This window comes from Azospirillum brasilense (assembly GCF_005222205.1).
GTDB lineage: Bacteria > Pseudomonadota > Alphaproteobacteria > Azospirillales > Azospirillaceae > Azospirillum > Azospirillum brasilense_G.
On sequence record NZ_CP032345.1, the window covers coordinates 1,427,501 to 1,484,191 of the forward strand.

At 70.2% G+C, this 56,691-nt stretch carries 50 protein-coding genes (1 of these 50 running past the window's edge); 27 read left to right on the plus strand and 23 right to left on the minus strand.

Annotated elements, in window-relative coordinates; all coding sequences use genetic code 11:
* Together D3869_RS06975 and D3869_RS06980 are read right to left on the minus strand one after the other, a co-directional pair.
* A protein-coding gene (locus D3869_RS06975; RefSeq protein ID WP_137139461.1) for a phosphatase PAP2 family protein crosses the window boundary here: on the minus strand, positions 1–166 show its start. It extends 539 nt beyond the left edge of the window; only the first 166 of its 705 coding nucleotides appear in the window; the start codon lies at positions 164–166; its stop codon lies off the left edge, out of view.
* Between the two features lie 113 nt (positions 167–279).
* Positions 280–750, minus strand: coding sequence for a DUF411 domain-containing protein (locus D3869_RS06980; protein ID WP_137139462.1), 471 nt, complete (start codon positions 748–750; stop codon positions 280–282).
* A 339-nt stretch (positions 751–1,089) separates the two neighbouring features.
* Here D3869_RS06980 and D3869_RS06985 point away from each other — a divergent pair, with 339 nt between their 5' ends.
* From D3869_RS06985 to D3869_RS34410, 4 genes are all read left to right on the plus strand, one after another.
* Entirely contained in the window at positions 1,090–2,661 is a 1,572-nt protein-coding gene (locus D3869_RS06985) for a diguanylate cyclase (protein ID WP_137139463.1), read from the plus strand.
* A gap of 298 nt (positions 2,662–2,959) precedes the next feature.
* Positions 2,960–3,583, plus strand: a complete 624-nt coding sequence (locus D3869_RS06990; protein ID WP_175426412.1) for a hypothetical protein — start codon at positions 2,960–2,962, stop codon at positions 3,581–3,583.
* A gap of 7 nt (positions 3,584–3,590) precedes the next feature.
* Entirely contained in the window at positions 3,591–4,118 is a 528-nt protein-coding gene (locus D3869_RS06995) for a hypothetical protein (RefSeq protein ID WP_137139464.1), read from the plus strand.
* Between the two features lie 137 nt (positions 4,119–4,255).
* Positions 4,256–4,378: a hypothetical protein gene (locus D3869_RS34410; protein WP_282190171.1), complete on the plus strand. Its 123-nt coding sequence runs from the start codon at positions 4,256–4,258 to the stop codon at positions 4,376–4,378.
* A gap of 74 nt (positions 4,379–4,452) precedes the next feature.
* Here the strand turns inward: D3869_RS34410 and pspC are convergent, their stop codons facing one another.
* From pspC to D3869_RS33015, 4 genes are all read right to left on the minus strand, one after another.
* A complete protein-coding gene (gene pspC / locus D3869_RS07000) occupies positions 4,453–4,854 on the minus strand; it encodes an envelope stress response membrane protein PspC (RefSeq protein WP_137139465.1) in 402 nt (133 codons plus the stop codon).
* Positions 4,855–4,899: 45 nt separating this feature from the next.
* Positions 4,900–5,127 (minus strand): envelope stress response membrane protein PspB, encoded by a 228-nt coding sequence (gene pspB, locus D3869_RS07005; protein WP_109067670.1) that lies wholly within the window; start codon positions 5,125–5,127, stop codon positions 4,900–4,902.
* A gap of 113 nt (positions 5,128–5,240) precedes the next feature.
* Positions 5,241–5,912, minus strand: coding sequence for a phage shock protein PspA (gene pspA / locus D3869_RS07010; protein ID WP_137139466.1), 672 nt, complete (start codon positions 5,910–5,912; stop codon positions 5,241–5,243).
* 62 nt (positions 5,913–5,974) lie between these two features.
* Positions 5,975–6,121, minus strand: a complete 147-nt coding sequence (locus D3869_RS33015) for a hypothetical protein (protein ID WP_175426413.1) — start codon at positions 6,119–6,121, stop codon at positions 5,975–5,977.
* A 164-nt stretch (positions 6,122–6,285) separates the two neighbouring features.
* On the opposite strand from D3869_RS33015, the gene pspF reads away from it, so the two are divergent.
* Entirely contained in the window at positions 6,286–7,287 is a 1,002-nt protein-coding gene (gene pspF / locus D3869_RS07015) for a phage shock protein operon transcriptional activator (protein ID WP_137139467.1), read from the plus strand.
* 89 nt (positions 7,288–7,376) lie between these two features.
* On the opposite strand, the gene D3869_RS07020 is transcribed toward pspF, so the two are convergent.
* Entirely contained in the window at positions 7,377–7,688 is a 312-nt protein-coding gene (locus tag D3869_RS07020; protein WP_014239097.1) for a polyhydroxyalkanoic acid system family protein, read from the minus strand.
* Positions 7,689–7,896: 208 nt separating this feature from the next.
* Between D3869_RS07020 and D3869_RS07025 the strand changes: the two genes are divergently transcribed.
* Complete coding sequence (locus D3869_RS07025) at positions 7,897–10,077, plus strand: transglycosylase domain-containing protein (RefSeq protein ID WP_137139468.1); 2,181 nt, start codon at positions 7,897–7,899, stop codon at positions 10,075–10,077.
* Positions 10,078–10,227: 150 nt separating this feature from the next.
* Here the strand turns inward: D3869_RS07025 and D3869_RS07030 are convergent, their stop codons facing one another.
* The 7 genes from D3869_RS07030 to groES form a co-directional block, all read right to left on the minus strand.
* Positions 10,228–11,460 (minus strand): NAD(P)/FAD-dependent oxidoreductase, encoded by a 1,233-nt coding sequence (locus D3869_RS07030; RefSeq protein WP_137139469.1) that lies wholly within the window; start codon positions 11,458–11,460, stop codon positions 10,228–10,230.
* Positions 11,461–11,579: 119 nt separating this feature from the next.
* The gene (locus D3869_RS07035; RefSeq protein ID WP_114861593.1) at positions 11,580–11,843 is read right to left on the minus strand and encodes a hypothetical protein; all 264 of its coding nucleotides are present in this window, start codon (positions 11,841–11,843) and stop codon (positions 11,580–11,582) included.
* A gap of 109 nt (positions 11,844–11,952) precedes the next feature.
* Complete coding sequence (locus D3869_RS07040) at positions 11,953–13,101, minus strand: NapC/NirT family cytochrome c (protein WP_137139470.1); 1,149 nt, start codon at positions 13,099–13,101, stop codon at positions 11,953–11,955.
* A gap of 84 nt (positions 13,102–13,185) precedes the next feature.
* A complete protein-coding gene (locus tag D3869_RS07045; RefSeq protein WP_349017879.1) occupies positions 13,186–14,190 on the minus strand; it encodes a cytochrome-c peroxidase in 1,005 nt (334 codons plus the stop codon).
* A 237-nt stretch (positions 14,191–14,427) separates the two neighbouring features.
* A complete protein-coding gene (locus D3869_RS07050; RefSeq protein ID WP_137139471.1) occupies positions 14,428–16,122 on the minus strand; it encodes a catalase in 1,695 nt (564 codons plus the stop codon).
* A 196-nt stretch (positions 16,123–16,318) separates the two neighbouring features.
* Positions 16,319–17,962 (minus strand): chaperonin GroEL, encoded by a 1,644-nt coding sequence (groL, locus tag D3869_RS07055; protein ID WP_137139472.1) that lies wholly within the window; start codon positions 17,960–17,962, stop codon positions 16,319–16,321.
* A gap of 52 nt (positions 17,963–18,014) precedes the next feature.
* Positions 18,015–18,305, minus strand: coding sequence for a co-chaperone GroES (gene groES, locus D3869_RS07060; protein ID WP_014239088.1), 291 nt, complete (start codon positions 18,303–18,305; stop codon positions 18,015–18,017).
* 294 nt (positions 18,306–18,599) lie between these two features.
* Here groES and D3869_RS07065 point away from each other — a divergent pair, with 294 nt between their 5' ends.
* On the plus strand, positions 18,600–18,863 hold the full coding sequence (locus tag D3869_RS07065) for an usg protein (protein ID WP_137139473.1): 264 nt from the start codon (positions 18,600–18,602) through the stop codon (positions 18,861–18,863).
* A 139-nt stretch (positions 18,864–19,002) separates the two neighbouring features.
* Complete coding sequence (locus D3869_RS07070) at positions 19,003–19,494, plus strand: lysozyme (protein ID WP_137139474.1); 492 nt, start codon at positions 19,003–19,005, stop codon at positions 19,492–19,494.
* A gap of 166 nt (positions 19,495–19,660) precedes the next feature.
* On the opposite strand, the gene D3869_RS07075 is transcribed toward D3869_RS07070, so the two are convergent.
* Entirely contained in the window at positions 19,661–23,155 is a 3,495-nt protein-coding gene (locus D3869_RS07075; protein WP_137139475.1) for a pyridine nucleotide-disulfide oxidoreductase, read from the minus strand.
* Positions 23,156–23,348: 193 nt separating this feature from the next.
* Here D3869_RS07075 and D3869_RS07080 point away from each other — a divergent pair, with 193 nt between their 5' ends.
* Positions 23,349–24,434: a COX15/CtaA family protein gene (locus tag D3869_RS07080; protein WP_137139476.1), complete on the plus strand. Its 1,086-nt coding sequence runs from the start codon at positions 23,349–23,351 to the stop codon at positions 24,432–24,434.
* A gap of 48 nt (positions 24,435–24,482) precedes the next feature.
* On the opposite strand, the gene D3869_RS07085 is transcribed toward D3869_RS07080, so the two are convergent.
* The 3 genes from D3869_RS07085 to D3869_RS07095 all read right to left on the minus strand — a co-directional run bounded on the left by D3869_RS07085 (position 24,483) and on the right by D3869_RS07095 (position 29,114).
* Positions 24,483–25,703: a polyhydroxyalkanoate depolymerase gene (locus D3869_RS07085; RefSeq protein ID WP_137139477.1), complete on the minus strand. Its 1,221-nt coding sequence runs from the start codon at positions 25,701–25,703 to the stop codon at positions 24,483–24,485.
* Positions 25,704–26,010: 307 nt separating this feature from the next.
* Positions 26,011–26,823, minus strand: a complete 813-nt coding sequence (locus D3869_RS07090) for an endonuclease/exonuclease/phosphatase family protein (RefSeq protein ID WP_051658011.1) — start codon at positions 26,821–26,823, stop codon at positions 26,011–26,013.
* Positions 26,820–29,114 (minus strand): VTT domain-containing protein, encoded by a 2,295-nt coding sequence (locus D3869_RS07095; protein ID WP_247895753.1) that lies wholly within the window; start codon positions 29,112–29,114, stop codon positions 26,820–26,822. Before D3869_RS07095 ends, D3869_RS07090 begins: the two co-directional genes overlap by 4 nt.
* Before the next feature lie 345 nt (positions 29,115–29,459).
* On the opposite strand from D3869_RS07095, the gene D3869_RS07100 reads away from it, so the two are divergent.
* The 4 genes from D3869_RS07100 to D3869_RS07115 all read left to right on the plus strand — a co-directional run bounded on the left by D3869_RS07100 (position 29,460) and on the right by D3869_RS07115 (position 35,205).
* Positions 29,460–30,167 carry an ABC transporter permease subunit gene (locus D3869_RS07100; RefSeq protein ID WP_137139479.1) on the plus strand — a complete coding sequence of 236 codons (708 nt, stop codon included), beginning with the start codon at positions 29,460–29,462 and terminating at the stop codon, positions 30,165–30,167.
* Entirely contained in the window at positions 30,167–30,970 is an 804-nt protein-coding gene (locus tag D3869_RS34415) for an ABC transporter permease subunit (protein WP_137139480.1), read from the plus strand. Before D3869_RS07100 ends, D3869_RS34415 begins: the two co-directional genes overlap by 1 nt.
* Positions 30,967–32,718: an oligopeptide/dipeptide ABC transporter ATP-binding protein gene (locus D3869_RS07110; protein WP_247895754.1), complete on the plus strand. Its 1,752-nt coding sequence runs from the start codon at positions 30,967–30,969 to the stop codon at positions 32,716–32,718. The genes D3869_RS34415 and D3869_RS07110 overlap by 4 nt, the downstream gene beginning before the upstream one ends.
* Positions 32,719–32,904: 186 nt before the next feature.
* Complete coding sequence (locus D3869_RS07115; RefSeq protein ID WP_247895755.1) at positions 32,905–35,205, plus strand: mechanosensitive ion channel domain-containing protein; 2,301 nt, start codon at positions 32,905–32,907, stop codon at positions 35,203–35,205.
* Between the two features lie 37 nt (positions 35,206–35,242).
* Here D3869_RS07115 and D3869_RS07120 read toward each other — a convergent pair whose 3' ends face one another.
* Together D3869_RS07120 and D3869_RS07125 are read right to left on the minus strand one after the other, a co-directional pair.
* Positions 35,243–37,831, minus strand: a complete 2,589-nt coding sequence (locus tag D3869_RS07120) for an ABC transporter permease (RefSeq protein ID WP_349017880.1) — start codon at positions 37,829–37,831, stop codon at positions 35,243–35,245.
* A 100-nt stretch (positions 37,832–37,931) separates the two neighbouring features.
* Positions 37,932–38,666 carry an ABC transporter ATP-binding protein gene (locus tag D3869_RS07125; protein ID WP_137139482.1) on the minus strand — a complete coding sequence of 245 codons (735 nt, stop codon included), beginning with the start codon at positions 38,664–38,666 and terminating at the stop codon, positions 37,932–37,934.
* Positions 38,667–38,799: 133 nt separating this feature from the next.
* Here D3869_RS07125 and D3869_RS07130 point away from each other — a divergent pair, with 133 nt between their 5' ends.
* Genes D3869_RS07130 through thpR form a run of 4 tightly spaced genes read left to right on the plus strand, consistent with a single transcriptional unit; the run spans position 38,800 to position 42,199 of the window.
* On the plus strand, positions 38,800–39,408 hold the full coding sequence (locus D3869_RS07130) for an arylesterase (protein ID WP_247895756.1): 609 nt from the start codon (positions 38,800–38,802) through the stop codon (positions 39,406–39,408).
* A gap of 5 nt (positions 39,409–39,413) precedes the next feature.
* Positions 39,414–40,589 (plus strand): FIST signal transduction protein, encoded by a 1,176-nt coding sequence (locus D3869_RS07135; RefSeq protein ID WP_137139483.1) that lies wholly within the window; start codon positions 39,414–39,416, stop codon positions 40,587–40,589.
* A 13-nt stretch (positions 40,590–40,602) separates the two neighbouring features.
* A complete protein-coding gene (locus D3869_RS07140; protein ID WP_137139484.1) occupies positions 40,603–41,646 on the plus strand; it encodes an NADP(H)-dependent aldo-keto reductase in 1,044 nt (347 codons plus the stop codon).
* Positions 41,647–41,662: 16 nt separating this feature from the next.
* Entirely contained in the window at positions 41,663–42,199 is a 537-nt protein-coding gene (gene thpR / locus D3869_RS07145; protein ID WP_137139485.1) for an RNA 2',3'-cyclic phosphodiesterase, read from the plus strand.
* Between the two features lie 205 nt (positions 42,200–42,404).
* On the opposite strand, the gene D3869_RS07150 is transcribed toward thpR, so the two are convergent.
* Positions 42,405–43,655 (minus strand): UbiH/UbiF/VisC/COQ6 family ubiquinone biosynthesis hydroxylase, encoded by a 1,251-nt coding sequence (locus tag D3869_RS07150; protein ID WP_137139486.1) that lies wholly within the window; start codon positions 43,653–43,655, stop codon positions 42,405–42,407.
* Positions 43,656–43,973: 318 nt separating this feature from the next.
* Between D3869_RS07150 and glnK the strand changes: the two genes are divergently transcribed.
* From glnK to D3869_RS07175, 5 genes are all read left to right on the plus strand, one after another.
* On the plus strand, positions 43,974–44,312 hold the full coding sequence (glnK, locus tag D3869_RS07155) for a P-II family nitrogen regulator (RefSeq protein ID WP_035670687.1): 339 nt from the start codon (positions 43,974–43,976) through the stop codon (positions 44,310–44,312).
* A 351-nt stretch (positions 44,313–44,663) separates the two neighbouring features.
* Positions 44,664–45,896 carry an aminotransferase class I/II-fold pyridoxal phosphate-dependent enzyme gene (locus D3869_RS07160; RefSeq protein ID WP_247895583.1) on the plus strand — a complete coding sequence of 411 codons (1,233 nt, stop codon included), beginning with the start codon at positions 44,664–44,666 and terminating at the stop codon, positions 45,894–45,896.
* 117 nt (positions 45,897–46,013) lie between these two features.
* A complete protein-coding gene (locus D3869_RS07165; RefSeq protein ID WP_137139488.1) occupies positions 46,014–48,536 on the plus strand; it encodes a DNA translocase FtsK in 2,523 nt (840 codons plus the stop codon).
* Between the two features lie 187 nt (positions 48,537–48,723).
* Positions 48,724–49,386 carry a LolA family protein gene (locus D3869_RS07170; RefSeq protein WP_137139489.1) on the plus strand — a complete coding sequence of 221 codons (663 nt, stop codon included), beginning with the start codon at positions 48,724–48,726 and terminating at the stop codon, positions 49,384–49,386.
* A gap of 151 nt (positions 49,387–49,537) precedes the next feature.
* On the plus strand, positions 49,538–50,158 hold the full coding sequence (locus D3869_RS07175; RefSeq protein WP_137139490.1) for an HdeD family acid-resistance protein: 621 nt from the start codon (positions 49,538–49,540) through the stop codon (positions 50,156–50,158).
* A gap of 4 nt (positions 50,159–50,162) precedes the next feature.
* Here the strand turns inward: D3869_RS07175 and D3869_RS07180 are convergent, their stop codons facing one another.
* Complete coding sequence (locus D3869_RS07180; protein WP_137139491.1) at positions 50,163–51,695, minus strand: YifB family Mg chelatase-like AAA ATPase; 1,533 nt, start codon at positions 51,693–51,695, stop codon at positions 50,163–50,165.
* A 168-nt stretch (positions 51,696–51,863) separates the two neighbouring features.
* On the opposite strand from D3869_RS07180, the gene D3869_RS07185 reads away from it, so the two are divergent.
* The 5 genes from D3869_RS07185 to D3869_RS33640 all read left to right on the plus strand — a co-directional run bounded on the left by D3869_RS07185 (position 51,864) and on the right by D3869_RS33640 (position 56,054).
* A complete protein-coding gene (locus D3869_RS07185) occupies positions 51,864–52,610 on the plus strand; it encodes a creatininase family protein (RefSeq protein ID WP_137139492.1) in 747 nt (248 codons plus the stop codon).
* Positions 52,611–52,698: 88 nt separating this feature from the next.
* Positions 52,699–54,225 (plus strand): ABC transporter substrate-binding protein, encoded by a 1,527-nt coding sequence (locus D3869_RS07190; protein WP_137139493.1) that lies wholly within the window; start codon positions 52,699–52,701, stop codon positions 54,223–54,225.
* Between the two features lie 40 nt (positions 54,226–54,265).
* Positions 54,266–55,213, plus strand: coding sequence for an ABC transporter permease (locus D3869_RS07195; protein WP_137139494.1), 948 nt, complete (start codon positions 54,266–54,268; stop codon positions 55,211–55,213).
* A complete protein-coding gene (locus D3869_RS33635; RefSeq protein ID WP_247895584.1) occupies positions 55,210–55,584 on the plus strand; it encodes a hypothetical protein in 375 nt (124 codons plus the stop codon). The genes D3869_RS07195 and D3869_RS33635 overlap by 4 nt, the downstream gene beginning before the upstream one ends.
* Positions 55,539–56,054 (plus strand): ABC transporter permease, encoded by a 516-nt coding sequence (locus tag D3869_RS33640; RefSeq protein ID WP_247895585.1) that lies wholly within the window; start codon positions 55,539–55,541, stop codon positions 56,052–56,054. The genes D3869_RS33635 and D3869_RS33640 overlap by 46 nt, the downstream gene beginning before the upstream one ends.
* Positions 56,055–56,118: 64 nt before the next feature.
* Here D3869_RS33640 and gpt read toward each other — a convergent pair whose 3' ends face one another.
* Positions 56,119–56,619 (minus strand): xanthine phosphoribosyltransferase, encoded by a 501-nt coding sequence (gene gpt, locus D3869_RS07205; RefSeq protein WP_094301294.1) that lies wholly within the window; start codon positions 56,617–56,619, stop codon positions 56,119–56,121.
* Positions 56,620–56,691 lie beyond the last annotated feature (72 nt).

Consider the following 56,691-nt stretch of genomic DNA (forward strand, 5'->3'; position numbering starts at 1 on the left):
GCCGCCCGCTGCGCCGGGTCCAGCACCACCACAGCAGCGCCATCAGCACGCCGCCCTTCAGCAGGTCGCTTTGGGCGACGACATAGATGGTCTTGTCCACCGCCATGCTGGCGCGGCTGTAGCCGTTCAGCCAGCCGATGATGACGAGGTCGAATGCCGTGGTCACGCCGTTCCCTCCGTTCCGCCGAGCCGGTCGGCCTTCGGAAGGCCGACCACTGGGAGCAAGGAACGGAAGGGCAAGCCCCGAGGGTACCGGGTATCGGTCTTATCCCGGAAGAGTCAGCGCCGCTCGTACACGCTGTCGCCGCCGGCCGCGCCGAACAGAACGACGTCGTAAGGGTCCTTCACCCCCGTCTCCATGCCGGGCGAGCCCTGCGGCATGCCGGGAACGGCGAGGCCGACCGCTGCCGGGCGTTCATGCAGCAGCCGCTGCACGCTGTCGGCGGGGACATGACCTTCCAGGGCGTAGCCGCCGACCAGGGCGGTGTGGCAGGACTGCAGCCGGGCGGGCACGCCGAGGCGCGTCTTCACCGGCTCCACATCGTCGACCTCCTGCACGGTCACCGGAAAGCCGGCGGCCCGCATGTGGTCCACCCAGCCGCCGCAGCAGCCGCAGGTCGGCGATTTCCAGACCATCACCTCCGGCTTGGCCGCGGAGGAGGCGGCGGCTGGGGCCGTGCCAGCCAAGCTGCGCACCGCGATGGCCAGGGCGCCCACCGTCAGGCTCGCCCCCATGGCCGTGAGAAACATCCGACGATCCAACATTCGCAACACCCGCTCCACAAACCTGCGGAAAGATGGCTTGCGGCCATCCTGTTTCAACGCAGTCTGCCGCCCGCCGCCGCCGCCCGCTTTGATCGTGGTCAAACGACCCGCCGCGGACCGACGGTTGCGAAAGGACGAAATTCATTCCATAAGGACAACGAACCCGTTGCGCGGGGGAAGTTGCATCGGTTACCGCTGAATGACAGCATTCCGCGTGGCAAACCCCGGCCGGCACTCTCCGGAGAACCGGTCGTTGGCCGGAAACCGGCTGGACGGACGGGCAGGCTGAACGGACAGACGGGCAGGACGGGCGGAACGCGCAGCATGGGAACCGACCTTCTGTTCGCAGACGACGACCAACCGCCGCCTCCCGAAGATGGCGCGGAGCCGTGGATCGTGCTGATCGCGGACGACGAACCGGAGGTCCACGCGGTCACCCGGCTGGCGCTGGGAGGTCTGCGCTACAAGGGGCGGCGGCTGTCGCTCGTCAGCGCCCTGTCGGCCGGCGAGGCCGCGGCCATCCTGCGCTGCACCCCCAACGTCGCCATCATCCTGCTGGACGTGGTGATGGAGACGGACGATGCCGGGCTGCGGCTGGTCCGCACCATCCGCGAGGAGCTGAACAACCACGCCATCCGCATCATCCTGCGCACCGGCCAGCCGGGACAGGCGCCGGAGGAGGACGTGGTCCTCGCCTATGACATCAACGACTACAAGTCCAAGGCGGAGCTGACGGCGAAGAAGCTGTTCACCTCCGTCGTCGCGGCGTTGCGCGCCTACGCCGACATCGTGGCGCTGGAGACCAACCGCCGCGGGCTTCAGCAGATCATCCAGTCCACCGACCGGCTGTTCGAGCTGCGCTGCATGCAGCAGTTCGCGGCCGGGGTGCTGACCCAGCTGTCCGCCTTCCTGCGGGTGAAGCCCGACGCCATCCTGTGCGCCCAGCGCGGCGCGGCCGGCCGGCCGCTCCCGGACGGCGCCTTCTATGTGCTGGCCGGGGCCGGCTGCTACGCCGAGGCGGCCGGGTGGACCGCGTCGCCGGCCGAAGCGGTGAAGCCGGGAGCGGCGGTCCCGCCGGCCCTCGCCGATCGCATCACCGATGCCTTCCGCAGCCGCCGCAGCCATTACGGCCCCAACGAGACGACCCTGTTCATCCGCGTGCCGGACGGGCACGAGGTGGCGGCCTGGATCCACACCGACCGTCCGCTGGACGAGGTGGACCGCGGGCTCGTCGAGGTGTTCGCCTCCAAGATCGCCCTCAGCTTCGCCAACGTCAGCCTGTACGAGCGGCTGCGCGAGGCCAACGAGACGCTGGAGGCCCGCGTCGCCGAACGCACCCGCGCGCTGGAAGCGGCGAACGCCAAGCTGGAGCGGCTGGCCACCGTCGATCCGCTGACCGCCGTCTGGAACCGCCGGCATTTCCTGGACCTCGCCGCGGCGGAGCTGGGGCGGGCGCATCGGCACGGGCGGCGGCTCAGCGTCATCCTGCTCGACCTCGACAACTTCAAGGCGGTCAACGACGGCCACGGCCACGCCGCGGGGGACGAGGCGCTGCGCACGGCGGTGGTCCGCGCCCGCGAGGCCCTGCGCACCTCCGACCAGATCGCCCGTTTCGGCGGGGAGGAGTTCGTCGCCCTGCTTCCCGAGACCGACCTTGCCGGGGCCCGCATCGTGGCCGAGCGGGTGCGCGCCGCCATCGCGGGAAGCCCGGTGATGACCGATGGCCGGGCCATCCCCATCACCGCCAGCCTGGGCGTGGCCGAATGGAGCCCTGCGGAACCCTCCATCGAACTGACCCTGCGCCGCGCCGACGCCGCGCTCTACGAGGCCAAGCTGGCCGGTCGGGACCGCGTGTGCGTGGCAGACCAGCCGAAGGCGCCGGACACCCTCCCCTAAGTCGCCATCGGGCCACCATCGGCCACCGCCACCCCACTGGGCCGCCGGCGCGATGCCGGGCGCGGTTCGCAACAAAGGAAGCATTCGCTTGCGGTTCTCAGGTTGGCCGCAACCAGCCCGCCTACGGATATTTCCCTGGCTTTGAACAAAGTTTGCAAATCTCATTCGCCCTGCACTTTGGCGTTGCAGGCCCGAAGGGCGTGGATTACCGCTCAACCATTCTCGACACCGTGAGACGGCGGCAGCGGCGAACGGACTGCGGACCGGTCCCGCTGCGGCACTTCTCGGGGGTTCAGCCATGTGGAACGAGTACGGTCAGGCCCTGTTCCTGGCGCTTGCCTTGGCGGGGCTGGGGTTCGGCATCGGCAAGGCGGCGGTTCTGCTGGGCGAGCGCACGATCGAGCGGCGGCTTGGCACCGGCAGCCTGCGCGACGTCATCGCCCGCCGCGCCAAGCTGGAAGCCGGGTTCGAGGCGCGCCGGACGCAGCGCATCGACGACCTGCGCAAGGCCGAAAAGGACGTCGGCGACACCCTGCGCCGCCGTCAGGCGCTGGAGCGGCGCCTGCGCGACCTTCAGCACCGCGGCGACGACATCCTGCGGCTGGTCGGCGAGGAGGTCGCCGGCACCCCCTGCTACATCGCCCAGGTCGCAAACAAATATGTCGGCGTCGGCACCAACCAGCAGATGCAGCACGCCTTCATCGACTCCGCCTGGGCGCGCCCCCAGACGGTCGAGGCGTGGGCGCGCACCATGCCGGTGGCCCGCGCCGAGATCGAGCGGCGCTACCCGCCCGCCTTCGGCTATGTGGTGCTGCGGATTCAGGAGGCGGGGCAAGGCCCTGCGATCACGACCGGCGGGGCGGGAGCCGGCCACGGCTGGTCCGGCCCGGACGACGCTCTTCCTCTGGCGAAAGCGAGTTGAGGGCGCCATGGGCCATCCATCGATGCCGTATCTCTTCTCCGCGCTGGTCGGCGTGGCGACGCTGGCGGTCTCGCTGTTGTCGGCGCGGCGGCAGCTCCGGACGGCGGAGGACCGCATCGCCAGCGCCGCGGCCCGGCGACAGGCCCAGGTGGAGCGCCTCAAACGCCTCGCCCGCGCGACGCTGGACCAGGCGCGCGAACTGCGCGCGGCGCGGCGGCGCAAGGAGTCCATCGATCTGGCCTGCGAGGATCTGGAGCAGCGGTTGGCGGCGGCGGGCGCGGCGGACCGGCGCGTCTATGTCCTGGACGACCGGCGCACCCCGGCGGACTCCGGATGGGTCGTGACGGTGGCCCACGCCGATTATGGCGCGCGGGTCACCGGCGGCCTGGAAAAGACCGCCTTGGAGCGTTGGAAGAGGGGACGACGCTTTCTGGTCTGGGGAATGGACGAGGCGAAGGCGCGTGAGAAGACCAACGCCCGCTACCCCGAGCACAAGGGCTTCTCCGTTCTTTCGGTGAAGCCTTACCTCGATTGATGACCCGGACGGATAGTCCTCCCCGTTTGGGGGAGCCCCGGTGGCGGTCATCGGCCGGACGGACGGTTGCTGTCACCTCTTTTCGCTACCATGTCCTTCACAGTTGCGTCATTCTGATCGGGTCAAGCGGAGGAGCCATGATGGATCTCGATCTGGTCGTGCTCGTTGGGGCGATGGCTGCGGCCCTCGCCGGTCTCGCTGCCGCCCGCCCGGGCATGAAGCCGGTGCGCGTGCGCAGTCGGAACCGCCGTCGGCGCTGACCCACGGGCGCCGCCGAACGCGCGGCGCTGCGGGCAGGCGGCGGCTCGGCCCCGGAGGCGTTCCGGGGCTGCCGTCAACGGTCCAGGTTGCGGATCGCGCGGTTGAGTTCGTACTCTTTGGAAGCGACGTGCGCTTCCAGGCTTCCCACGCGCTTTTCGAAATCGCGGAAGCGTTGCGTCAAGCCGGCCAGGGTGCGGTCGGGCTTGATCGACACGCCGCGCCAAAAGGCCTCCTCGTCCGGGTTGCGGTAGACCGCCGGCGGCTTGACCGGCAGGACCAGCACCGCGATCACGTAGGCGAGGATCACCGGCGGCATGAAGAAGAACAGGCCGAGCACCAGGGCAAGCCGCACCAGCCCGGGCCGGAACCCGAAGTAGTCGGCGATGCCGGCGCACACGCCCCCCACCACGCCACGCTGCGGATCGCGGAAGAGCCGGTGCGGGTTGGGCGAGTCGTAGGGCGAAGAACGGTCCATCGTCGGGCTCCCGTCAGGTCGGAATGAAGGTGGAATGCGGCCGGCTCACAGCTTGTCGCGCCAATTGGGCGACTCCGCGTCGAGCACCCGTTCCAGCGCGTGGATGCGGCCCTCCAGGCGGTTCGAGATGTCCCACAGCTCGGCCAGGAGTTGCTCGTCCTGGGCCGACAGCCCGCGCTGCCCACGCCATTTGGTGATGTAGTGGAAGATGATCCAAAGCGGTGCCACCACGGTCATGAAGAGCACCGCGAGGACGAAGCTGAAACCGCTCATCGGGGGACGGCCTTTCTTGTTGTTCGGGAAACCCCTCCCCCGCCGGGAGGCGGGAGAGGGGGTTCAACAGCCGCAGCCGGTGTCGGGGCCGCGGTGTCGGCGCCGGCGTGGGATCAGCTTCCCCGGCGCGCGGCGACGCGGGCCTTCAGGGCGGCCAGCTCGTCCTGGACCTTCTTGTCGGCCTCCAGCTCCGCGATCTCCTCGGTCAGCGTCTTGGTGCGGCCCACGTCATAGGCCTCCACGCGGCCTTCCAGCTCGTCGAGGTTGCGCTCGACCTGCTCGAAGCGGGAGAAGGCGTCGTTGATCCGCTCGTCGTGCAGGGTGGAGCGGACGCGCACGCGGTTGGCCGCCGTCTTGGTGCGGGCGACCAGCGCCTTCTCGCGGTTCTTGGCGTCGGTCAGTTTGGCCTGAAGGCGGCCGATGTCCTCGTTGGACTTGGCCAGCGCCTCCTCGACCTGGGCGAGCTGGGCGGTCAGGACGTCCGCCTCCTCGGCGGCGCGCGACTTGGCCATCAGCGCCTGCTTGGCGAGGTCCTCGCGGTCATGGGTCAGCGCGGTCTCGGCCTTGCGGTCCCAGGAGTCGCGCTCGCGGTGCAGGTCGGCGATGCGGCGCTCGATCTCCTTGCGCTCGGCGATGATCTTCACCGTGGAGGAGCGCACCTCGACCAGCGTGTCCTCCATCTCCTGGATGATCAGGCGGATCAGCTTCTCCGGGTCCTCCGCGCGATCGAGCAGGGAGTTGAGGTTGGACTGCACGATGTCGGTCAGGCGCGAAAAGATGCTCATGGGGATGTGTCCCTCGTTTGGCGCTTATGGTCGGGCTTGGTCTTCGTCGGGCCTGAGATTTATCAGCCGAGGACCGTGGCGATCAGCAGGCCGGCGGCGAAGAACGCCCAGCTCTCGGTCGGGCGGCTGGTCAGGTAGGTCCGGATGCGCGCCGCCAGCGGACGGGCCTCGCGGGTGTAGCGGCGGTGGTAGTCGCTGTAGTGGCTCATGCGGGTCTCCTTGTTTGGCCCCCTTCTTCGCAATGGCCGTGCCAAAGCCGGGAATCCCCGCGAAGCCTTGGGTTTGCTGGGCCGAACGATCGGACACCAGGGTTGGAGCATTGCCGGTTTCACGATAGAATGAAGAAATTCGCCAACTCTTCGCCGATTTGACCATGCAGCCCACCCCGCCCTCCCTGCTTGGGGAATCCCCGGCCTTCCACGCGGTTCTCGCCCACGTCTCCCGCGTGGCGCCGCTGGAGCGCCCTCTGCTGGTCATCGGGGAGCGCGGAACCGGCAAGGAGCTGATAGCCGCCCGCCTCCATTACCTGTCCCGTCGCTGGGACCGCCCCTTCGTGAAGGTGAACTGCGCCGCGCTGACCGAAAGCCTTCTCGACTCCGAGCTGTTCGGCCACGAGGCGGGGGCCTTCACCGGGGCGATCCGGCGGCAGATCGGGCGGGTCGAGCAGGCCGACGGCGGCACGCTGTTCCTGGACGAGATCGCCACCGCCAGCGCCGCCGTTCAGGAAAAGCTGCTGCGCGCCGTGGAGTATGGCGAGATCGAGCGGGTCGGCGGACGGACCCAGACCGTCGATGTGCGGGTGATCGGGGCGACCAACGCCGACCTGCCGGCGCTGGCCGAGGCCGGGCGGTTCCGCGCCGACCTGCTGGACCGGCTGGCCTTCGACGTGGTGACGCTGCCGCCGCTGCGTGCCCGGCGCGAGGACATCCCCGTGCTCGCCGAGCATTTCGCCCTGGGCATGGTGCGGGAACTGGAGCGGTCCCTGTTCCCCGGCTTCGCCCCGCGGGCGCTGGAGCAGCTTCTCGACCATGGCTGGCCGGGCAACGTGCGCGAGCTGCGCAACGCGGTGGAGCGCTCCGTCGCCGCGTCCGACCCGGAGGGGCTGGTGGAGGAGATCCTGCTCGACCCCTTCGCTTCCGCGTGGCGACCGGCGGCGCCGGCGGTGTCCGCCCCGTCACCGGCCGCGGAGGAGGCGCCGCCCGTTGCCGCCGGAGACTTCCAGGAGCAGGTGCGGCGCTTCGAAGCCGGGCTGCTGGAAACCGCGCTGGAGCGCCACCGCTTCAACCAGCGCCAGACCGCCGAGGCGCTGGGGCTCGGCTACCACCAGCTTCGCGGGCTTCTGAAGAAGCACGGGCTGATCGGCAGGCCCGCGTAGCCTTGTCCCTCTCCCGGGGCTCTCGGCGGCCAAAGGCCGCCTGACGCCGTCAGCGCCCGCTTGCGGGCGCGAGAGGCAGGAGAGGGACTTTACTTTTTCTCCAGCAGCAGCGTGCCCTTGCTCTGCAGCCGGTCCTTCACCTTGTTGGCCAGCAGCCCGAGCGCCCAGGGAAGCTGCACCTCCACGGTGACGCTGTCGTCCTGCACGTCGATGAAGCCGGTGACGGTCTGGGCCATCGCCACCACGCGGAAATCCACGCGGTCGTCGGTCCAGTGGTCGTCCATGCTGCTGGCGACCGCGGCGAGGTGGGAGCGGGCCTGCCCCACCCCCTCCGCCACGCGCCGCTTCGCCTCGTCCCGGCCGAGCTTGTGGGGAATGGAAACGGTCAGGGGCTTCGACATGAACAGGCTCTCCGCTGCGTCAACGCTTATTCATGGCAAACAACAGTCCACGGCGGCTTTTCTTCCACCCCCGTCATCCATCTGCAACGGTGCTAAGACAAATCTTATCTCTTTCGAGGGCGCTCTTTCGTCGCAACGGGGCGGCGGCGTATAGCTTTCCATCACAGATTACATCGGGCATGGACTTCTTGGGGGCCGCGACCGCGCCGTGAGCAACGATCGACCGGGCGAACTCTTTGCGGGGCCGCGCCCCATCCAGACGCGGGGGGAGGAGCCGGCGCTGCGCCCCCGCCTGCCCAAACGCGCGCCCAAGCCGGAAAAGCCCGCCAAGCCCGAGAAGCCCAAGGCCGAGAAGCCGCGCAAACCCGCTCCGCCGCCGCGCAAGGCCGCTCCCAAAACGGCCAGAGGCGGCGGCGGTCGGCGGACGATCCTCGGCACGCTCGTCTATGCCGGGATGGTCGCCGGGGTGTGGTGCGGCATCGCGCTGGGCGCGGTGCTGGCCTGGTTCGCCCTGGACCTGCCGGACATCTCCAAGGTCGCGCAGTTCGAGCGGCGCGCCTCGGTCACCGTGCTGGCGGCCGACGGGTCGGAGTTCGCGCGCTTCGGCGACCTGCACGGCACGACGCTGGGCGTGCGCGACCTGCCGCCGCATCTGATCAACGCCGTGCTGGCCATCGAGGATCGGCGCTTCTACTCGCATTTCGGCGTCGACCCCATCGGTCTGGCCCGCGCGCTCTACGTCAACTGGCGGTCCGGGCGCTCGGCGCAGGGCGGCTCCACCATCACCCAGCAGCTCGCCAAGAACCTCTTCCTGACGCCCGAGAAGTCTCTGAAGCGCAAGATCCAGGAAGCCATGCTGGCGCTGTGGCTGGAGCACCGCTTCACCAAGGACCAGATCCTCACCGCCTATCTGAACCGCGTCTATCTGGGGGCGGGCACCTTCGGCGTGGACGCGGCGGCGCGCACCTATTTCGGCAAGCCGGCGACCCAGCTCGACCTGCGGGAATCGGCGATCATCGCCGGCCTGCTGAAGGCGCCCTCGCGCTACGCCCCGACCTCCAACCCGGACGAAGCGGCGGAGCGGTCGCGCGTCGTGATGGGCGCCATGGTCGACGCCGGCTTCATCACCGCGCAGGAGCTGGAGGCGGCGCGCAGCGCCCCGCCGTCGGCCAAGCGCAAGCCGGGCGGCGACGGGCGCTATTTCGCCGATTGGGTGACGGAGCTGGTCTCCGCCTTCGTCGGCTCCGGCCACGGCGACGTGGTGGTGCGCACGACACTGGACCTCAAGCTGCAGCGCGCGGCGGAGCAGCGGCTGGAGGAGATCCTGGCCGGCCCCGGTGCGGCCGCCAACGCGCGCCAGGGCGCGTTGGTCGCCATGACCACCGACGGCGCGGTGCGCGCCCTGGTCGGCGGGCGGGACTACGACAACAGCGAGTTCAACCGCGCCACCCAGGCGATGCGCCAGCCCGGTTCGGCCTTCAAGCCCTTCGTCTATCTGGCGGCGCTGGAGGCCGGCTGGTCGCCCGACAGCCCGGTCGAGGACGCCCCGGTCCGCATCGGCACCTGGAGCCCCGGCAACTATGACGGCAAGTTTCGCGGCACCATCACCATGGCCAACGCGCTGGCCCATTCGTCCAACACCGCGACCGTGCGCATCATCGACCGCATCGGGGTGGAGCGGGTGCGCCGGGTGGCGGCCGGGCTGGGCATCAACTCGCCGCTGGGCAAGGACCTGTCGCTGGCGCTTGGCACCAGCGAGGTCAACCTACTGGAGCTGACCCGCGGCTACGCCGGCATCGCCAACCGCGGCGCCCCGGTCTGGCCCTACGCCATCACCGAGATCAGGGACCGCGACGGCAACGTCCTGTACCGGCGGCAGGCCGGCGGCTCCGTCCCGGTGGTCGACCCGGCGCACGCGGTGCAGCTCACCCGCATGATGACCGGAGTCATCGAGTATGGCACCGGCAAGTCGGCGAAGCTCGACCGCCCGGCGGCGGCCAAGTCGGGCACCACCCAGGATTACCGTGACGCCTGGTTCGTCGGCTTCACCGCCGACCTCGTCGCCGGGGTGTGGTTGGGCAACGACAACAACGCCGAGATGAAGCGGGTCACCGGCGGCTCGTTGCCGGCCAAGCTGTGGCAGGGCTTCATGCTGGACGCCCACGCCGGCCGCCCGCCCCGCCCCCTGCCGGGGATGGAGGGCGCCCCCGCCTATGTCGCCTCCGGCATCGCGGTGCCCGCCCGCGCCACCCCGGCGGCGGCCCCGGCGCCCGCGCGCGGTTCGTCGGGGGGCGGCGTGGCCTCCGGCATCGGTTCGCTGATCGAAAGCCTGACCGGCAAGGGCAGCGCGCCGCAGGTGCAGTACGACTACGGCAATCCGGTGCGGTGAAAAGCCCTCGCCCCCCTGGGGAGAGGGTTGGGTGAGGGGATTTACGCCCGGCAGGGCGGAGAAGACGTCCTTTGTTTGACAAAGTGGGTCGCCTTCGGCGCCCCCTCATCCTGACCTTCTCCCCAGGGGGGAGAAGGAAAAGAGGGTCTATCAGCCTCCCAAATACCCCAGCATGCCCTTTCCCACCCGCGTGCCCATGGCGAAGCAGCCCTGGAGGAGGTAGCCGCCGGTCGGCGCCTCCCAATCCAGCATCTCCCCGGCGACGAAGGTGCCCGGCAGGCGGGTCAGCATCAGCGACGCGTCCAGCTCCGCCAGCCGGACGCCGCCGGCGGTGGAGATGGCGCGCTCGATGGGCCGCACGCCGGTCAGCACCATCGACAGGGACTTGATGTGGCGGGCCAGCGCCGCCGGGTCGGACAGTTCCGACGCCGGGGTGAACTCGCGCAGCAGGGCGGCGCGCGGGCCGGTCAGCGACAGGGACTTCTTCAGGAAGGTGGACAGCGATTCCGCGCCGCGGCGGCGCAGCCGTTTGGCGATCGCCGACTCCGGCAGGTCCGGCATCAGGTCGATGGTCAGGGCGGCCCAGCCCTCGCGTTCGATGGCGTCGCGCAAGGGGGCGCTCAGCGCGTAGACGGCGCCGCCCTCAATGCCGGTTTCGGTGATGACGAACTCGCCCTTCAGCCGCCGGTCGCCGAAGGCGAGGCCGACGCTCTTGACCGGCTGGCCGGCAAAGCGTTCGCGCAGGTGATCGGACCAGGGCACCTCGAAGCCCATGTTGGACGGGCGCAGCGGCGCAATGTCCACCCCGCGCGCGGCCAGAAGTTCCGTCCAGGCGCCGTCGGAACCGGTGCGCGGCCAGCTCGCCCCGCCCAGCGCCAGCAGCGTGGCGCGCGGGGCGACGGTGGTCGCGGGGCCGTCGCCGCGCTGGACGCGCAGCGCGCCGGACGCGTCCCAGCCCAGCCAGCGGTGGCGGGTGTGCAGGGTGACGCCCAGCCCCTCCAGCCGGCGCAGCCACGCCCGCACCAGGGTGGAGGCCTTCATCTGCACCGGGAAGACGCGCCCGCTGGAGCCGACGAAGGTCTCGATCCCCAGCCCCGCCGCCCAATCGCGCAGGTCCGTCGGGGTGAAGCCGGCCAGCAGATCGGCGAACAGCGGGCTCTGCGCGCCGTAGCGGGCGGTGAAGGCGTCCAGCGGTTCGGAATGGGTCAGGTTCAGCCCGCCGCGCCCGGCCAGCAGCAGCTTGCGCGCCGGGGTGGGCATCCGTTCATAGACGGCGACCGAGCGGCCCGCGGCGGCGATGACCTCCGCCGCCATCAGCCCGGCCGGGCCGGCGCCGATGATCGCAACGTCGGGAGAAAATGCGGTGTCAGGGGCGTCGGTCATCGGGTCCCCCGAAGGGCGGAAGGATGTCGACCGGTCCCGTCCGGGCCACCGCTGGGAAGCGGCAAGCGGGGACGGGACCGGGGCACTCAAGAAGCGGGAATCGGCGGCGCGGGACCGGATCAGTCCGCGTCGTCCTCCTGGGCCACCTCGTCGGCAAGGTCGTTGGCCATGTCGGCGAAATAGCCCGCGTCCACCTCCAGCCCGTTCTCCTCGCAGATCCGCATGAAGATGCGGTAGGCGTGCAGGATCGCGACGTCGAGAACGACGAGGTCGCCCTCCTCGCTGTGCTTGTCGGTGACGCCACGCTCCTGGAGCGTGCCGACGATGTCGTGAGAGGCGGCCTGAAGCACCGCTTCCATGGCTTGTTTGTGCAGGGTCGACATCGCGGGGGTCCTCTTTCTCAAGTGGTCGTCTGCCGTCGGGCGCGGCGCGTTCAACGCCGGCCCGTGGTAGAAAACCCCTCTTAGCAGCTTCGGGTTCTCGCCGCAGCGATCATCGCGCGCTGTCTTTCGCATGGCTCTGCAGATAGGTCAGCAGCAGGCGGCCCTCCTCCTCGTCCAGCCGGGTCAGCCGCTTCATGGCGTTCATCTTGCCGATCCAGGCGTTCGCGTCGAAGTCGGCCGGCGGGTGCGGCGCGTGGCAGAGCGAGCAGTTGGCGTCGTAGACCCGCGCGCCGTAATCCCACAGCGCGCCGAGCGTGCCCACATAGCCGCCCGCCCCGGTCCAGGCGGTCAGGCGGACCTCCGTCCACTCCTGTTCGGTCTCCGGATCGGTGACGCTGCGCAGCGCCTCTGCCTGCCCTGCTGCCGCCGCGTTCAGCTTGACCGTGGTGATGCGCTTGCCCGGCCGGGCGTAGAGCGTCTGGGCGGAACTGCCCCGCTGCCAGCCGGTGATCTCCACCTTCAGAGCGCCGCCTTCCGTTGCCAAAACCTTCACCGGAGTCGCCGCGGCGATCTCGCCGTCCCCGGCGCTCCCAGGGGTCGGCGGCGCGCCGTACAGGGCGAGGCTGGTCAAGGCGTAGGCGGTGTCGCCGGGCTTCAGGGCCAGCGCCTTCGCCTGATCCGACAGGCCGGCAAAGAACTGGCGATGACCGGCGGTCACGTCGGGAAAGCTGTGGGCGATGCCCTTGTGGCAATCGATGCAGGTCTTGCCGGCCTTCTCCGCCCCTTCCATGGCGCTGGCCGCCTTCGGCGTCTGCTTGTGGAAGTCCATGGCGCCGAAGGAATGGCAGTTGCGGCATTCCTGGCTGTCGGTGGCCCGCATGCGGTCCCATTCGCGGCGCGCCAGCGTGTGGCGCTTGGCCTCGAACTTCTCCTTGGTATCAATGGAGCCGATGAGCCAGTGATACAGCTCTCCCGACGCCTGCACCTTGCGGATCACCTTGTGCGTCCAGTCGCGCGGGACGTGGCAGTCGGCGCAGGTCGCCCTTACGCCGGAAGCGTTCTGGTAGTGCGGCGAGGCCGTGTACTCGACATACACGGTGTCGCGCATCGCGTGGCAGGAGACGCAGAACTCCATGCGGTTGGTCGCTTCCATCGCGGTGTTGAAGCCGCCCCAGCCGACCACCCCGACGACGACGCCCACCAGACCGGCCAGCGCGAGCGTCCCGAAGCCCCCCGCCGTCTTCCATCCCCACCGCATGTCGATACCCTGCAACCATCCTCAAGAAAAGGAATGGGGACGGGCCGCCCCAACGACGCCCGGCCCCATCCAACCCTCAACCCGTCAGTCGAAGGGATGCGGCTTCGGCGTCTTGTCCGTGGACGGCGGCAGGATCGGCAGAGCGAAGCTCGGCTGGTCACCGGTCAGCGTCTTCAGGAAGGCGACGATCTTGGCGTTCTCGTCGGTCGAGAACTTCTTGCCCAACTGGATGCGGCCCATGACGTCCACGGCGTCGGACAGGGTCGCGGCCTCGCCGTCGTGGAAGTAAGGGTAGGTCAGCGCGACGTTGCGCAGCGTCGGAACCTTGAAGTTGAAGCGGTCGGCCTCCTCCTTGGTCACCGCGATGCGGCCCTCGGCGGGGTTGTTGGTCTTGTAGGGCTCGACGACGCCCATCTTCTGGAAGGTGTTGCCGCCGACGGCCGAGCCGTTGTGGCAGGCGGTGCAGCCCGAGTCCTTGAACAGCTCGTAGCCTTCCAGCTCGACGGTGGTCAGGGCCTTCTTGTCGCCCTTCAGCCACTGGTCGAAGCGGGAGTTCGGCGTGACCAGCGTCTCCTCGAAGGCGGCGATGGCCTTGGTCACCTCCTCGATGGTGATCGTCGTCTCACCGAAGACCTCGGCGAATTCCTTCTGGTACTCGGGGATGGAGCGCAGCACCTCGACCGCCAGGGCGTGGGTGGAGCCCATCTCGCCGGGGTTGGCGATCGGGCCGCCGGCCTGCTCCTGCAGGGTCAGGGCGCGGCCGTCCCAGAACTGGGCCACGTTCAGGCTGGAGTTCAGCACGGTCGGCGAGTTGATCGGGCCCTGCTGCCAGTTGTGGCCGATGGAGGTCTTCAGGTTGTCGGTGCCGCCCATGGACAGGTTGTGGCACGAGTTGCAGGAGATGAAGCCGGACTTGGACAGCCGGGGATCGAAGTACAGCTTCTTGCCGAGTTCAACCAATCCGGGATTGGTGACCTTCGCCGCCTCGATCGGCGAAATCGGTTCGTCGGCGGCGAACGCGGGCACGCCGAAGGTGGCGACGGAGGCCGCCAGCATGGCCGCGAAGGACACGGCAGCACGCATGGACATCGCACTTCTCCCTTATCGAAGTTCTAATATTTTGGCTAATGCCTTGATGCAAAATGACAGTGGCACGCCGCGCTCTGGTGATACCAGTGACAGGCGTGTCGCGCGGCAATGCGCCGCATGTCCGTACACAAACTATGGCCACTCAAAACAATCTTCGATGCGGGCATGAAAAAGGGGCGGCGGGACAGCCCGCCGCCCCCATCGGGACGCCAACCGGTTGATGATCTTAGGTTGCGCCTAATCGGCAGCCGCCTGGCTGGCCATGCCGCCCTGCGCGCCGGCCGGCATCCCCTTCGCCACCTCGTCCGCCGTGGCGCGGTGGACCTTCACCGAACCGGTCCACTGGCCCCAGACCTTCGGGTCGATGGTGTCGCCGTTCTTGCCCAGCGATTTCAGCCGCTTCTGGTCCTCGTCGGTCAGCACCTGCTTGGGCAGGGGGGCCAAGCCGGCGACATCGGCGGCGGTCATGCCCAGCATGCCGGCGACACGGCTGCCATAGTCGTCATGAATCAGGAAGAAGTGCCAGAGCATCCGCTCCTGGACGTCGCGTTCGCACTGGCCGAGCAGCGTGCCCATGTTCAGGACCAGATCGTCGCGCTCCCAATCCATCATGGTGCAGTAGCGGGCGCGGGGCTGGACGTAGTCGTTGCGGCGCTCGATCACGCTGCGGGTCAGCCGGCCACGGATCTCCGGCGGGTTGTTCGGCTCCTCCCGCTGGGCTTCGCTGAGGCCGTTGTGGATGGACGGCTCGAAATTGACGTGCGGGTTCTGCCCCGGCGCCAGATCGCGCTGGTAGGACATCTGCCCGCCCGACAGGTTGGTGGCGACCGCCGCGTTCTTGGCCTGGTTGATCGGCAACTGCTGATAGTTGGGGCCGACCCGGTAGCGCTGCGTGTCGGAGTAGGAGAAGGTCCGCCCGACCAGCATCTTGTCGTCGGAGAAATCCAGCCCGTCGACCAGAACGCCGGTGCCCATGGCGATCTGTTCGTTCTCGTTGAAGAAATCCTCGACGTTGCGGTTCAGCGTCATCACGCCGACGTGGCGAAGCGGGAAGTCCGACTCCGGCCAGATCTTGGTGTCGTCCAGCGGGTCCCACTCCAGTTCGGGATGGTCGTGGTCCTCCATGACCTGGACATACATGTCCCACTGCGGGTAATCGCCCCGGTCGATGGCCTCGAAGAGATCCTTGGAGGCGGAGCCGAGATCCTGCCCCTGCACCTTCGCCGCCTCCTCCGCCGTCAGGCAGGCGACGCCGCAGCGCGGGTGGAAGTGGTACTTGACCAGCACCGTGTCGCCGTTGGCGTTCACCATCTTGTAGGTGTTCACGCCGAAGCCTTCCATGTGCCGGTAGTTGGCCGGAATCCCGCGCGGGCTGAACAGATGCGTCAGCATGTGCATGGATTCGGGCGTCTGGCTCATGAAGTCGAAGATGCGGTTCGGTTCCTGCCGGAAGGTCACCGGATCGGGCTTCAACGAATGGATGACGTCCGGGAACTTGATGGCGTCGCGGATGAAGAAGACGGCGAGGTTGTTGCCGACGAGGTCCCAGTTGCCGTCCTCGGTGTAGAACTTCACCGCGAAGCCGCGCGGATCGCGGGCCACCTCCGACGAATCGCGCCCGCCGATGACGGTGGAGAAGCGTATGGCCAGCGGGGTCTTCTTGCCGGCCTGTTGGAACAGCTTGGCACGGGTGTATTTGGAGGCCGGCTCGTCGCCGATCTTGCCCGTCGCTTCAAACTCGCCGTAGCAGACGAAGCCGCGGGCGTGGACCACGCGCTCCGGAATGCGCTCGCGGTCGAAATGGGAGATCTTTTCCAGGAACTGGTAATTCTCCAGCGTCGCCGGCCCGCGGGCCCCCACGGTGCGCTGGGATTGGTTGTTGGTGATCGGGTGGCCCTGACGGTTGGTCAGAGTCTTCGATTGGTCAGCCATCGCTTTCTCCCTGAACAGCAAGCCGTGCCGGCGCACCCCTGGGGCGTCCGGTTGGAAGGTCAACGTCCCTAGTTTGGAACCGTTCCAATCCAAAACGCCGGACGGCGACACCCTGTCCGTCAGGGAGATGCCCAAACGGAAAAGGGCGGCCCCGAGGGACCGCCCTTTCCGCAAACGTCGTGGATGACGTGAGCTATTAGAAGCCCATGCCGCCCATGTCGTCCATGCCACCCGGCATGCCGGCCGGAGCAGCCTTCTTCTCCGGCTTCTCAGCGATCATCGCCTCGGTGGTGATCAGCAGGCCGGCGATCGAGGCCGCGTCCTGCAGGGCGGTGCGAACCACCTTCACCGGGTCGATGATGCCGGCGGCGACCAGATCGGTGAACTCACCCTTCTGGGCGTCGTAGCCGAAGTTGGCGTCGTTCTGGTCCAGCAGCTTGCCGACCACGATCGAACCGTCGGTGCCCGCGTTGTAGGCGATCTGACGGACCGGGGCCTGCAGGGCGCGGCGGATGATCTCGATGCCGACGCGCTGCTCGTCGTTGACCGGCTTCAGGGCTTCCAGGGCCTTGGTGGCGTACAGCAGGGCGGTACCGCCGCCGGCGACGACACCCTCTTCCACCGCGGCGCGGGTGGCGTGCATGGCGTCGTCAACGCGGTCCTTGCGCTCCTTCACCTCGACCTCGGTGGCGCCGCCGACGCGGATGACGGCAACGCCGCCAGCCAGCTTCGCCAGACGCTCCTGCAGCTTCTCGCGGTCGTAGTCCGAGGTGGTCTCCTCGATCTGCGCCTTGATCTGGCCGATGCGGGCCTGGATGTCCTCGGCCGAGCCGGCGCCGTCGACGATGGTGGTGTTCTCCTTGGAGATCACGACCTTCTTGGCGGTGCCGAGCATGTCGATGGTGACGTTCTCGAGCTTGATGCCGAGATCCTCGGAGATGACCTGGCCGCCGGTCAGGATGGCCATGTCCTCCAGCATCGCCTTGCGGCGGTCACCGAAGCCCGGGGCCTTGACGGCGGCGACCTTCAGGCCGCCACGCAGCTTGTTCACGACCAGGGTCGCCAGGGCCTCGCCCTCGACGTCCTCGGCGATGATCAGCAGCGGACGCGAGGACTGCACGACGGCCTCGAGGACCGGCAGCAGGGCCTGCAGACCCGACAGCTTCTTCTCGTGGAGCAGGATGAACGGGCTCTCGAGGTCCGCGATCATCTTGTCGGCGTTGGTGATGAAGTACGGCGACAGGTAGCCGCGGTCGAACTGCATGCCCTCGACGACGTCCAGCTCGGTCTCGAGGCTCTTGGCCTCTTCCACCGTGATGACGCCCTCGTTGCCGACCTTCTCCATCGCCTGGGCGATCATCTTGCCGATCTCGGCTTCGCCGTTGGCGGAGATGGTGCCGACCTGGGCGATCTCGTCGTTGGTCGTGACCTTCTTGGCGCGGCCGCGGATGTCGGCCACGACGGTCTCGACGGCGAGGTCGATGCCGCGCTTCAGGTCCATCGGGTTCATGCCGGCGGCCACCGACTTCACGCCCTCGCGGACGATGGCCTGGGCCAGAACGGTCGCCGTGGTGGTGCCGTCGCCGGCCAGGTCGTTCGTCTTCGACGCGACCTCACGCACCATCTGGGCGCCCATGTTCTCGAACTTGTCCGACAGCTCGATTTCCTTGGCGACCGAGACGCCGTCCTTGGTGATGCGCGGAGCGCCGAAGGACTTCTCGATCACGACGTTGCGGCCCTTCGGACCCAGCGTCACCTTCACGGCGTCGGCGAGGATGTCCACACCGCGCAGCATCTTCTCGCGCGCGGAGGCGGAGAACTTAACTTCCTTGGCAGCCATTGCTCACTTCCTTGAAATTCGGGGGGTTGGATCGCTCAGCGCGGGCGGAGGCTCAGGCCTCGACGACGCCCATGATGTCGGATTCCTTCATGATCAGGAAATCCTCGCCCTCGATCTTCACCTCGGTGCCCGACCACTTGCCGAACAGGATGCGGTCGCCGGCCTTCACGTCGAGCGCAACGACCTTGCCGCTCTCGTCACGGGCGCCCGGACCCACCGCGACCACCTGGCCCTCCTGGGGTTTTTCCTTCGCGGTGTCGGGAATGATGATCCCGCCCTTGGTCTTGGTGTCGGACTCCAGACGCTTGACGACGACGCGGTCGTGCAGCGGACGGAACTTCATGGGGATGCCTCCAGGATCAAGGCTTATTGAAAGGATTGGCGCCGGGCTCGGGGCTGTTAGCACTCTCCCCCGGCGAGTGCCAGACAGCTAATCGAGCTGCGGTTTTGATTCAAGAGGGTCGTTGCGGCAATCGGTGCGATTCCTGGCAGCAGTCGCCCCGTCTTGCTGCTAATGCGTTGAAAAAGAAGAAAAATTTTTGTTGCCTGCCGCAGCCGCGAACGGCACACTTTCACAAAAGAATCATCAGGACGCAGCGGAAGGACGCCACCGGTTCCACCATCACGGAGGCAGAGCATGGCCAGTCTGGGTCTTCAGCTTCGCGATTACCGCCTGACCACGGCGGAGATTCTGTACCACATGCCGGACCACCCGCACCTGCTGCAGAGCTATCTCTGGCAAGAGTTGGACATCGCTCCCGGCTACCCGGTGCTGCGCCGGTTCCTCGATTTCTGGCAGGCCAACCTGGACGGCAAGCTGCATTCGGTGAAGCTGGCGACCCACCGCCTGATCACGCCCGGGGAAACCCGCGCGGTGGCCGCCGAATTCCGCTGGACCTGACGGCCCGCACACCTCCTCCACCGCGGGTAAATGTGAAAAAATAAACCATTATTAAGTGATTATCGCTTCCGATAGGCTTCCCCCTGCACGAACCGTCCGTGCCGATGCACGTCCACGACAAGCTGGGGGAATGACGAACATGACGACGCCGGTTTGCGAAGAAGCGGTCAACCTCGTGAAGCACTTCGAGGGTCTTTACCTCAACGCCTATCTGTGCCCGGCGGGTGTGCCGACCATCGGCTACGGCCACACCGCCGGGGTCGAGCTGGGGCAGAGCATCACCTCCGCCCAGGCCGACGATTTCCTGAAGTCGGACCTGACCTCCGCCGCCGCCCAGGTGGACAAGCTGGTCACCGTCGCGCTGAACCCGGACCAGCGCGGCGCGCTGGCCTCCTTCGTGTTCAACCTGGGGGCCGGCAGCCTGCAATGCTCGACCCTGCTGCGCCTGCTGAACCAGGGCGACTACGAAGGCGCCGCCGGCCAGTTCGGCCGCTGGGTCTACGCCACGGTCAACGGGGTCAAGACGCAGCTTCCGGGTCTGGTGAAGCGCCGGGCCGCCGAGGCCGACCTGTTCGAAAGCGCCACCACGCCGCTGCCCCAGGCGGCGGTCAGCACCGCCACGGGCGCGTGACGCAGACCCCCTCTCCCGCCCCGGGAGAGGGAAGGGGCCCACGCGCAGCGTGGGAAGGGTGAGGGTGATGCCAAGGATCAGCGCCTTGATTCTCGACCTTACCCTCACCCGGCGCCTTCGGCGCCACCCTCTCCCGGGACGGGAGAGGGGAAAGAACGTCTCCCCCTCACCCCTTCCGCTGGCCGGTCAACCGCAGGCCGCGGTCGATCCATTGGGCGGTCAGCTTTTCCTGGACGGCGTTCTGGCGCAGCCGCTGGTTCAGGTTGGCGAAGTCCACGCGGTCCAGGCTCTGGTCCTGGTTGAAGCAGGAGAAGACCACCGTTTCCTCGCCGGTCGCCGGGTCGGTGTGCCGTTGCAGGCACTGGGCGCAGATCTCCTTCATCATGCATTGCATGGGCGAGTTGATGGAGCCGATGGCCGCGTGGCCGGGCTTCAGGTAGGGCTTCAGCACGCCGTGCCGGGCCGCCCCCACCGCCGCCATCATGCGGTCGGAGCCGATGGCGACGATGCGGTCCACTGTCTCCAGCGGGATGTCCGCCGGCCCCAGCCCGCCCGCCGCGTAGGCGCGCATGGCCTCCACGATGTTCCCGACGAAACTCAGATCGCCGGGGCGCGTCGGCGTGAATCCCGGCGCCTCGTCGCAGCACCAGACGACGCGATCGGCCGCGGCCTCGATCTGGTCGGTCTTGTAACGGTCCTCCATCCGCTTGTAGCCGGCGAAGTAGACGACGCGGTTGCCGCGCGCCCGGCAGGCCTGCCCGATGGAAAAGAGCACCGCGTTGCCCAAGCCGCCGCCGACCAGCGCCACCGTCTCCCCCTCCGGGATTTCGGTCGGGGCGCCGGTCGGCCCCATCACCACCACCGGGTCGCCGGGCTTCAAAAGGGCGCAAAGGTCGGACGAGCCGCCCATCTCCAGGACGATCAGCGAGAGCAGCCCGGCGTCCTTGTCCACCCAGGCGCCGGTCAGGGCCAGCCCCTCCATCGCCAGCGTGGTCCGGCCGATCCGTTGCGCCAGCGTTTCGAAATTCTGCAGCCGGTAGAACTGTCCGGGTTCGAAACGGCGCGCCGCAGCCGGGGCCTTCACCACCACCTCCACGATGGTCGGGGTCAGGCGGTTGACGCTGTGCACCAGGGGCCGCAGGTCGGCGTTCAGGCGCCGCACCAGAGCGTCCGGCGTCACCGAACTGGGCGCCCGGCGGGCCAGCGCCCGGCTGACCACCGGATAGCCGCGCTTCGCCCCGCCCATCGCCTTCACCACGTTGCCGGCGAAGGACGGGTGCAGGTCGCCGAAGAAGCTGAGGAACCGCCCGTCGGGCGCCCGCGCCATCAGCACATGGGCCTGGCTCGGCTTGGCCTGCCGCTCCGGGGTCACCGGTCGGCCGTCCTCGTCGATGGCGCGGAAGCAGCGTCCGTCCAGTTCCACCCACTCCGGTTCCTCGCGGGCCAGGACGGTGTTCGGCTGGGTGCCGGCGGCGACCAGGATGGTGCGGGCGGGAAGCCGTGCGTCCACGGCGGCGGGCGCCACCACCCCGTCCGGCCCGACCGGGTTGATGGCAAGGTGAATGGCCCGCGCGGCGCCCGTCTCGTCGATCTCCACCCCGCGCGGGGCGGCGCATTCCAGGAAGCGGATGCCCTCGGCCAGACCGTGCGCCACCTCCTCGTGGTTCAGCGTGTAGCTGGGGCTGTCGATCAGCCGCCGTCGATAGGCGATGGTCGAACCGCCCCAGGATTGCAGCAGCGCCGCGACGCGCGGCTCGCGCCCCTGCTCCCCCGCTTCGAGACGCTCCGCCCGGATGGCGCGGGCGTGGGCCAGGAACTCGTCGGCCAGTTCGGCCTCGTCGGGCGTCCAGCGGGCGCGCACCGCGGTCTCCCCCCGCTCGGCCGCCAGGACCTCGTAGCGGGAGAGGAACTTCTCGACCTGGACGGGGTAGTAGGCCAGCGCCTCCGTCGCCGTGTCGATGGCGGTCAGCCCGCCGCCGATCACCACGATGGGCAGCCGGACCTGCAGGTTGGCGATGCTGTCCGGCTTGGCCGCTCCGGTCAGTTGCAGCCCCATCAGGAAGTCCGAGGCCTGCCGCACCCCGCGGGCCAGCCGGTTCGCCATCGGCACGACGGTCGGCTTGCCCGCCCCCATGCACAGCGCGATGTGGTCGAAGCCCAGCTCCAGCGCCCCGTCGATGGTCAGCGTGCCGCCGAAGCGCACCCCGCCGATGATCGTCATGCGCGCCCGGCGTTCCAGCAACAGCCGGATCACCTTCAGGAAATTCTTGTTCCAGCGCACGGTGATGCCGTATTCGGCGACGCCGCCGAAGCCGGCCATCACCCGCTCGTCCAGCCGGTCGTAGAGGTCGCGCACGTCGCGGATCGGCCGGAAGGGCACCCGCGTGCCGCTGGGCAGGACGCCGGAGAGGTCGGCGGGCAGCGGCTCGATCTTCAGCCCGTCGATGCCGACCACCGTGTGGCCGTCGTTCATCAGATGGTGGGCCAGCGTGAAGCCCGCCGGCCCCAGCCCGGCCACCAGCACCTTGTAGCCGCTGTCCGGCCGCATCAGCGGGCGGCGCAGGTCCAGCGGGTTCCAGCGGGTCAGCAGGCTGTAGATCTCGAAGCCCCAGGGCAGTTCCAGCACGTCCTTCAGCGTGCGGGTTTCCGCCTGCGGGATGTCCACCGGTTCCTGTTTCTGATAGATGCAGGCCTTCATGCAGTCGTTGCAGATGCGGTGGCCGGTGGCCGCGCACATCGGGTTGTCGACCACCACCACGGCCAGCGCCCCGATGGGCACACCCTCGGCCTTCAGCGCGTGCATCTCGGAAATCTTCTCTTCCAAGGGGCAGCCGGCCAGCGCGACGCCGAAGGCGCTCTTTTGGAACTCCCCGGTCTTGCGGTCGCGCAGCCCCTTGGAGCAGCTGTCCTTGCCCTGGTTGTGGCACCAGATGCAGTAGTTGGCCTCGTCCAGCGCCCCGGCCAGATCGGTGCCGGGGTCGGTCAGGTGGAAGCCCTGACGCTCGCGGCATGCCTCGTCGGGCAGGCGCATCATGGTGACGCCGTGCACCTCCACCGTCTCCACGGGGACAAGACGCTGCGGGTCGGTGCGGTGCGGCACCTGGAACAGCACGCCGCCGCCGTGCCGGGCGCGCCCGGCCTCGCTGAACACCGCCCAGGCGGCGTATTGGGCGGCGCTGTCGAGCTGGTCGGCGTGGGCCGCCTCGTCCTCCATCCAGGCCAGCACCTGACGGGCGAAGGCGGCCTCGGTCAGCGGGCCGCCCAGCCAGTCCTCCAGCCGCGCGGCCAGTTCCGCCCCGTCGAGCGCCGCCACCGCCTCCGGCCTCACCGCCTTGGCGGCGCGGCGCTGAACGAACAGGCGCTTGGCGGTGTAGAGCGGCGCCAGCGCCGTGTGGCGGGCGCGCAGCTCGTCGAGCGCGGCGCGGACGCCGAACAGCTCGCCGATGAAATCCTCGGCGTGGGGGGCGAGCGCGATCAGAAGGTCGCTTTCCGCCTTGGCCTCCAGCCGGTCGGGCTGGGCGCGGGCGGAGAGCAGCCGGTTGGCGAGCGCCAGGTCCGTGTCGGACAGCCGGGCGAGGAAGGCGCGGTCGAGCCGGGCCAGCCCGTCCTGCCCGTAAAGCTCGTGGAACGACAGGCCGAAGCCGAGGGTGAGGTCCGCCATCGCCGCCCCGCATCCGAAGCCGTTGGTAAGACTGATATTTGTAACACCCGCGGCGCGCCGCCTTCACCCGAAACCGATGTCCCTGGCCGCGGGGTAACCCGTGTCCGTTTGACGCAGCCGGCGCCGCACCCCACATGAGCCGGAAGCCCCTACCCCGCCGGAACTTTTCCGCACCATCCGGAGCCGCCCGTCCGTGACCGACATCACCGCCCCCGCCCTCGCCGGGAAAGACGTCCGCGACCCCGCCTCCACCCGTCCCATCGCCTATTGGCTTCTCGTCTGCTGCGCGATGGTCTTCGCCATGGCGGTGATCGGCGCCATCACGCGCCTGACCGAGTCCGGCCTGTCGATGGTGGAGTGGAAGCCGCTGATCGGCATCCTGCCGCCCTTGTCGGAGGCGGAATGGAACCGCGTCTTCGGCCTCTACCAGACCACGCCGGAGTTCCGCATCTACAATTCGGCGATGGATCTGGCGGCCTTCAAGCAGATCTTCTGGTGGGAGTGGTTCCACCGCTTCTGGGGCCAGCTGATCGGCTTCGTCTTCCTGATCCCCTTCCTGCGCTTCTGGGTCAACGGGCGCATCCCCGCCGACCTGTGGCCGAAGCTGGCCGGGCTGTTCCTGCTCGGCGGGCTCCAGGGGGTGATCGGCTGGTACATGGTCAAGAGCGGTCTGGTCGACCGCCCCGACGTCAGCCAGTACCGGCTGGCGCTGCATCTCGGCACGGCGATCGTGATCTACGGGCTGCTGCTGCGCACCGCGCTGGGGGTTCTCGACCCGCTGCCGCTGGCCGGCTGGGCGACCGAGTCCGGCCGGCTGCGCAAACACGCGCGCTGGGCCCTGGGGCTGACCGGCGTCACCATCGTCTGGGGCGCCTTCGTCGCCGGGACGGACGCCGGGCTGGCCTACAACACCTTCCCGCTGATGGCCGGCCACGTCATCCCGCCGGAGGTCGCCAACCTGACGCCCTGGTGGATCAATTTCTTTGAGAACACCGCGGCCATCCAGCTGACGCACCGGGCGCTGGCGCTGCTGACCGGCCTCGTGGTGCTCGGGCTCGCCCTGCGGGTGTGGGTGGCCCGTTTGCCGGGCCGCGCCGGGAGGGTGGCGCTGCTGACCGCGGCGATGGTGCTGGTCCAGATCGGGCTGGGCATCGCCACGCTGCTGAGCTTCGTGTGGATTCCGCTGGGCGCCGCCCATCAGGCCGGGGCGATCCTGCTGGTGTCCGGCCTGGTCTGGCTGCTGCACGAGCTGCGCCCGGTGCGCGTTCCGAAGCGCTGACGCCGGCCGATTCCCTCTCCCAGGACGGGAGAGGGAACGCTACCAACCTCAATCGTGCTTGCGGATGAATTCCCGCACCGCCGGCATGATGCTCTCGCGCCAGCGCCGGCCGTTGAAGATGCCGTAATGGCCGACGCCCTTCTGGAAATGGCGGGCGCGCATGCCGTCGGGCAGCGAGGCGCAGAGGCGGTGCGCCGACTCGGTCTGGCCGGGGGCGGAGATGTCGTCCAGCTCGCCCTCCACCGTCATCACGGCGGTCCGGCGGATCGCCGCCGGCTCCACCTTGCGCCCGCGCGACTCCATGGTGCCGTTGGCGAGCGAATGCTTCTGGAACACCGTCTCGATGGTCTGCAGGTAGAATTCCGCCGACAGGTCCATCACCGACAGATACTCGTCGTAGAAGCGGCGGTGCTGCTCCGCGGAATCGCCGTCGCCGCGGACGAGGTGGCGGAACAGGCCGACATGCTCCCCGATGTGGCGGTCCAGATTCATCGACATGAAGCCGGAAAGCTGGATGAAGCCCGGATAGACCTGACGGAAGCCGCCCGGATAGTAGGCCGGGACGGTGGTGATGACGTTGCGCTCGAACCAGGACAGCGGGTGGGTCGCCGCCAGCTTCACCGGCACGGTCGGGTTGGCCATCGGGTCGATCGGGCCGCCCATCAGCGTCATGGAGCGCGGCTGCACCGCCTCGTCCCCCGCCGCCATCAGCGACACCGCGGCCAGGACCGGGACCGCCGGCTGGCACACCGCGATGACGTGGGTCTGCGGACCCAGGAAGCGGATCAGCTCCGTCACCGTGTCGATGTAGTCGTCCAGGTCGAACCGGCCGCGCGCCAGCGGCACCAGCCGGGCGTCGATCCAGTCGGTGACGAAGACGTCATGGTCGGCCAGCAGCGCCGCGACCGTGCCGCGCAGCAGCGTCGCGTGGTGGCCCGACATCGGGGCGACCAGCAGGACGCGCGGCTGCGCCGGGGTGCCCTCCGGCTTGGCGAAGTGCAGCAGGTTGCAGAAGGGCTTGCGATGGGCGATGCGCTCGGTCACCGCCACCGTCTCGCCGTTCACCACCGTGGTCTTCAGCCCGAATTCCGGCTTGGGGAAGCGGCGGGTGGTGCGCTCCAGCAGCTCCGCGCCAGCGGCCATGGCGCGGCCGACGCGGGTGTAGGACACCGGGCTGAACGGGTTCTGGAAGGTGTGCTGGGTCGCTTCGGCCAGGAGGCGCATCGGGCGCAGGGCGGCGTGCTGCAGATCGTAGAGATGGTAGAGCAACAGGTCCTCGCTTCGGCGGTTGTTCCCACGCCCGGTCGGCTGGGTGCTGTCATCGGTCGGCCGTCATTGGTCGTATGACCAACCAATAGATAGGCCACTCCTTATCCGAAAGGTCAATAGCCGACACCCGTTCTCGGGCAAAAAACTTACATGAGAAACAGTCAGCCACACGAAACAGACCACGCAACGCTGCACTGCAAAGGAGGCAAGGCAGGAGGATCAAGCCCAAAGAAAAAGGCGCGCCCGCGGAACCGCGCACGCGCCTTGCAGCAATCAATGGCCCGGCATACCCGAGCGGGAATATCGGTTATGGCACCGCCACGGTGGCGCGCACCGGCAGATGGTCGGATGCGCGGCGCGTCAGCACCGTGCGCACCACCTCGTAGGACGGGATGGTCAGCCCGTTGTTCACATAGATGCGGTCGAGCCGCAGCGTGGGCATCCGCGCGTGGAAGCTGCGCGGGCTGGCCCAGTCGGGGAAGGCCTCGGCCAGCTTGCGCAGGCGGGGCGAGTTCGGGGCCCATTCGTTGAGGTCCCCCATGAACAGGGTGGGCAGGGCCGGCTGTTCCTCCAGCCGGTCCACGATGGCGCCGACCTGCCGCGCCCGCTCCCACGGGTCGAGACCGAGATGGGCGACGATGATGCGCACCGGGCGCCCCTCCACCTCGACGATCACGTCGATGCCGCCGCGCGGCTCCCGCCGGCCGACGCTGAGGTCGATGGGCTCGCATTTCAGGACCGGCAGCCGGGTCAGGATGGCGTTGCCGTAATGGGCGTGGGCGTTGTGCTTGGTCGGGCCGGCGTGGGCCTTCAGGCCGGTGGCGCGCTCCAGGAAGGCGAATTGGTCCAGCCCGGATTCGCCGCGGTGGTGCCAGCCGACCTCCTGAAGCCCGACCAGATCGACGTCCAGCTCCTTGATGACCTCGGCGATGCGGTCCGGCGCGAAGCGCGCGTCCAGCCCGACGCAGCTGTGGATGTTCCAGGTCGCCACGCGCAGCGGCGCCATGCCCTCCGGCACCGGGCCGCTGCGGCTGTCGACGCGGCGCTTCGGGCGGCGGACGCGGGCGGCGCGCAGCGCGGAGGCGATCCGCTGCACACGCTCTCGGCTGAATCGGATCACCGCTGTTGGTCTCCCCTCGCTGTTTCTCCGGTGGCCGGCCCTGTGGTTGGCCCAGTTGCCGGCCGTCTCGCCGCCAGGGCCCGCACCAGCCGGTTGCCGGCCCAGCCGAGCCCCAGCGCGGTCACCGCCGCCAGCCCCAGAAGAACCATGTCGGTGGGCGTCGGTTCCGTCAACACACGCTCAAGCTGGTGCCCGAGCAGGTTGAAGACAAGAATTCCCGGCGCCATTCCCAGGATCGTCCCGAACAAATAGTCGGGAAAGCGGATGCGGGAAGCCCCGGCGACGAGGTTCACCACGGTGAAGGGGGCGACCGGCACCACCCGCAGCGCCGCCATGGCCAGCACGCCGCGCTCGCCGAGCGCGTCGCTGGCCCGCCGCACCACAGCACCACCGTAGCGCTCGATGGGGCGCCGGCCGGTGAGCCGCCCCACCCAGAACAGCGCCGCGGCGGAGGCCAGCACCCCGGCGAGCGCGGTGGGAAAGCCCATCCACGGCCCCAGCGCGATGGCCGTCGCCGCGATCAGCAGCAGCACCGGAAACAGCACGAAGCCACCGGCGATATAGAGCAGGATCAGCCACAGCGGCCCGAGGGCCGACTCGCGCAGGCGCTCGAACGCCCCCAGGACGGCGTCCAGCGTCGCCCAGTCGCGCAGCGGCGTGTGGTTCCACAAGCCCCAGACCCCGCCGACCACCGCCAGGATGACGCCCAGCGCCAGCCAGTGGTGGCGCCGCGGGATGCGCGACGGCAGGACGCGCCACACGATGTCCGCCGCGCTGACCGGGCGTTCCGGATCGAAAAGCATGGAGTCGGCGACGGCGGTGGCCAGCAGGCCGGGGTCGGCGTCCTCCAGCGGCTCCAGCGTCCGCCCGCCGGGGCGGCGCAGCGCCTCCACCGCACGGATGAGCGAGCCGGAGCGGCGCAGCTCCGCCGTCACGCTTTCCGGCGCCACCCCGAGATGCTCGGCGATCAGGTCGTCGCGCACCCCGGCGATGGCCTGCCGGGCCTCGCGCCCCTCCGCACGCCCATCCGGCGCCTCCAGCGCCAGATCGCATTCGGTGTCCAGCCCCATCGACCGGTTGTTCAGGTTGGCCGAACCGATGCGCAGAAGCCGGTCGTCCACCACCATCACCTTGGCGTGGATGGTGATGCCGACGCTGCCGGTTTTGGCGCTCTCCGTCCTGGCGATGTAGAAGCGGAAGCGCCCGTGCCGGTCGGCCTCGCGCAGTTCCTTCACCAGCCGGGCGCGGGCGCCGAGCATCACGGTGTTCTCCAGCCAGCTCGATGTGCGGGCGGAGTTGACGACGATCACCTCCGGCCCGTCCGGCTCGGCCAGCCGCGCCTTCAGCGCCTCGGCCACGGCGACCGAGGCGAAATACTGGCTCTCCATGTAGATGAAGCGCTCGGCCGCGGCGATGGCCGCCGTGTAGAGCGCCTCGACCTCCCGCACCTCGGCGCGCCCGTTGTAGCCGGGTTCGGTGCGGGCGATGCCGACGGGCATGTTCCTGAGCAGCGGGACGAGTTGCTGCGGCCAGGGGTCGGGGCTGTCCGGCCCGGCCCGGCGCGCCTTCAGCCGCAGCCGCCGGGGACGTTTTCCGTCGGAAGGGCCGCCACCGCCGCCAAGCACGTCCATGGCGGGCGGCGACAGCACGCAGCCTGTGGCGCGGCGCCAGCGCTCGCGGAACAGGTCGCCCAGCGCGCGGGCGGCGTCGCCGTCCACCGCCATCATCACGTCGTGGAAGGGCTCGTAGGGGGTGCCGTCCGGCTGGCGGCGCAGCGGCTCGTCGGCGCGGTGGGCGCGGGTGTCCCAGCGGTTGGCGGTGATGTCCAGCCCGCCGCAGAAGGCCAGCCGGTCGTCGATCACCAGCATCTTCTGATGGTGGCAGGCCCCGGCGGGATGGTCGCCGTCCAGCCGGTACTGGAGGCGCGAATGGCTGAGCCAGCCGCGCAGGAACAGCGGCTGCGACCAGCGGGCCAGATCGAACAGCTCCGCGAAGTCCCACTTCAGCACATGGATGGTCAGGTCCGGGCGGGTCGCGGCCAGCCAGTTCAGCAGGTTGCCCAGCTTGTCGGGGCGGCGCGGGTGGCGCGCCTGCGGGGTCAGCCGGATGCGGGCGTCGAAGTCCCAGGCGGTCAGGTAGATGCTGCGCCGCGCCTGCCGCATCGCCGCCTTGGCGAGCGCGAAGTAATCTTCCGCATCGACGATGACCCCGACCCGCTCCGCCCGCTCCACCCGCCAGCAGGTGCGGCCGGGCACCAGCAGCGGGTCAGTGGCCACCGTGGAGAGCGACATACTGAGCGTTGGGTCCGGCGGCGTGGATGGGGAGGGCTGGTCGGGCATGGGACGCGGCTGGACCGGGGTTCCTGCGGGGATCGGCATCGGGGGTTCACATATGGTGCGTCCGGGACGGGCTGCGACCGGCCAGGAAGGCGAATGCCCGAACAACACCGCAGCCGCCCAACCCTCCCCGCCCCCCGCCGAGAGGCGAAATTCCATTGCCCGACCGGCCGGGACCTGGGTACCGTCAGGAGGACTCCATTCGTGTCCGCCATTGTCGGATGACCCGCCTGTTGTGATCCGCTTGTCCGCTCCCCCGTCGACTTTGCCCGTCACGGCCGCCCGCTCCCGGCGGGGCCGATGCTGAGCCTCGTCCTGCGCCGGGTGCTGGCCGTGGTGCCGGCCCTGCTGGGCCTCGCGCTCGCCGCCGCCGTGGTGGCCGCGCTGGCGGGACCCGGCTGGACGCCGGCATTGGGCGCCGTGCTGGCCGCCCTGCCGGCGACGCTGGCGCTGGTCCTGCCGGCGCTGGCGCTGGGGACCGGGCTCGGCGCCCTGCTCGGTGTCCTGGGCGGGGTGGGCGCCGTCCTTGGCGGGGTGGGTCCGGCACTGCCGGGCTACCTGCTGGCCGCGGTCTTCGCCGCCACATTCGCGACGGCGCCCGTCCTGCTGGGCCTCGCCGCCCTCGCCCTGCCCGCCGCCGCCCAGGCCGCGACGCGCGCCGGCCGGGCGCGGGCCGGGGCGGAGGACACCGTCCTGCTGGCGGCGCGCGGCCGCGGAATGGACGGCTCCGCCCTGCTGTGGCGGCTCGCCCTGCCATTGGGGCTGTCGGCGGCGGCGGGCGGTCTGCGCAGCGCCGTGGCCGGAACGGTCACCGCAGCGGTGGCGGTGGAAGGGCTGTTCGGGACCGGCGTCTCCGGCGCCGGGCGTCTGTTCGTCGAGGCCGCGCGGGCCGGGGACGCCGGCACGGCCGTCGCCGCGCTCGCCGGGCTGTGCGGCCTCGCCGTGCTGCTGAACGCGCTGGGCGGCGCGTTGCACGGCTGGATCGACCCGCGCGCCCGGACGGCCTGATGCACGGACCCGCCGGCAGCAACTCTCATTGGCGCGACGGCCCCTGGCAAAAGGCCGGGCAGCGGCTGACCGCGCACCGCCCGGCCGCGGCGGGGCTGATCATTCTGGCCGCGCTGATGCTGGCGGTCGCGGCGGGCCTTGTCGCCGGGAGCGGCCCGGTGGGGGCGGCGCTAGCCGCCGGGCACCAGAGCCTGACCTTCGCGCTGCTCGCCGGGCTGGGCGGGGCGGCGCTGGGCCTGCTTTGGGCCGCCACGGCGGTGGCCCTGGGCGAGCGGGCGGAGCGGGCGATGATGGCGCCCGCCGCCGCGCTGACCAGCCTTCCCCTGGCGCTGGCCCTGCCGCTGGCCGGCGGGCTGCTGGGTCCGGAGCGCGGGCTGGCGCCGCTGGTCGTGGTGACCGCCCTGATCGCCGCCCCGGCCGTGGCCGTCATCGCGCGGGACGAGCTGCGCACCCTGCTGCGGCGGGAGTTCCTGAGCGCCGCCCAGGCCGCCGGGATTCCCAACGGGCGCCGGCTGCGCCGCCACATCCTGCCCAACGCCGTCCCGCCGCTCGCCGCCGCGGCCTGGACCGCCCTTCCCCGCGCCCTGATGGCGGAAAGCCTCGCCAGCCTGCTCGGCCTCGGCCTGCCGGAGGGGGTGACCGGCTGGGGAACCGCCATCGGCGCGGCGGCGCGGGCGGGCGACGCCGCCGCATTGGCCGGGCCGGCGCTGCTGCTGGCGCTGACGCTGTGGGCGCTGCATGGGGTGGGCGACGGGATGCGGCTGGCCTTCTCCACGGCCGCCATCACGGGAGGGCGCCGGTGAGCGGAGCGGAAGTGATCGGGCCTGACGACACCGGACCGGACGACGGCGCGCCGCTGCGGGTGGAAGGGCTGTCCCTCCTGACCAGCCGCGACATCCTGCTCGACCGGCTGAGCTTCACTGTCGAAGCCGGCGCGGTGCTGGCCCTGTCGGGTGGCGCCGGGGCGGGCAAGACGCTGCTGCTGCGCGCGCTGGCCGGGCTGGCCCCGAAGGGCGTCACGGTGCTGGGCGACATCCGGATCCGGGGGCGGCGCATCCTGGTCACCCAGGACGGCGCCCTGGACCCGCTTCGCCCGCTGGGTGCCCAGTTCGCGGAGTTGCTCTCCCGACAGTCCGGGCTGGACGAGCGCACCGCCCTGCGCCGCGCCGCCGAGGCGCTGGAGCGCTTCCAGGTGCCCGCCGCCGCGCGCCGGCTGGCGCTCCACTCCCACGAGCTGGGCGAGGCGATGCGCTGGCGGGCCGCGCTGGCGCTGGCCATGGCGGCGGAGCCGGCGCTGCTGCTCGCCGATGCCCCCGCCGCCGCGCTCGACCCCACCCAGCGCGTCCGCCTGTTGAGCGACCTCGCCGCCTGGACGCGGGAAGCCGGAACGGCGCTGCTGCTGGCCGGACGCCCGCAACCTGATCCAATCCAGGCCGATCCAATCCAGGCCGATCCGGTTCCTTCCGGTCTGGCCGACCGCCGGCTGATCCTGGCCCATGGGCGTCTGGAAGAACCGGAGGAGGCCCCCACCCCCGCCCCGCCCCCGGTGGAGCCGGCGCCCTCCGGCCCGCCCATCCTGTCGGTGCGCGACCTGCGCGTCGCCTTTCCGCTGGGGCGGAGCTGGCGCGGGGAGGAGCGCTGGCTGACCGTCGTGGACGGCCTGTCCATCGCGCTGGCCGAGGGCGAGACGCTGGCCCTGCTCGGCGAGACGGGCAGCGGCAAGTCGGTGCTGGCCCGCGCCATCCTGCGTCTGGTCCCGCCGGTCGGCGGTCAGGTGTCCTGGCTGGGGACCGACCTCGCCGCCGCCCCGCCGGAGGCGATGCGCCGGGCGCGGCGGGATCTGCAAATCCTCTTCCCCGATCCGCTGGCCGCCTTCGACCCGCTGATGACCATCGGCGCGCAGCTCACCGAGACGCTGGAGTCGCTGCGGCCCACCCGATCTTCAGCCGACCGCGCCGCCCGGCTGGCCGAGGCGCTGGAGGAGGTCGGGCTGCCCGCGGCGGTCCTCGACCTCCATCCCGGCGCGCTCCGTCCGGCGGAGGCGGCGCGCGCCGGGCTGGCCCGCGCCCTGCTGCCGGAGCCGCGCCTGCTGGTCTGCGACGAGCCGGCGGCGGCGCTCGACGGGGTGGAGCGGGCGGACTTCCTGGCCCTGCTGCGGGCGATCCGCCGCCGCCGCCGGCTGGCCCTGCTCTACGCCACCCAGGACGCGGCGGAGGGCCTGCGGATCGCGCGGCGGGTGCTGGTCCTCCTGCTCGGCCGGATCGTCGAGTCGGCGGACAGCGCGGTGCTGGCGGCCGGGGCCCGCCACCCCTACAGCCGCGCCCTGATCGCGGCGGCCGGCCTCGCCCGCCCGGCGCTGCACGGCGATCCGCCGTCCCCTCTGCGGCCGCCGACCGGCTGCGCCCTGCGGCTGCGCTGTCCGCTCGCCCATGACGGTTGCGCCCAGGTTCCCCCAACGCTCGACCCCGTGGCGCCGGGCCACCGAGTCGCCTGCCATGTCGCACAGGACGAGACCCAAGACGGCGCCCAGGTTGGCGGAAGAGCCCCCTAACCCCCTCGCCGGAGCCCGCCGGAGCCTTGGGCGCAGCCGCAATTCCGTCCCAAAAAGGTCTGAAACTGCGCGGGTTGGCAAGGAGGCGGGCACGGGATAACGTCCCCGGCCTTCACGCCCGCATTGCTGAAATCACGGAAAAGGACAGGGATGCTTCGCGCACGCACCCGGTGGACGGTCCCCTGCATGGGCGCACTCGCCGTCCTTCTGCTGCTTCTCGCCGGCCTCGCCGCGCCGTCGCTGGCCGCCGGCCCCGTTCCGGGCGCCTCCATGCCGGCCCCCGCCGCCGCGGCCCCGGCGGAACCCGCCGCCTCGCCCGATCCGACGCCCGAGCAAATGCAGGCGATGATCACGACACTGGAGGACCCGGCGGCCCGCGCCCGGCTGGTCGAGCAGTTGAAGGCGCTGGTCGCCGCGCAGAAGGGGCTGGAGCAGGCCAAGGCCGAGGAGGCCCCGGCGGCCAGCACCCTGCCCGAAACCATCGGCGCCAGCGCCCTGTCCTTCCTGGCCGAGCGCATGGACGTGCTGAGCCGCCAGCTCGTCCAGGTCGGCAACGTCTTCAAGGAGTTGCCCGGCGCCATCGAGTGGGCGAACCGGCAGATGGTCGACCCGTCCGCCCGCGACCGCTGGGTGCAGATCGCCATCCAACTGACGATGATCCTGACCGCCGGTCTGGCGATCGGGCGCTTCGTCGGCTGGCTGCTCGCCCGCCCGCGCAACGCGCTGGCCGCCCGCCGGGGCACCACGACGCTGGTGCGCTTGCCGCTGCTGCTGGGCCGCGCGCTGCTGGAACTGGCGCCCATCGCCGCCTTCATCGTCGTCGGCTACGCCATCCTGTCGGTCAACGAGCCGGGGCCGCGCGTCCGGCTGGTCGCCCTGGCCGTCATCAACGCCACCGTCATCCTGCAGATCCTGCTGGTGGCCGCCCGCATCCTGATCTCGCCCTTCGCGCCCTCCCTGCGCATGGTGCGGATGGGCGACGCCAACGCGCTGCGCCTCTACCGCTGGGTCCGCCGGCTGGCCGCGGTCGGCGTCTACGGTTATTTCCTGGCGGAGGGTGCCTATGTGCTGGGCCTGCCGCTCGGCGCCTACGGCGCGCTGCTGAAGCTGCTCGGGCTGGCGATCGCCGGCATGCTGATCGCGCTGATCCTGCAGAACCGCCGCATCGTCGCCGACTGGATGCACGGCAACCCGCTGTCCGGCGACGGCGACCCGGCGGCCACCGCGGAGCGCGAGTCGGAGGGCCAGGGCGCCGTCCTGCGCTCCGCCCGCCGCCGCTTCGCCGACGTCTGGCACGTTCTGGCGATCATCTATGTCGTGGTGACCTTCGGCGTCTGGGTGCTGAACGTCTATGGCGGGTTCGAGTATCTGGCCCGCGCCACCGGCATCACCATCCTGGTCGCGGTGATCGCCCGGCTGCTGGTCAACGGCATCAACCGCGGCCTGCGCCGCGGCCTGCGCATGGTCCCCGAGAGCCAGGGCGCCCTGCCGCCGCTGAAAGACCGCGCCTCCCTCTACCTGCCCTTCCTGCACCGGGTGGTGAAGACGGTGATCTGGGTCGGTGCCGCGATGATGATCCTCTACGGCTGGGGCTTCGACACGCTGGCCTGGACGGACACCCGGCTCGGCCAGCGCATCCTGCGCAGCACGGTCACCATCGGCCTCCTGCTCGTCGGCTCCATCGTCGCCTGGGAGGTGGTGAGCGCGATGATCGAGCGCTTCCTCGCCTCCACCGACCGCAACGGCACGCGGATCGAGCGCAGCGCGCGGGTGCGCACCCTGCTGCCGCTGCTGCGCAACGCCTTCCTGGTGGTGCTGGTGACCATGGTGTCGCTGATCACCCTGTCGGAGCTGGGCGTCAACATCGCGCCGCTGCTGGCCGGTGCCGGTGTGGTCGGTCTGGCCGTCGGTTTCGGGTCGCAGACGCTGGTCAAGGACATCATCACCGGCCTGTTCATCCTGTTCGAGGACAGCATCTCCATCGGCGACGTGGTGGACGTCGGCGGCGGCCATTCCGGCGTGGTCGAGGCCATCTCCATCCGCTCCATCCGGCTGCGCGACGGGTCCGGCGCCATCCACACGGTGCCCTTCAACTCGGTCAGCACCGTCAAGAACATGTCGAAGGATTTCTCCTACGCCCTGTTCGAGGTGCGGGTGGCCTACCGCGAGGACCCCGACCGCGTGATCGAGCTGCTGAAGGACATCGGCACCGGCCTTCAGGCCGACGCCCTGTTCGCGCCCGACATCATGGCGCCGCTGGAGGTGATGGGCCTGGACAAGTTCCAGCCCGACTCGACCCAGCTGATCACCGCGCGCTTCAAGACCCGCCCGACCAAGCAGTGGGGCGTGTCGCGCGAATTCAACCGCCGCATGAAGAAGCGCTTCGAGGAGCTGGGAGTGGAGGTGCCGACCGGCTCCATGCAGCTCATCGTCGGCGGGAACCACCCCGACCGCGCTCTGGCCGAGGCGCTCAGCCAGGGCTCGTGACGCGCGACACCGGCGGTCAATCCAGTGACCGCCGGTCTCAGTCGTTGCGCAGCAGCGGGGCGGAGGGCTGGCCGAGCGCCCGCCACGTCCCGAGGAAACCGAAGGCCAGCGTGATCGCCGTGCTGAGCAGCGCCGTGGTCAGCACCGCCGACGGCAGGAACGTCCAGTCCCAGCGCATCAGGAAGGTCATCACCGCCCAGGCCGTGATGGTGCCGATGACCCCGGCGATGGCCGCGGTCAGGATGCCGAGCAGACCGTATTCCAGCAGGAACGCCTTCAGCACGTCGGCCCGCGTGGCGCCGAGCACCTTCAGCACCACCGCGTCGTAGACCCGGCGGCGGTGCCCGGCGGCGACCGCGCCGGCCAGCACCAGCGTGCCGGCGGCCAGCGTGATGCCCGCGGTGATGCGCACCGCCGTGCCGATGTGGCCCAGCATGGTGCCCACCGTGTCCAGCGCGTCCTTCACCCGCACCAGCGTGACGTTGGGGAAGCGCTGCAGGACGGAGCGCTGCACCTCCGGCTCCGCCGCCGGGGTGCTGCGGACGGTGGCGATCCAGGTCTGCGGCGCCCGCTCCAGCGTGCCCGGCGCGAAGACCAGGGCGAAGTTGATGGCCAGAGTCGAGAAGTCGGCGGCGCGCACGTTGCCGACCGTCGCCTCGATGGTGCGGCCCAGGACGTTGATTCCCATGGTGGCACCGGGACCGATGCCGAAGGCGCTCGCCACATTCTGGTGGATGGAGATCAGCGGCGCCCCCTTGTAGTCCTCCGGCCACCAGGAGCCGGCGACGATCTCCGAATGCTCCGGCAGCCTGGCGGAATAGGTGATGCCGCGGTCGCCGGACAGCACCCAGGACTGCTCGGGGTTGACCAGCGCCTTTTCCGCCGGCTGGCCGTTCACCGTCTCGATCCGCCCGCGCAAGCTGGGCACCGCTTCGAACCCGCTGGTGCCGGGGAGGGCGCTGACCATCTGTTTCAACGGCTCGAACTGGTCGGGCTGGATGTCCACGAAGAAGAAGCTGGGCGCGTCCTTCGGGATCGTCTCGTTGACCCGGCGGGAGAAGTTGCCCTCGATCAGCGCGATGGCGACCAGCACCGTCAGGCCGAGGCCGAGCGACAGCACCACCGCCCCGGTCGGGTTGCCCGGCCGGTGCAGGTTGGCGAGCGCCAGCCGCAGCCCCGGACGGCGGGGCCGCCCCGCCGCCGCGGCCCCGCGCACCACCAGCCACGCCGCCACGCGGAAGGCGAGGAAGGTGGCGATGGAGCCGCCGACGAACCAGGCGGCGAACATCCTGTTGTGGGCGGTGGCGACGGCCAGCCCGGCCAGAGCCGCCACGGTCAGCGCCATCGCCGCCAGATAGACCGCGCGCGGGCGGCCCCCGGCGGGGGCGACGACGTCGCGGAACTGCGCCGCCGCCGGCACCTCCCGCGCGCGGCCCAGCGGCCACAGCGAGAAGGTCAACGCGGTCAGCAGGCCGTAGAGCGCGGCCAGCGCCAGGGCGCCCGGGTAGACGCCGATCCGGGTGGGCACCGGCAACACCTGATCGAGCAGCGAGCCCAGCCCCAGCGGCGCCACCGCGCCGAGGAGCAGCCCGAGCAGGATGCCCAGCCCGGACAAGGCGAGGATCTGCAGCAGATAGACCTGGAAGACCAGATCGCCCGGCGCGCCCAGGCATTTCAGCGTGGCGATGGTGCGGGCGCGCGAATCGAGATGGCTGCGCACCGCGTTGCCCACCCCGACTCCGCCGACCAGCAGGGCGGTCAGCCCGACCAGCGTCAGGAACAGCGTCATGCGGTCGATGAAGCGCTCGATCTGCGGGGAGGCGTTGGTGAAGTCGCGGACCCGCCAGCCGGCGTCGGGGAAGCGCGCCGTCAGCGCCGTCTGCCACGCCGCCACGTCGGTGCCCGGCGGCAGCGCCAGCTTGGCGGTCCAATAGACGATGCTGCCGGGCTGGAGCAGACCGGTGCCCTCCAGCGACGGCAGGCCGATCATCACCCGCGGCCCCAGCGAGAAGGCGCCGTTGGACGCGCGGTCCGGCTCCCGCGTCAGGACGCCGCGCACGGCGAACTCGCCCTCGCCCAGGCGCAGCGTGTCGCCGGTCTTCAGCCCCAGCCGGTCGAGCAGCCCGTCCTCGACCAGCGCGCCCCAGCGCCCGTCGCGGTTGGCCAGCGCGCTATGCAGGTCGCCCTCCGGCGCCAGGGCCACGGAGCCGTAGAGCGGATAGACGCCGTCCACCGCCTTCAACTCGACCAGCGTGGACCGCGCGTCGTCGGCGGAGCGGGCCATGGCGCGCATCTCCACCGACTGCGACAGGCGCCCGGCCTGTTCCAGCCAGGCGCGCTGCTCGTCGGTCGGCGGTGCGTAGATCTGCCGCAGAGCGACGTCGCCGCCCAGGATCGCCCGCCCGTCCGCCTGCAGGCCCGACAGCACGCCGCCGGAGACGGAGTTGACCGCGGCGATGGCCGCGACGCCGAGCGTCAGGCAGGCCAGGAAGATGCGGAAGCCCTTCAGCCCCCGCGCAGCTCGCGACGGGCCAGACGGAAGGCAAGGGCGAGGTTGGTCATGGCGTCGTCCGGGGAGTGTGTGGGGGTGCGGGTGGATGGGGAAATGGTCGGATCGGGCCCCCACCCAACCCTCCCCCGCTGCGCAGGGGAGGGCTTTATCTCCTCCCCCTGCGAAGCGGGGGGAGGTAGGGAGGGGGCACGGCTCAGCCATGCCCCCGAAAAAATCAGTCCCCCGCCACGCGCTCGCGCTCGGCGCGGGCGGCCGTGCCGTCGTCGACGATGCGCCCGTCCATCAGGCGCACGGTCCGGTCGCAGCGGTCGGCAAGGGACGGGTCGTGGGTGATCAGCACCAGCGTCGTGCCGCGCCGCTCGGCAAGGTCGAACAGCAGTTCCACGATGGTGGCGCCGGTGCCGATGTCGAGGTTGCCGGTCGGTTCGTCGGCCAGCAGCAACGACGGTTCGGCGACGAAGGCGCGCGCCAGGGCGACGCGCTGCTGCTCGCCGCCGGAGAGCTGGCCCGGATAGTGGCTCAGCCGGTGGCCCAGCCCGACCGCCTCCAACCCGGAGCGCGCGCGGTCGAAGGCGTCGGCGGCCCCGGCGAATTCCAGGGGGATGGCGACATTCTCCAGCGCGGTCATCGTCGGCACGAGGTGGAAAGCCTGGAAGACGATCCCCACATGGTCGCGGCGGAAGCGCGCAAGCCCGTCCTCGTCCAGCCGGCCCAGATCCTGTCCGGCGACGCGCACGGTCCCGCCCGTGGGGCGTTCCAGCCCGGCCATGACCATCATCATGGTCGATTTGCCGGAGCCCGACGGGCCGACCACGCCGACCCGTTCACCGGGCTGGATACGGAGATTCAAGCCTCTCAGGATGTTGACGGGTCCGGCCGCGCTGTCCAATCTCAGATGCACCTCGTCGAGATCGACGATGGCAGAGGCAACGGAATCGGGTCGGGACATTGGCATGCGTCTCTGGAACGGGCGGGGGAACGGGCGGGAAAACCTCACGCCATATGGCATGGTGCGCCGCCATTTCAACATGGCCCTCCTTCGCTCGGGGCTGGCCGCTCTCACCGTCGTTGCGGGAATCGGCATGACCGCTCCCGCATTCGCCCAGGGTGGTACGGGGAAAGGGCCTTACACCCTGCTGGCGCTCGGCGACAGCCTGACCGCCGGCTACGGCCTTCCCGAACCGCAGGCTTTCACGGTGCAGTTGCAGGCGGCGCTGCGGGCGAAGGGCTACGACGTGACCGTCGTCAACGCCGGTGTGTCGGGCGACACCACGGCGGGCGGGCTGTCGCGGCTCGATTGGGCGCTGGCCGACAAGCCGGACGCCGTGCTGGTGGAGCTGGGGGCGAACGACATGCTGCGCGGGCTCGACCCCGCCGCGGCGCGCGCCAACCTCGACGCCATCCTCAAGCGGCTGACCGGCGAAAAGCTGCCCGTGCTACTGGCCGGCATGTACGCGTCGCCCAGCCTGGGCCGCGCGTACGGAGACCGCTTCAACGCCATCTACCCCGATCTGGCGAAGGCGTACGACGTACAGCTTTATCCGTTCTTCCTGGACGGCGTGGCGGCCGACGCCGCGCTGAACCAGCCCGACGGCATCCATCCCAACGCGGCCGGCGTGAAGGTGATCGTGGAGCGCATCACGCCCCATGTCGCCCGCCTTCTGGACGGCATCGCCAAGAGCGGAGACTGACACCCATGGCGACCCTGGCCGGCGACACCGCCACCACCGAGACTTTCTTCAAGGCCGCATCGGCCACCGGCACCGAATGGGGCGCCGTCGTCAAGTCGTGCCTGGACGAGCTCGGCGCGGTGGAGGGCTGCAACCTCGGCTTCCTCTACATCACCGACGCGCTGGCCGAGCACGCGACGAGCATGGTCACGCTGCTTCGCGGCGTCACCGGCATCCGCGACTGGGTGGGCACGGTCGGCATCGGCGTCTGCGCCAACGACGAGGAGATCTTCGACAAGCCGGGCATCGCCGTGATGGTCGCCCGCCTGCCGCCGGAGGGCTTCCGCCTGTTCCCGGTGGTGTCGGGCGACATGGAGCCGTTGCGCCGCATGGCCGGCGGCTGGCTGGACAAGCACGGCGCCATGCTGGCGCTCGCCCACGCCGACCCGCGCCACCAGGACTTGGCCGGGCTGGTCGTTTCGCTGGCGGAATCGACCGGGGCTTTCCTGGTCGGCGGCCTGTCGGCCTCGCGGTCCGAGTTCCCGCAATTCACCATCCCCGGCAACACCGCCACGATGGTGGGCGGGCCGGTGGCGGACGGCGGCGTGTCGGGCGTGCTGTTTGCGCCGCAGGTGCCGGTCGCCACCGGCCTCAGCCAGGGCTGCACGCCCATCGGCCCGGTGCGCACCATCACCGCGGCCGAGGACAACGTCGTCCTGGAGATCGACGGGCGCCCGGCGCTGGAGGTCTTCAAGGAGGACATCGGCGAGCTGCTGGCCCGCGACCTCAAGCGGGTGTCCGGCTACATCTTCGCCGGCCTGCCGATCGCCGGCAGCGACACGGCGGACTATCTGGTCCGCGATCTGATCGCCATTGACCCGCGCGCCGGATGGATCGCCGTCGCCCACCATGTGCAGAGCGGCCAGCCCATCCTGTTCACCCGCCGCGACCAGCAGAGCGCCGAGGCCGACATGCGCCGCATGCTGGCCAACCTGAAGAAGCGCGTGAAGACCACCCCGAAGGGCGCGCTCTACGTCAGCTGCATCGCCCGCGGCCCCAGCCTGTTCGGCGAGGGCAGCCAGGAGCTGGCGCTGATCCGCGAGACCTTCGGCGACATCCCGCTGGCCGGATTCTTCGCCAGCGGCGAGATCTCCAACGCCCGCCTGTACGGATACACGGGCGTGCTCACCCTGTTCCTTTAAGGATCATAGACAAATGCAATACCGTCCGCTCGGCCGCACCGGCCTGTCGGTCAGCGCCATCGGCCTGGGCACCATGACCTGGGGCCGCCAGAACAGCGAGGCCGAGGGCCACGCCCAGATGGACTACGCGCTCGGCGAAGGCGTGAATTTCTGGGACACGGCGGAGATGTACGCCATCCCCCCGACCGCCGACACGTACGGACGTACGGAGGAGGTGATCGGCAGCTGGTTCAAGGCGACCGGCAAGCGCGACCAGGTGATTCTGGCGAGCAAGGTCGTCGGCGCCAGCGACGGCGGCTTCGCCTGGGTGCGCAACGGCGAGGCGAAGCTCGACCGTGCCAACATCTTTGCGGCGGTCGAGGCCAGCCTGCGCCGGCTCCAGACCGACTACATCGACCTGTACCAGCTCCACTGGCCCGACCGCTCGACCAACCGCTTCGGCGCGCGAAACTACGTCCACCGGCCGGAGAAGGACGGCACGCCCATCGAGGAGACTCTGTCGGCGCTCGACGAGCTGGTGAAGTCCGGCAAGGTCCGGCACATCGGCGTGTCGAACGAGTCGCCCTGGGGGGTGATGCAGTTCCTGAAGCTGGCGGAGGACAAGGGCCTGCCGCGCATCGCCTCGATCCAGAACGCCTACAACCTGCTGAACCGGACCTTCGAGCAGGGTCTGGCCGAGGTGTCGCTGCGCGAGGATGTCGGGCTTCTCGCCTATTCGCCGCTGGCCGCCGGCACGCTGACCGGCAAGTATCTGGACGGCGCCGTTCCCGCCGGCACCCGCCGCGCGCTGGATCACCGCAAGTCCCGCTACGCCACCGTCAACGCCGACGTGGCGACGAAGGAATATCTGGACGTCGCCCGGCGCCACGGCCTGTCGCCGACGCAGATGGCCATCGCCTTCACCCTGCAGCAGCCCTTCGTCGCGTCCTCGCTGATCGGCGCGACGACCATGGAGGACCTGAAGTCCAACATCGCGGCGGTGGACGTCACCCTGTCGGACGAGGTGCTGAAGGACATCGAGGCGGTCAACGCCCGCTATCCCGACCCCTGCCCGTAACCGTTTCGGAAAGCCAATGATCCGTCTCTTCGTCGCCCTCGATTTTCCGGAGGATGTGCGCCGGCGTCTGGCGGGGCTGGGCGGCGGCGTGCCCGGCGCCCGCTGGACCGACGCGGACAACCTGCACCTGACGCTCCGCTTCATCGGGGAGGTGCCGGAGGATCAGGCGGCGGAGATCGACGAGGCGCTGGCGCAGATCGCGGCGCCGGCCTTCGATCTGGTTCTGGACGGCGTGGGCGTGTACGGCAGCGGCCGCAACGCCCGCGTCCTCTGGGCCGGGGTGGAACGCAGCGACGCCTTGTCGCACCTCCAGTCCAAGGTCGAGTCGGCGCTGGTCCGCTGCGGCCTGCCGGCGGAGGAGCGCAAATTCTCGCCCCACGTCACGCTCGCCCGGCTGAAGGACGCGCCGAAGGACCGGATCGGGCGCTTCGTCGAGGAGCGCGGGATGTTCCGCGCCGGTCCGATCCGGGTGGAGCACTTCACGCTCTACCGCAGCCACCTGGGCAAGGGGGCCGCGGTGTACGAGGCGCTGTCGGAGTACGGGCTGGGGTGAGTTCGGGAGTCTTGTCGGGCAACAGGGTCTTCACGGATTTCTCGGATTTGAGCACGGATCATGTGGATTTTTATCTGAGCTTGCCCAGTGCGTGCTGATCGAAAAGGCAAGCGCTGAAGCACGAACAAAAAAAATCCGTGCAATCCGTGTCAAAATCCGTGCAATCCGTGAAAACCCTGTTGTCCCCCGAGAAACCAGCCGCGCCTTACAGCGGCACGCCCTTGATCATCCGCGGCAGTTCGCCGACCACGCCCATCGCGTGCCGCATGAAGAAGCGCTTCAGCGGCGGCAGGCGGTTGACGACGGCCATGCCGACGTCGCGGGCCAGCTTGATCGGCGGGATGTTGTTGGAGAACAGGTGCACCAGACCGTCGCACACCGCGGCCAGCAGCACCGTGTCGAAGCGGCGCCAGCGCTGGAAGCGGGCCAACACCTCCGGCGAGCCGACGTCCAGCCCCAGCCGGTGGGCGTCCACGATCACCTCGGCCAAGGCCGCCACGTCGCGCAGGCCCAGGTTCAGCCCCTGCCCGGCGATGGGGTGGATGGCGTGGGCCGCCTCGCCGATCAGGGCGACGCGCTCCGCGATGAAGCGCTCGGCCAGCAGGACCGACAGCGGCCAGGCGTCGCGCCGGGTCACCAGCTCGATGTCGCCCAGATAGCCGCCCGACCGGCGGGTCAGCTCGTCGATGAACTGGTCCTCCGGCAGCTTCAGGTACATGTCGACCAGCGACCGCTTCTCGCTCCACACGATGGAGGAGCGGTTCCCGGTCATCGGCAGCACGGCGAAGGGGCCGTTGGGCAGGAAATGCTCCACCGCCACGCCGTTGTGCGGCTCCGAATGGCGGATCGTGCAGATGATCGCGGTCTGGTCGTAGGCCCAGCTGCGCAGCTTGATCCCGGCGCTCTCCCGCGCCAGCGAGCGGCGCCCGTCCGCCCCGACGACCAGCCGGGCCCTGACCACCCGCCCGTCGGCCAGCGTCACCGTGGCGCCGGCGCGGCTGCGCTCGATCGAGACCGCCTGGGCCGGGGCCAGATGGTGCAGGCCGGGCAGTTCCTTGGCACGGGCGAACAGGGCGCGGCGCATGTCCTTGTTGTCGAGAATCCAGCCGAAGGGCTGGTTCTGGCCGTCCCAGGTCAGTTCCTTGTGGTCGTAATGGACGAACAGGGGCGAGAACTGGTCGGCCACCCGGATGTCCAGGATCGGGCCGGCGTCGGGCTCCATGTGCTTCCACACGCCCGCCCCCTCCAGCACCTTCATCGAGGCGTAGGCGACCGCCGTGGTGCGGATGTCGAAATCGTTTTCCGCCTGCCGGTCCGGGCTGTCACGGTCGATGCAGACGACCGGAACGCCCGCGGTGGCCAGGGCCGCCGCCATGCTGAGCCCGGCCAGTCCGCCGCCCAACACGACGACGTCGGTCGTGATCTCCTGCGCTGCGGTGGTGCCCGATTCGGTCATGATGGCGCTGCCCTTCGATCAGTGTAGACGGGTACGAACAATCGTTCCGCTTGCTCCGGATGTCCAGCGGCGCGGCGTCGCGGTCCCCGATTTGCGTAATTCTTGGGCACGACCTGCCCAATCGATCGGCGAAACAGCCAAAAACCGCTGAAAAGGGGCGATTCTGCAACCGGCACGATTTTTGAAGACATTGATTTTTATGGTCGAGGCGAACACGCTCGAGTCACGTTCGGAAAACCCGCCGCCACGGCGGGATCGGCCGAGGGGGGACCGGGCGACCGCAAGGGCCCGCAAACACGCATACCAAGGGGAAGCCACATGAAACTGGTTATGGCCATCATCAAGCCGTTCAAGCTCGACGAAGTGCGCGAGGCGCTGACGTCGCTCGGGATTCAGGGCCTGACGGTGAGCGAGGTGAAGGGCTTCGGACGCCAGAAGGGTCAGACCGAGATCTACCGCGGCGCCGAGTATTCCGTGAGCTTCCTGCCCAAGGTGAAGGTCGAGGTCGCGGTGTCCGACGACCAGTACGAGCAGGTGGTCGAGGCGATCCAGAAGGCCGCCAACACCGGCCGCATCGGCGACGGCAAGATCTTCGTTCTGGACATCGCCCAGGCCGTGCGCATCCGCACCGGCGAGACCAACACCGAAGCGCTCTGAGGCGTCCTGGAGGAAGCGGACCGGGCGGGGCATCATCGCCCGGCCCCTCCCGCAAGGGGGGAAGGCGCGTCCGCTTTTTCTTGCCGCGGGTCCTCGATGATCTGCCCGGTGACTTGAGGCCGGGCGCGCCAGTCCTTCCACCGTGGCGCCAAGGCCGCCGGAACGGGCGGCGTATGCTTTCCCTTGACCGGGCCTCGTCCGGTTTTGTGCCCTTGTGCCGGGACTCCACCGCCGGTAGGATCGTTTCCGTTTCGTATCGGGCAGAGGCCCCCAGAGGCCCCTGACGGGCCGTGCCCCTCGGGGCCGGCCCGGCCTTCTCGGGCCGTCCTCATGGAAAGGATTCTCGGCGGCATGTCGCTCCCGGACCTCGGCACCTTCGCTCTCGTCAACGACCGGCTCGACCGGCTGTCGGACTACCCCTTCACCCGGCTGGCGGCCCTGCTGTCCGGGGTGACGCCGCGCGCCAACGCCGAGCCGATCATGATGTCGGTGGGCGAGCCGCAGCACCAGCCGCCGGCCATCATCGACGAGACGCTGCGCGCCAACGCCCATCTGTGGGGCAAATACCCGCCGGTCGGCGGCACGCCGGAGTTCCGCGAGGCGGTGGGCGCCTGGCTGACCCGCCGCTACGCCCTGCCGGACGGGCTGTTCGACGCCGAAAAATCCGTCCTGCCGGTGTCCGGCACGCGCGAGGCGCTGTTCCTCCTCGCCCTGCTGGCCGTGCCGCCGAGCAAGGCGGGCCGCCAGCCGGCGGTGCTGATGCCCAACCCCTTCTACGCGCCCTACGAGGGGGCGGCGCTGCTCGCCGGGGCCGAGCCGGTGTTCCTGCCCTCCACCCGCGAGACCGGCTTCCTGCCCGACCTCGACGCGCTGACGCCGGAGCTGCTGGAGCGCACGGCGCTGTTCTACCTCTGCACCCCGGCCAACCCGCAGGGGGCGGCGGCCGACGCCGCCTATCTGGAGCGGGCGATCGGGCTGGCGCGGCGTTACGGCTTCATCCTGGCGGTGGACGAGTGCTACGCCGAGATCTACCTGGACAAGGCGCCGGTCGGCGCGCTCCAGGTCGCGTCGGGGCTGGCCCATGAGGGGAAGCCCTGGGCGAACATCCTGGTCTTCCATTCCCTGTCCAAGCGGTCGAGCGCCGCCGGGCTGCGCTCGGGCTTCGTGGCCGGCGATCCGGAGCTGATGTCCCGCTTCACCCGTCTGCGCAGCTACTCCAACGCCGGGATGCCGCTGCCGGTGCTGGCGGCCAGCGCCGCCCTGTGGCGGGACGAGGCGCATGTCGAGGAGAACCGCGCGCTCTACCGCGCCAAGTTCGACGCGGCGGAGGCTTCGCTGAAGGGACGCTACGGCTACTACCGTCCGGACGGCGGCTTCTTCCTGTGGCTGGAGGTCGGCGACGGCGAGGAGGCGACGCGCCGCCTTTGGGCGGAGGGCGGCATCCGCGTGCTGCCCGGTGCCTACCTGACCCGCTGCAACCCCGGCGAGGCCAACCCCGGCGCCCCCTTCATCCGCATCGCGCTGGTGAACGACGCCGAGACGGTCGCCCACGCCTGCAGCACCATCGCCCGCATTCTGGGATAAGAGCCGCCCGGTTCGGCCCAACCCGGTTCGGCCCAACCCGGTTCGACCCAAGTCACCCCGGTCTTTCGCCCCCGAAGGACGGGTCCGGTTCAGCACGTTCTTGAGGACCTTCTGCCCATGGCACGACCCGCAAGCCCCCGCAGCGGAAGCGGCAAAAGCGCCGGAGCACGGCCCGCCGGTGCGCGGCCGGAGAAGCCGCCCTTCTTCTCGCCCGCCACGCGCGCCTTCGTGGTGGCGCGGGCGCGCGAGCTGGCGGGCTTCGCGCTGGGCGTGGTCGGTCTGGTGCTGATGGTCATCCTGGGCAGCTACAACCCGGCCGACCCCTCGTGGAACGCGGTTCCGGCGGCGAACACCCACATCCACAACCTGTTCGGCCGGTTCGGCGCCCATCTGGCCGACGTCCTGATCCAGTCGCTGGGCTGGGCGGCCTATCTGCTGGCTCTGGTGCCGATGATGTGGGGCTGGCGGCTCAGCCTGCAGAAGAGCATCCGCCACCCGCTGTTCCGCAGCGTGCTGGCGGTGTGGGGCGTGCTTCTGGTCGCCATGTTCCTGGCCGGGATGGGCGGCGGGGGCGAGGACCCGCTGAACGGCCATCCCGGCGGCAGCTTCGGCATCGTGCTGCTGGACGGGGTCAGCAAGCTGCTGTTCGGCGGCCCCGGCAATCCGCTGGTCGGCACCGTGGCCGGCGTGGCCGGCGGGCTGATCCTGTTCGTCGCCATGGGCCTGTCGATCCGTGAATGGGCGGCCAGCCTGCGCGAGACCGCCGCCGGCCTCGCCCGCCTCGGGCGGGGCGCGCGGGCCGGCGTGTCCTTCGTACGCGACAAGGGCGCGGAGGCCGCCCGCAACGCCGCCCGCCAGACCGGCGGCCTGCTGCGCCGGGAGCCGAGCCTCGCCACCACGGACAAGAAGACCGCCGAGCCGACGCTGGACGACGCGCCCGACGAGGAGAGCGCCGCCATCACCCTGCGCGCCGCGCCGCGCGGCCGCCTGTCCGACTCCATCAGCGTGGAGCCGCGCGTGGAGGCCAAGACCCGCGCCGTTCCGGTGGTCACTCCGCCCGCCGGCGGCAAGAAGGCCGCCGACCTGGGGCGCCCGTCCAAGCAGGCCGCCCTCAATCTGGAGGAGGCCGACGGCTACGAGCTGCCGCCGCTCGACCTGCTCCAGATCGTCCCGACCAGCGTGCGCGGTGAGAAGGTGGACGAGGCGGCGCTGCGCGAGAACGCGGTGAAGCTGGAAGGCGTGCTGTCCGACTTCGGCGTGCGCGGCGAGGTGCAGAAGGTCCATCCCGGCCCGGTCGTCACCCTCTACGAGCTGGAGCCGGCGCCCGGCACCAAGTCGTCCCGCGTCATCGGTCTGGCCGACGACATCGCCCGCTCGATGAGCGCAGTGTCGGTCCGCGTCGCCGTGGTGCCGGGCCGCAACGTCATCGGCATCGAGCTGCCCAACGCCAAGCGCGAGACGGTGCTGCTGCGCGAGCTGCTGGCCGGCGACGTCTTCGACAAGACGGCGGGCAAGCTGTTGCTGGCGCTGGGCAAGGACATCGGCGGCCAGTCGGTGGTGGCCGACCTCGCCCGCTTCCCGCACCTGCTGGTCGCCGGCACGACGGGCTCGGGCAAGTCGGTGGCGATCAACACGATGATCCTGTCGCTGCTCTACCGCCTGCCGCCCGACCGCTGCCGCTTCATCATGATCGACCCCAAGATGCTGGAGCTGTCGGTCTATGAGGGCATCCCCCATCTGCTGACGCCGGTCGTCACCGACCCGAAGAAGGCGGTCGTCGCCCTGAAATGGACGGTGCGGGAGATGGAGGACCGCTACCGCAACATGTCCAAGCTCGGCGTGCGCAACATCGAGGGCTACAACGCCCGCCTGCGCGAAGCCCGCGCCGACGGCGAACTGCTGACCCGTCGCGTCCAGACCGGCTTCGACCCCGACACCGGCAAGCCGATCTTCGAGGAGCAGCCGCTCGACCTGAAGGAGCTGCCCTACATCGTGGTCATCGTCGACGAGATGGCCGACCTGATGCTGGTGGCCGGCAAGGACATCGAAGCGGCGATCCAGCGCCTCGCCCAGATGGCCCGCGCCGCCGGCATCCACCTGATCATGGCGACGCAGCGCCCCTCGGTTGACGTCATCACCGGCACCATCAAGGCCAACTTCCCGACCCGCATCAGCTTCCAGGTCACCAGCAAGATCGACAGCCGGACCATCCTCGGCGAGCAGGGGGCGGAGCAGCTGCTCGGCCAGGGCGACATGCTCTACATGGCCGGCGGCGGCCGCATCACCCGCGTCCACGGCCCCTTCGTCGCCGACGGCGAGGTCGAGCAGGTGGTGAAGTTCCTCAAGACGCAGGGCGAGCCGAGCTACGTCGACGCCATCACCGAGGAGGACGACGAGGACGGTGGTTCCTTCGACGACGGGTCGGGTGCCGGCGGCGGGTCGGGCGACGACCTCTACGACAAGGCGGTGGCGGTGGTCTGCCGCGAGCGCAAGGCGTCGACCAGCTTCATCCAGCGCCAGCTCCGCATCGGCTACAACTCCGCCGCCCGTCTGATCGAGCGGATGGAGAGCGAAGGCGTGGTCAGCAAGCCCAACCACGCCGGCAAGCGCGAAGTCCTGGCCCGCAACATCGAGGAGTGAGTAGGGGCTTGCCCCCACCCTAACCCTCCCCCGCCTCGCAGGGGAGGGGACTGCCGCCGCTTCGCCCATGCCCCCTCTCCCTCGTAGAGGGGGAGGGTTGGGGAGGGGGTAGAGCGCTCTTTCTCCTTGGAACCACCGCCGCCGCGCCCCATTTCCGCCCGGAACGTCCGGTTACCTAGCAGGCATCATGAAGATCCCGTTCCGCCGCATTCTGTCTGCCGCTGCCGTCGCTCTCTCCGTCACCACGGCGGGCGCGGTCCTCGACTCCGCGCTGGCCGCGCCGCGCGCCGCCGCCCTGTCCGCGCAGGACCAGGCGCTGGTGGCCCAGGCGGAAAGCTACCTGAACGGCATCGGCACGCTGCAATCGAAGTTCGTGCAGGTCGCCCCGAACGGCCACCAGACCACCGGCACCTTCTACCTCGCGCGTCCCGGCCGGATGCGGCTGGAGTACGACCCGCCGGTGAAGGACTTCGTCGTCGCCGACGGCGCCTTCATCTTCTATTGGGACGGGGAGATGCGGCAGCAGTCCAGCGCCCCCATCGGCAGCACGCTGGCTGACTTCATCCTGCGCAAGAACATCCGGCTGTCCGGCGACGTGACGGTGACCGGCGTCTATCAGGCGCCGGGGCTGGTGGAGATCAGCCTGACCGAGACCAAGGACCCCGGCAAGGGCACCCTGACTCTGGTCTTCGAGGATCGGCCCTTCCAGCTCCGCAAATGGCGGGTGCTGGACGCCCAAGGGCTGACGACCGAGGTGGCGCTGATGAACCCGCGCGAGGGCATGCAGTTCGACTCGAAGCTCTTCTACTTCATCGAACCCAGCAAGGGCGACTACGGCCGCAACAACTGATCTGCCCCACCGGGTCTGCACGGAAGTCGCGCGAATCCCGCCATCGCGACAACCCGCCGCCGCAACGAAGTCCTCGTGATCCTGTTGCCGTGATGTATCGGGCGCGTTCACCCGCGCCCGCTGCACTCGAACGGATGAGGGGAGACGCGACATGGCAACGGAGGCGATGTACGAGGCCCGACGGGTCCAGGGCATGAACGATCTGCTGGCGCGCAACTGGTGGGCGCTGGCGCTGCGCGGGGCCGCGGCGGTGATGCTCGGCCTGCTGGCCTTCCTGCTGCCGGGGGCGACGGTCGCCACCCTGGCGATTCTTCTTGCGGTCTATCTGCTGATGGACGGGCTGTTCGCCATCGTCGGCGGCGTCCGCGCCGCCCAGGCGCAGGAGCGCAGCCTGCCCTTCCTCCTCGACGGCGTGGTCAGTCTGGTGGCGGGCGCCGTGGCCCTGCTGTGGCCGGAGGCGAGCCTGTTCGCGCTGATCTTCGTGATCGCCGCCTGGTCGGTCATCACCGGCTTCGCCAAGATCATGACCGCGTGGCGCATGCATCGCACCCACGGCAAATGGGCCTGGGGCGTGGCGGGTGCCCTGTCGGTGCTATTCGGCTTCGGCATGTGGGTCCTGCCGTCGCTGGGCCTGCTGGCCGTGGCGCTGGGCGTGGGCAGCTATCTGATCGCCTATGGCGCGCTGGCCATCATCACCGCCGTCCGCCTGCGTCGCTGCCTGCACGACCGGAATCATCATTCCAACCACGGCAACGCCGTGGCGGCGGAGTAAAAGCTTATCGTCCGGGGGCGATGCGGCGGTAGCCGAGCGCCTCCGCGATGTGCGGGCGGCGCACGCCGCCCCCGCCGTCCAGGTCGGCGAGCGTGCGGGCGACGCGCATGACGCGGTGATAGCCACGGGCGGACAGCTTCAGCCGCTCCGCCGCCTCGGTCAGCAGGGCGCGGCCCGGCTGGTCGGGGGCGGCGGCCTTTTCCAGCAACTCGCCGTCCGCCTCGGCGTTGGTGCGCACCGCCCGGCCCTCGGGAAAGGGGCCGAAGGCGGCGTAGCGCTCCGCCTGGACGGCGCGGGCCAGCGCCACGCGGGCGGCCACGTCGGCGCTGCCCTCGGCGGGCGGCGGCAGGCTGAGGTCGGCGGGGCTGACGGCGGGCACGTCGATGTGCAGGTCGATGCGGTCAAACAGCGGCCCGCTGATCTTCGACTGGTAGTCGGCGGCGCATTTGGGCGCGCGGGCGCAAGCCAGCGACGGGTCGTCGAGATGGCCGCAGCGGCAGGGGTTCATCGCCGCGATCAACTGCACCCGCGCCGGGTAGGTCACATGGTGGTTGGCCCGGCTGACCACCGCCTTGCCGGTCTCCAGCGGCTGGCGCAGCGCCTCCAGCGTGCCGCGCGGGAATTCGGGAAGCTCGTCGAGGAACAGCACGCCCTTATGGGCCAAGGAAATCTCGCCGGGCTTGGCGCGCGATCCGCCGCCGACCAGGGCGGGCAGGCTGGCCGACTGGTGCGGCGACCGGTAGGGGCGCTGGCGCAGCAGCCGGCCGCCCTCCAGCAGGCCGGCGACGCTGTGGATCATCGACACCTCCAGCGCCTCCGCCGGGTCGAGCGGCGGCAGCAGGCCCGGCAGCCTCGCCGCGAGCATCGACTTGCCGGAGCCGGGCGGCCCGATCATCAGCAGATTGTGCGAGCCGGCGGCGGCGACCTCCAGCGCGCGCTTGGCCGTCTCGTTGCCCTTGACGTCGCGCAGGTCGAGCGGCGCCTCGGCGCTTTCCTGGATGCGCGGACGGGGGCGGGTCAGCACCTGCTGGCCGCGGAAATGGTTGATGAGGGCGAGCAGCGTGGCGGGCGCCAGCACGTCCAGCCCCTCGCCCGCCCAGGCGGCCTCGCCGCCGCAGGCTTCCGGGCAGATCAGCCCGCGGTCGTGGGCCAGCGCGTTGATCGCCGCCGGCAGCACCCCGGCCACCGGGGTCAGCGCCCCGTCCAGCGCCAGTTCGCCCAGCGCGCAGTAGCGGCTCATTTCCAGATCGGGCAGCACGCCCATGACGGTCAGCAGGGCGAGCGCGATGGGCAGGTCGAAGTGGCTGCCCTCCTTCAGCACGTCCGCCGGGGCGAGGTTGACGGTGATCCGCTTGGCCGGCAGGGCGAGGCCGAGCGCGTGCAGCGCCGCCCGCACCCGCTCCCGGCTTTCGGCCACCGCCTTGTCGGGCAGGCCGACCACGGTGAAGGCGACGATGCCGCCGGACATCTGCACCTGAACGTCGATGTCCAGAACCTCGATGCCCTGGAACGCAACCGTGTTGATCCGCGCAACCATACCAGACGCCGTGCTTTGGGAAATGCACGCGAGTGTATGGTTGAGCGAAGGGAATTGCCAGCGCGCCGGGCGGCGCAGGGCCGTTCTGCGGCCAAGCGGCCTTGGGCGGCGGGCGGCGCTGCCCTACACTTCTTCCCAGAGCAAAACACACAGCAAGGGTCAGAGACCGTGCAGCTTCTTCTCAGCACCTGGGCCGAGGCCGAGGCTTACCTGAAGACCTCCAAGGGCATTATCCTGCCCATCGGCTCCACCGAGCAGCATGGGCCGAACGGCCTGATCGGCACCGACGCCATCTGCGCCGAGGTGGTGGCCCGCGGCGTCGGCGACGCCACCGGGGCCATGGTCGGGCCGACCATCCCGGTGGGCATGGCCGTGCACCACATGGACTTCGCCGGCTCGATGACGCTGAAGCCCTCCACCCTGATCGCCCTGCTGCGCGACTATGTGATGTCGCTGGCCGAGCATGGGTTCGAGCGCTTCTTCTTCGTCAACGGCCATGGCGGCAACGTCGCGTCGGTCCGCGCCGCCTTCTACGAGATCTACGCGGAGAACCGCGCCCTGCGCGGCCGGCAGGCGCCGGAGCTGCGCTGCACCCTGGTCAATTGGTGGGAGAACCAGGAGATCGGCCGCCTGTCGCGGGAGCTGTTCGGCGGCAAGGAGGGCTCCCACGCCACGCCCAGCGAGGTGTCGCTGACCCAGTACGCCTATCCCGAGTCGATCAAGACGGCGGCGATGGACCCGGAGACCGCGTCGCCCGGCGGCTTCTACGACGCCCGCGATTTCCGGCGCCGCCATCCCGACGGGCGCATCGGCTCCGCCCCCGGCCTCGCCTCGCCGGAGCACGGCAAGCGCCTGTTCGAGACGGCGGTCGAGGCGATTTCGCGCCAGTACGGCGCCTTCCTGGCGGAGGCCTGAGCGGAAAAGCCATCCTGCGGTCTTGAACTCGGGCGGGGCTTCACCGCATCATCCCGCGCCGAGACAACGATTGGGGGAAACAGCCGTCATGCCGAACCGCCAGAGGCGCACCGCGCTCGCCATCACCATGGGAGCGGTTCTCGGGCTGGCCGGCGCGCTGGCCGCCGGCCCGGTTCTCGCGCAGGCGGCCCCCCGCACCGATCTGGCCCGTACTAACTTGGTGGTCGGGATGCGGCTGGAACCGCCACACCTCGACCCCACCGCGGGGGCGGCCGCGGCCATCGACGAGGTGACCTACGCCAACCTGTTCGAGCCGCTGACCCGCATCGACGCCGAAGGCAAGGTGGTGCCGGGCCTCGCCGAAAAATGGGAGGTGTCGGCGGACGGGCTGACCTACACCTTCCACCTGCGCAAGGGGGCGAAGTTCCACGACGGCACCGACGCCGATTCGGCGGACGTGAAGTTCTCGCTCGACCGCGCGCGCGGCGCCGATTCGGTCAACGCGCAGAAGGGCTATTTCGCGGCCATCGCCGGTGTCGAGGCGCCGGACGCGCGGACCGTGGTGGTCACCCTGTCGCGGCCGGACGGGCTGTTCCTCTTCCACATGGCGTCGGGCGACGCCGCCATCGTCGCGCCGGAGTCGGCGGGTGCCAACAAGCAGACCCCGATCGGAACCGGCCCCTTCAAGTTCGAGCGCTGGGTGGCCGGCGACCGGGTGGTGCTGGTGCGCAACCCCGACTATGACGGGCCGAAGCCGGCGCTGGAGCGCGTGACCTTCCGCTTCATCAGCGACCCGGCGGCCCAGGTCGCCGCGCTGAAGGCCGGCGACATCGACAGCTTCCCGCAGTTCGACACCTACGAGGCGCTGCCCCAGTTCCGCGACGACGGGGCCTTCACCGTCATGGTCGGCACGACGGAGGGGGAGACGATCCTCGGCACCAACAACGCCCGCAAGCCCTTCGACGACGTCCGGGTGCGCCGGGCCATGGCCCACGCCATCGACCGCAAGACGCTGATCGACGGCGTGCTGTTCGGCAATGGTGCTGCCATCGGCAGCCACTTCCCGCCGCACCGCGCCGGCTACGTCGACCTGACCGGCCTCTACCCCTACGACCCGGACAAGGCCAAGGCGCTGCTCGCCGAGGCCGGCCTTCCGGACGGGTTCGAGACGACGCTGCGCCTGCCGCCGCCGATCTACGCCCGCCGCTCCGGCGAGCTGATCGCCGCCATGCTGGCCGAGGTCGGCATCCGCGTGAAGGTCGAGCCGATGGAGTGGGCGCCCTGGCTTGAGCAGGTGTTCAAGGGCAAGAATTACGACCTGACCCTGATCGCCCACACGGAGCCGCTGGACATCGACATCTACGGGCGCCCCGACTACTACTTCAACTACCGCAGCGAGCGCTTCAACGCCGTGGGGGCGGAACTGGACCGCACCCAGAACAGTGCCAAGCGCAACGCCCTCTACGGCGAGCAGCAGCGCATCCTGGCCGAGGACGCGGTGAACGGCTTCCTCTTCATGCTGCCCTCGGCCACCGTGCAGAAGTCGGCGGTCCAGGGCATGTGGGTCAACCGCCCGATCCAGGCCAACGACGTGACGGGCGTCCGGTGGAAGTGATCCGGCGCGGCCGGACCGGACCCCGCGGGGGCTGACCCGCGTGCTCGCCTTCCTGGTGCGGCGTCTGCTCACCCTGGCGCTGACGGCGTGGCTGGCCACGCTGGTGGTCTTCGCCGTGCTGGAGTCGATCCCCGGCGACCCCGCCCTGGTGATGCTGGGCACCAGCGCGCAGCCGGAGGCGGTGGCCGCCCTGCGCGTCCAGATGGGGCTCGACCGGCCCTGGCCGGTCCGTTACGCCGGTTGGGTGGGCGGCATGCTGCACGGCGATTTCGGAACCAGCCTGACCTACGCGCGCCCGGTCGCCGGGCTGGTCGCCGACCGGCTGGCCATCACCCTGCCGCTGGCGGGGCTGGCGCTGGTCCTGTCGGCGGGAATCGCCATCCCGCTCGGCCTGTTCGCCGCCGGGCGGCAAGGGCGGGCCGGGGACTGGGCGGTCATGGCCTTCGGGCAGATGGGCATCGCGGTGCCCGGCTTCTGGTTCGCCATCCTGTTGATCTTGCTGTTTTCCGTTCGGCTGGGCTGGTTCTCCGCCGGCGGCTTTCCGGGGTGGGAGGCCGGGGTGGGGCCGGCGCTCAAGGCGCTGCTGCTGCCCGCCGTGGCGCTGGCCCTGCCGGAGGCGGCGATCCTGGCGCGCATCACCCGCACCGCGGCGCTCGACACGCTGCGCGAGGAGTATGTGCGCACGGCGGTCGCCAAGGGCCTGCCGCGCCGCGTGGTCCTGCGGCGCCATGTGCTGCCCAACGCGCTGATCCCGGTGGCGACCATCCTCGGCCTGCAATTCTCCTTTCTCGTCGCCGGGGCGGTGGTGGTGGAGAACGTCTTCACCCTGCCGGGGCTGGGCCGGCTGCTCTATCAGGCCATCGGCCAGCACGACCTGATCGTGGTGCAGAGCGTCGTCGTGCTGCTGGCGGTCACGGTGGTGGCGGTCAACGCGCTGGTCGACATCGCCTGCGCGGCCATCGACCCGCGCCCGCGGGTGACGGCATGAGACGGCTCGTCCGGCGGGTGCGCCGGCTGCCGGTCAGTCTGCTGCTGGGCGGGCTGCTCACCGCGCTGGTGGTCGGGGCGGCGCTGCTGTCGCTGGTCTGGACGCCCTTCCCGGCGGAACAGGTGCGGGTGGTCGCCCGGCTGCGCCCGCCGGGGCCGGTCCATTGGCTGGGCACCGACCATTTCGGGCGCGACGTCTTCTCGATGATCCTGGTCGGCGCGCGCAACTCGCTGGCCGTTGGGGCGGCGGCGGTGGCGCTGGGCGCTGTGCTGGGCGTGCCGCTGGGGCTGGCCGCCTCGGCCTGGGGGCGCTGGGGGACGAGGCGGTGGCCCGGCTGGGCGACCTGCTGTTCGCCTTTCCCGCGGTGCTGACGGCGATCCTGCTGACGGCGGCGCTGGGGGCGGGGGCGGTGAACGTCGTGCTGGCGCTCGGCCTGTTCAACGCCGCGGTCTTCGCGCGGGTGGCGCGCGGAGCGGCGCTGGCCGTGTGGCGGCGGGACTTCGTGCGGGCGGCGCTGGCGCTGGGGCGCGGGCCGCTGTCGGTGACGCTGGTGCATGTGCTGCCCAACATCGCCGGGGTGGTGATCGTTCAGGGGACGGTGCTGTTCGCCGTGGCGGTGCTGAACGAGGCGGCGCTGAGCTATCTGGGGCTGGGCATCCAGCCGCCCTCGCCCTCCTGGGGCAAGATGCTGGGCGACGCGCAGACCTTCCTGTTCACCGCCCCCCTCCAGGCGATCTTTCCGGGGGCGGCCATCGCGGTCACGGTGCTGGGGCTGAACCTGCTGGGCGACGGTCTGCGCGACGCGCTCGACCCGCGCCACCGCTCGGCGGGGCTGCTGTAGACGTGACCGCCTGGACTTGACACAAGGCACGCAGCCTTGTGTCAAGTGTCAACCGGGCAATCGGTCAGGCGCCGCGGTGCTGCTTGGCGATCGGCTGGGAGAATTGCAGCTCGATGTCCCAGGGGAAGTGGATCCAGGTGTCCTGGCTCACCTCGGTGATGAAGGTGTCGACCAGCGGGCGGCCCAGCGGCTTGGCGTAGACGGTGGCGAAATGCGCCTTGGGCAGCATCTTGCGCACGATCACCGCGGTCTTCCCGGTGTCGACCAGATCGTCGATGATCAGCCAGCCTTCGCCTTCCCCGGCGTTGGCGCCCTCCACGCCCTTCAGCACCATCGCCTCGCGCTGGTTCTGGTGGTCGTAGCTGGAGACGCAGACGGTGTCGATCATGCGCAGCTCCAGTTCGCGCGCGATGATGGCCGCCGGGACGAGACCGCCGCGGGTGATGGCGATGATGCCCTTCCAGGGACCCTTGTCGATCAGGCGCCAGGCCAACGCCTTGGCGTTGCGGTGAAGCTCCTCCCACGACACCGGGAAGTGCTTGTTGAACGGAACGGCTTCTGGCACGGCTATGGACTCCGAAAGAAACGTGCGCCGCTTATACCGCAAGCCCCACCGCCGGGCAATCGACCGCGTGAA

Bases quoted from the DNA above. Each gene is read 5' to 3' on its own strand.
- D3869_RS06980 (WP_137139462.1), bottom strand. From the start codon at position 750: ATGTTTCTCACGGCCATGGGGGCGAGCCTGACGGTGGGCGCCCTGGCC.
- D3869_RS06985 (WP_137139463.1), top strand. From the start codon at position 1,090: ATGGGAACCGACCTTCTGTTCGCAGACGACGACCAACCGCCGCCTCCC.
- D3869_RS06990 (WP_175426412.1), top strand. From the start codon at position 2,960: ATGTGGAACGAGTACGGTCAGGCCCTGTTCCTGGCGCTTGCCTTGGCG.
- D3869_RS06995 (WP_137139464.1), top strand. From the start codon at position 3,591: ATGGGCCATCCATCGATGCCGTATCTCTTCTCCGCGCTGGTCGGCGTG.
- D3869_RS34410 (WP_282190171.1), top strand. From the start codon at position 4,256: ATGATGGATCTCGATCTGGTCGTGCTCGTTGGGGCGATGGCTGCGGCC.
- pspC (WP_137139465.1), bottom strand. From the start codon at position 4,854: ATGGACCGTTCTTCGCCCTACGACTCGCCCAACCCGCACCGGCTCTTC.
- pspB (WP_109067670.1), bottom strand. From the start codon at position 5,127: ATGAGCGGTTTCAGCTTCGTCCTCGCGGTGCTCTTCATGACCGTGGTG.
- pspA (WP_137139466.1), bottom strand. From the start codon at position 5,912: ATGAGCATCTTTTCGCGCCTGACCGACATCGTGCAGTCCAACCTCAAC.
- D3869_RS33015 (WP_175426413.1), bottom strand. From the start codon at position 6,121: ATGAGCCACTACAGCGACTACCACCGCCGCTACACCCGCGAGGCCCGT.
- pspF (WP_137139467.1), top strand. From the start codon at position 6,286: ATGCAGCCCACCCCGCCCTCCCTGCTTGGGGAATCCCCGGCCTTCCAC.
- D3869_RS07020 (WP_014239097.1), bottom strand. From the start codon at position 7,688: ATGTCGAAGCCCCTGACCGTTTCCATTCCCCACAAGCTCGGCCGGGAC.
- D3869_RS07030 (WP_137139469.1), bottom strand. From the start codon at position 11,460: ATGACCGACGCCCCTGACACCGCATTTTCTCCCGACGTTGCGATCATC.
- D3869_RS07035 (WP_114861593.1), bottom strand. From the start codon at position 11,843: ATGTCGACCCTGCACAAACAAGCCATGGAAGCGGTGCTTCAGGCCGCC.
- D3869_RS07040 (WP_137139470.1), bottom strand. From the start codon at position 13,101: ATGCGGTGGGGATGGAAGACGGCGGGGGGCTTCGGGACGCTCGCGCTG.
- D3869_RS07045 (WP_349017879.1), bottom strand. From the start codon at position 14,190: ATGTCCATGCGTGCTGCCGTGTCCTTCGCGGCCATGCTGGCGGCCTCC.
- D3869_RS07050 (WP_137139471.1), bottom strand. From the start codon at position 16,122: ATGGCTGACCAATCGAAGACTCTGACCAACCGTCAGGGCCACCCGATC.
- groL (WP_137139472.1), bottom strand. From the start codon at position 17,962: ATGGCTGCCAAGGAAGTTAAGTTCTCCGCCTCCGCGCGCGAGAAGATG.
- groES (WP_014239088.1), bottom strand. From the start codon at position 18,305: ATGAAGTTCCGTCCGCTGCACGACCGCGTCGTCGTCAAGCGTCTGGAG.
- D3869_RS07065 (WP_137139473.1), top strand. From the start codon at position 18,600: ATGGCCAGTCTGGGTCTTCAGCTTCGCGATTACCGCCTGACCACGGCG.
- D3869_RS07070 (WP_137139474.1), top strand. From the start codon at position 19,003: ATGACGACGCCGGTTTGCGAAGAAGCGGTCAACCTCGTGAAGCACTTC.
- D3869_RS07075 (WP_137139475.1), bottom strand. From the start codon at position 23,155: ATGGCGGACCTCACCCTCGGCTTCGGCCTGTCGTTCCACGAGCTTTAC.
- D3869_RS07095 (WP_247895753.1), bottom strand. From the start codon at position 29,114: ATGTCGCTCTCCACGGTGGCCACTGACCCGCTGCTGGTGCCCGGCCGC.
- D3869_RS07100 (WP_137139479.1), top strand. From the start codon at position 29,460: ATGCTGAGCCTCGTCCTGCGCCGGGTGCTGGCCGTGGTGCCGGCCCTG.
- D3869_RS34415 (WP_137139480.1), top strand. From the start codon at position 30,167: ATGCACGGACCCGCCGGCAGCAACTCTCATTGGCGCGACGGCCCCTGG.
- D3869_RS07115 (WP_247895755.1), top strand. From the start codon at position 32,905: ATGGGCGCACTCGCCGTCCTTCTGCTGCTTCTCGCCGGCCTCGCCGCG.
- D3869_RS07125 (WP_137139482.1), bottom strand. From the start codon at position 38,666: ATGTCCCGACCCGATTCCGTTGCCTCTGCCATCGTCGATCTCGACGAG.
- D3869_RS07130 (WP_247895756.1), top strand. From the start codon at position 38,800: ATGACCGCTCCCGCATTCGCCCAGGGTGGTACGGGGAAAGGGCCTTAC.
- D3869_RS07135 (WP_137139483.1), top strand. From the start codon at position 39,414: ATGGCGACCCTGGCCGGCGACACCGCCACCACCGAGACTTTCTTCAAG.
- D3869_RS07140 (WP_137139484.1), top strand. From the start codon at position 40,603: ATGCAATACCGTCCGCTCGGCCGCACCGGCCTGTCGGTCAGCGCCATC.
- thpR (WP_137139485.1), top strand. From the start codon at position 41,663: ATGATCCGTCTCTTCGTCGCCCTCGATTTTCCGGAGGATGTGCGCCGG.
- D3869_RS07150 (WP_137139486.1), bottom strand. From the start codon at position 43,655: ATGACCGAATCGGGCACCACCGCAGCGCAGGAGATCACGACCGACGTC.
- glnK (WP_035670687.1), top strand. From the start codon at position 43,974: ATGAAACTGGTTATGGCCATCATCAAGCCGTTCAAGCTCGACGAAGTG.
- D3869_RS07160 (WP_247895583.1), top strand. From the start codon at position 44,664: ATGTCGCTCCCGGACCTCGGCACCTTCGCTCTCGTCAACGACCGGCTC.
- D3869_RS07165 (WP_137139488.1), top strand. From the start codon at position 46,014: ATGGCACGACCCGCAAGCCCCCGCAGCGGAAGCGGCAAAAGCGCCGGA.
- D3869_RS07170 (WP_137139489.1), top strand. From the start codon at position 48,724: ATGAAGATCCCGTTCCGCCGCATTCTGTCTGCCGCTGCCGTCGCTCTC.
- D3869_RS07175 (WP_137139490.1), top strand. From the start codon at position 49,538: ATGGCAACGGAGGCGATGTACGAGGCCCGACGGGTCCAGGGCATGAAC.
- D3869_RS07180 (WP_137139491.1), bottom strand. From the start codon at position 51,695: ATGGTTGCGCGGATCAACACGGTTGCGTTCCAGGGCATCGAGGTTCTG.
- D3869_RS07190 (WP_137139493.1), top strand. From the start codon at position 52,699: ATGCCGAACCGCCAGAGGCGCACCGCGCTCGCCATCACCATGGGAGCG.
- D3869_RS33635 (WP_247895584.1), top strand. From the start codon at position 55,210: ATGAGACGGCTCGTCCGGCGGGTGCGCCGGCTGCCGGTCAGTCTGCTG.